The sequence below is a fragment of the Clostridium sp. AF23-6LB genome, from assembly GCF_003461085.1.
Lineage (GTDB): Bacteria > Bacillota > Clostridia > Lachnospirales > Lachnospiraceae > Coprococcus > Coprococcus ammoniilyticus.
In genome coordinates, this window is sequence record NZ_QTWK01000003.1 from 57,672 (window position 1) to 115,342 (window position 57,671).

Below are 57,671 nucleotides of genomic sequence, written 5' to 3' on the forward strand. Positions count from 1 at the left end.
AATTCATAGCTGTCTTCATTCAGATACAGGGTGATAACGGTACCTCTGGTTTCTTTGTCGCCTTTATCCATGGAGAAGTCCGTTCCGTTCTCACATTCCCAATATACAGGTTCTGCGTCCTGTTTGTAGGAAAGGGATTCGATTGTTACCTTATCGGCAACCATGAATGCGGAGTAGAAACCGAGTCCGAAATGACCGATGATCTGTTCCTCTGTTGCCTTGTCCTTGTACTGTTCAAGAAATGCAGCAGCACCGGAAAATGCGATCTGATTAATATACTTTTCGACTTCTTCAGCAGTCATACCGATACCATTATCAATAAACTGTAAGGTCTTGTTGTCCGGGCTTGCGATCACATCGATACGATAAGGTTCGTCCGGTTCGTCAAATTCGCCCATCAGAGATAATTTCTTTAACTTTGTTACAGCATCACAGCCGTTTGAGATTAATTCCCTGACAAAGATATCATGGTCGGAATACAGCCATTTCTTGATGACAGGGAAAATGTTTTCGCTGTTAATTGATAAACTTCCTTTTTTCATAAAAAATGCATCTCCTTATATAAATTCTATATTATTCCAGTTGTCAGAACAAATCGGAATACGCAAATATATATATGTGTAATGAGAGAAATATCTGCCCTATCTGTTCTGTGTTATCACTAACAGATATCATAAATCAGAAAAAAATAGAAGTCAAGACAAAATTAGCACTCAAATACGTTGAGTGCTAATAGTTCACAAATATTTTATGGTTTATTTAGAAATGAATGCTGTAACAGGTGGTTAAAAGATCTGATTCTGTTTAAAAAAAGCAGATACATTTGCATCCCAGATGGTTGCAAGAGTCTTATCCATGGAAAAGATATTCATGGATGCCATCGTGGTAAGTGTGATCTTTTCTCCGTCAAAGTAGACATTTAAGGATAGGTTTGCGATATCGGATAGAGAGAGATCCAGATGATTCTGTTCAATAATCCGGTTGATATTTGCATCCGATAAGATCAGTACGATCTTGAAATTCAACGGAAGCTTATTTCCCTTGATAACATTGAAGATGTGCTGCCTGACATTTCCCCATGTCGTGTAAGTCTTTGAGGTCATTTCTTCCAGTTCTTCCGTATCAAAAAAAGATGGATTCAGTCTGCCGTCGATCGTATAAGAAACGTCGGAACGGACATAGGCTTCCACCAGCAAAAATGTGTCAAAGACCGGTTCCATCAGAAGCTTTTTAACGAAGTTTTTTGTTTCAGTAATTTCTATATTAAGCATATAAAGCTTTTACCTCCCTGCAATAAACAACGGATTGCGATAAAATTCTTGCCTCTAGTTTACAGGAAAAGAGGAAAGGTTGCAATCGGAAATCTGAAAACAGCCGGATGAGAAAATCCATTTGTTGAACTTTAGCGGGAGGTGTGTTAGTATTTTTACAGATTTATAAAAATATGGGAGGTTTTGAAATGGCAGAGATTATATGGAAGGATCGCAAACGTATATTTTTCGGATTACCATGGACATTTACAAAGTACAGCTTATCAGAGGATCGGTTATTTATCAGTACGGGGTTCTTCAGTGTGAAAGAAGATGAAGTACGACTTTATCGCATCATGGATGTTTCATTGGAACGTAAATTATGGCAGAGAATGTGCGGACTTGGAACGATCAAATGCTGTTCCGCAGATAAGACAATGGGAGATTTCGAGATCAAGAACATCAAGAAGTCCAGAGAGGTCAAGGAAATGTTATCAAATATGGTAGAAGATGAACGTACCAAAAAGAAGGTTTCCAGCCGTGAGTTCATGGATCATGAACGCGATGAATTCGACGATTACGACGACCACGATACATATTAACGAGGACGATCAAAAGTACGTTGCTGCTTTATACGATAGTAGTTTGCTTTGATCGGTAATGTAAGATCGTATTTGGTTGTTCAGCAAGAGGTATGCTTTGACGATTAAATGAGAGCTGATATTACATATTATTCCGCAAGACGCTTTCGCTCTACCTTCGACGTAGTGGTACATAAGGCTGCAAAAGACGCAGCCTAAGTACCAACGCTCAGGCAGGCTTGCTTCATAATAGTAATATCAGTTCTCATTTTAAATTATAAGGTAAAGTGATTGCTGAACAACCAGATACGATCTTTTACGATATGAAAGCAAGATACCATGATATAAAAGCAACAACGCATTTTTGATCTGTCTGTGGAATCAAGTATCGAAGAAGAATATATCTTATTATAGACAGACAGAGTCCACTGCATACCTTTATGGAGCAGACCTTTTTTCACGTCGGTCCTTAACGAGTCACCGAAGGTGAGGAGGTTAGTACCGTTACGTGAAAAATAGAACGCAAGTGTTCTGCGTAATAAAGGGTATGGCAGGGGTCTCTGTCGTCAGGAAATCAGATATTCTCGGCTATCTTGGTGACGCCAACATAGATTTGGGAGACTTTGTACCAGGTGGAGTAGTCGGTGATGCCGGTAACGGGCAGGTCGAAGATCTGCTGAAAGCGTCTGACGGCATCGGCAGTGGCAGGTCCATAGATGCCATCGGCGGCAACAGTTGGTATGGATGGATAATTCTGTGCGATACGATTTAACTGCTCCTGAAGCTGACGAACCTTGTCACCGGTTGCGCCAATTGACAGATCATATCCCGGATAAGAGGATGGAATACCGGCAATGGTTTCGGCAGAGTTGATATAAATGGAATCGCCATAGTAGTAGCGTAAGATCTCTATCGCAGACAGTCCCTGATCGGCAAGATACTTGGAACCCCATTGGGTCATCCAGTTTGGACAGGTGACCCGTTTCCCGTCACAGTATTGTGTAAAGATCGGTTGGGTGACACCCGGCCTTGATAGATAATTGGCAAATTGTTCATCAACGATACGGGAGATATTTTTATATATTGTCTTGTTATAGATCCATTTCTGATCGTAAGCGGTTGAAGATGTGATCGTAAAATCGTATCCCTTTCCACGATACCATTCTGTATAGACACGGTTTAAGGTGAAGGACATAATTGCAAGGATGTTGGCTCGAAGGGAAGCATCCGGCCATGTGGAGTAGATTTCATTTGATGCAACATTCTTTATGTAGTCTTTGTAAGGTACATAGTAGTCGATTGCAGTTGGGTCGGAAGGAGCTCCATCATGTACCACGATGGTTTCCGGAATCACGACACGGCTTAAGACGATCTCGCCTGTCTCTGCAACTGTTTTAATCTCATCCTCAGCAATCTTTGGCGGATATTCTTCCCAGAGGGTATGAGCACCGATCACCGTTGGGTTATAGCTCGATTGGTCAGTATCAGAAACACGCAGCTTAACTGACTGAATGCCCTTTTCGTCGGTAAACATCTGTACACCGGAGATGATACGTGGTTCAAATCCGGGTGCATTGATTTTCAGATTGTATTCGGAATATGGCTGGTTGTCAGATGGTTCCATGCTGTATTCCAGTGGAGGAGTTTCAAGGGTGATTCCATCGATGATACCGTCGCTGTCTGTTTGCCGTTCCTCTATAACTTCATCCGGAGTTCCGGTAGATGCGACAGAAACGACCGCACCGGTTACCGGATATGCAGTCTGTTCCGAGATGATCCTGATTTTTAATGTTCCGTTATTGTTTCCATTTGCCATTTTAGTAATCCTGAATTATAATCTGTTTATTATATGAGACAAAATCATATTTCATGCCAATAATACTTTATCAATGCAGAAGCAGGAAAGAATGTATGTTATTGCGTGGTGTAATGATCGTTTAGAAGATTTAAACGACAGAAACAAGTGTTATGCATGGTATAGAATGATGAAGTATATGAAAAGAGATTTCTTAAAAAGTAATATAAAAGGAAAGAAGCGACAGGAGGTTTCACTATGGCATATTTTCCAATGTTTATCAATCTGGAAAACAAAAAAGTAATTGTACTTGGCGGAGGAAAGACCGCACTTCGAAAGATTAACTCTCTGATAAAGTTTGACTGTAAGATCGCAGTTATCGCACCGAGGATCTGCGATGAGATCAAGGCAGTACCGGGAATCAGCGTACATGAGTCGAATATGACATTAGATGCGCTTGATACGGCAGATATGGTAATTGCAGCGACTAAGAGGGATGATGTAAATGCTAAGATCGGAAAGTATTGTAACGAACATAATATTCCGGTCAATGTAGCAGATAACAAGGATGTCAGCAGCTTCCTGTTCCCCGGAATTGTTATGCGTGAAGACCTGGTGATAGGGGTCACAACAGGAGGCTACAGTTCAAATGTAGCAAAGGAGATCCGTAATATGATCGAGAAGCTGATTCCTTATGAGTATGGAACCTTGACCAGAAAGATGGGAGCATACCGAGAGATTGCGTCCATTAATATCAAGGATGCTTATTTAAGGGAACTGGCACTGGATGAGATCATCAAACAGGCAATCAGCAATAAGTATATGATCGATGACCGAAAGGCAAATAAGATCCTGGATCGTTATGCGAAGGAAGATGAGCTGAGAGCGAAGGGCATGCGATAAAAAATACTTGCATTTTCCTTATAACGTGTTATAATTTTGTTTTAGTAAGATTATGGTAACTATTAAGAGTGGGTTTTGACCCACTCTTAGTTTTTGTAGAAAGGTGGTATTGCTACGAAGAAAACAGATATTGAAGCAAAAGCAACAGAGATGGTTCTGCCGATCATTGAAGCAAATAACCTTGAATTGGTTGATGTGGAATATGTAAAAGAAGGCAGTGATTATTATCTGCGGATCTATGCAGATAAAGAAGGTGGAATAACGATCGGAGATTGTGAGATCGTGAACAGAGCCATGAGTGATCTGCTGGATGCAGATGACTTCATTAAGGATGCCTATATTCTTGAGGTCAGCTCTCCGGGGCTTACAAGACCATTAAAGAAGGAAAATGACTTTAAACGGAGTATTGGCAAGATCGTAGAGATCAAGACATATACCAAGATCGATAACTGTAAAGATTTTGAAGGTGAACTTACAGCATACGATGAAGAAACAGTTACCATTTTGACAGAAGATGAGAAAGAACTGAAGATTGCAAGAAAAGATATATCGATGATAAGACTTGCATTTGTATATTAATAAAAGAAGCGGGAGGATAAAAAAGTGTCAGAAATTATCGAAGCATTAAATCAATTAGAAAAGGAGAAAAACATCAGCAAGGATATTCTGCTGGATGCGATCGAAAGATCCTTAAAGGCGGCCTGCAAGAAGGACTTTGATACCGATGAGAATATCGATGTTGTTATGGATCGTGAGACCGGTGAGTTTCATGTATATGCGAAGAAAGAGGTTGTAGAAGAGGTTGAAAGACCTGCGACACAGATTTCTCTGGAAAAAGCTAAGATGATGAATTCCAAATATGATCTCGGAGATATCATCAACATCGAGATCACAACAAAGGATTTCGGAAGAATCGCAGCACAGAGAGCAAGAAATGTAATCGTTCAGGCAATTAATGAGAGCGAAAGAGATGCGATCTACGATCACTTCTATACAAAAGAGAAGGATATCATCACAGGTATCGTTCAGAGATATGTTGGAAACAACATCAATGTCAGTCTGGATGATAAGACAGAAGCAATATTAAAAGAGTCTGAGATGGTTCCCGGCGAAGTATATAACAGAGGTGACCGTATCAAATTATATGTAACAGAAGTAAAGAAAGGCTCCAGAGGACCTAAGATCACAGTATCCAGAACACATCCTGATCTGGTAAAGCGTTTATTTGAAAAGGAAGTAACCGAGATCGCAGACGGTACAGTAGAGATCAAGAGCTCCTGCCGTGAGGCCGGTTCCCGTTCCAAGATCGCTGTTTATTCTCATGATGAGAATGTAGATCCGGTAGGTGCATGTGTAGGTGTAAATGGAAGCCGTGTTAACAACGTAGTAGAAGATCTGAACGGTGAGAAGATCGATATTATTTGTTGGGATGAGAATCCGGCAATCTTCATCAAGAATGCATTAAGTCCATCAGAGGTTATTGCAGTTGATGTAGATCTGAATGAAAAGAGCGCATTTGTCGTTGTACCGGATTATCAGTTATCACTTGCAATCGGTAAGAAAGGTCAGAATGCAAGACTTGCTGCAAAGCTGACAGGATATAAGATCGACATTAAGAGTGAGTCACAGGCAGAAGAGATGGGATATTTCTCAGAAGAAAATGATGACTACGAAGAGCCGGAGCAGGAAGAAGCATTTGACAATATTGACGATATCGTTGATGGTTCTTATGAAGAATCTCTGGAGCAGCAGGATGCAGAAGAAGTAAAAGAAGACGAAGAATAAAATGAAGTTCTGACCGGGTACCATGCCGATTGGAACGGAGATAAATATATAAGCATAGGAAGTGATGTTATGGCAAAGAAGATACCGCTCAGACAGTGCCTTGGTTGTAATGAGATGATACCGAAAAAAGAACTCATCCGTATCGTGAAGGATAATGAGAATAATTTTGCGATCGACCTGACCGGCAAGATGAATGGACGGGGGGCATATATATGCCGTAAGGCAGAGTGCCTGAAAAAAGCTATGAAGAGTAAATCTCTGGAACGCTCATTCAAGATGCAGATTCCAAAAGAGGTTTATGAGAAACTGGATAAGGAGTTAGAGGCAATTGAACAGTAAGAAGATTTATTCCATGATTTCCTTATGTGCAAAGGCCGGAAGGCTGGTAAGCGGAAACTTTTCAGTAGAAAAGGCCGTAAAAAACGGAAGCGCATGTGCTGTGATCGTGGCATGTGATGCAGCCCATAATACAAAGAAACTATTTGATCAAAAATGTAATTTTTATGAGATTCCATATTTTGAATTTGGAGACAAAGACAGTCTGGGAAAATTCGTTGGAAAAGAATTCCGGACGTCGATCGCGATCTTAGATGAAGGATTTGCGAAACAGATCATAAAATACATGAGTTTGAGTGAAAATATGGAGGTGTAACTTTTGACGAAACTGAGAGTACACGAATTGGCAAAAGAGCTGAATATAAGCAACAATGAAATCAAAGCAATCCTTGGCAAAAATGGTATCGAGATCAAGAGCCATATGTCGGCTGTTGATGAGAATATGATCAATATCGTTAAGAAGGCATGCGGAACCGGTACAAAGAAAGCAGATGCGCCGGCAGCAAAGCCTGTACCGGAAAAGAAGTCGGAGGACGTAAAGGCGGCAAAGACAGCACCGGAAAAGGTTCAGAAAGAGATTTCTGTAAAAGAAGAGCCTAAGAAAACGGCTGTAAGAAATGATCGACCGGCTACAGGGGAAGCGAATAAGCCGAAACAGGGTAAAGATGAGGGACATACGAGATTTGTCAGAGATGACAGAAACAGAAATAATTCCGACAGACAAAATAATGAGAGAGTAAGATTTAACAATAGTGAGCGTATGAATTCTGATAAGACAAGATTTGGCGACAAGCAGGGAAATGACAGACCAAGATATAACAACGACAGAAATAACGGTGACCGTGTAAGATTTACAAATGGTGATAGAAATAATTCTGACAGACCGAGATATAATAATGACAGAAACGGTAATGACAGAAACAATTCCGACAGACCAAGATACAACACTGACAGAAATAACAATGACAGACCAAGATACAATAATTCCGGTGACAGAAATAATTCTGACAGACCGAGATTTAACAATGACAGAAATGGTCAGGACAGAGGAAGATTCTCAAACAATGGCCGTGGTGGTCAGGATCGTAGCAGATTTTCAGGCAATGGAGATCGTCAGGGTGGCTTTGACAAGCCGAAGTTCGGTGACAGACCGGATAACAGAAACAACCGGTTCAACAATAACAGAAACAATACTCCGATGGGATTTGGCAAGGATGACGAGGATGATAATAATAACAATCAGAGAAGAAGTCCAAAAGCAAATACCCGTAAGGATTTTGAAGCAAAAGAGATGCCGGGCAAAGATTTAAAGAGCCAGAACAGAGACAATTATAACAGAGATAAGAATAAGCCTCGTAAGGGCAACAGAAGATCTCCGGAAGAGGTTGAGGCAGATATCAGCAGACTGGCTAAAAATGTCAGAAACAAGCATCATCAGCCACAGCAGCCACAGCAGCAGGCAGAGGATAAGGAAACGATCCGTACGATCACACTTCCGGAGGTTGTAACGATCAAAGAACTTGCAGACATTATCAAAGAGCCTGTAAATGCGTTGATCAAGAAGCTCTTCCTTGCAGGTAAGATGTATAACGTGAACTCTGAGTTAGACTTTGAAGCAGCAGCAGAGATCGCGTTGGAATATAATTGTATTGCTGAAGAGGAAGAAAAAGTTGATGTGATCGAGGAGCTCTTAAAAGAGGATGAAGAAGACGAGAAGGATATGGTTTCCAGACCACCTGTTGTCTGCGTTATGGGTCACGTTGACCATGGTAAAACATCTCTTCTTGATGCGATCCGTAAGACAAATGTAACATCAGCCGAGGCCGGTGGTATCACACAGGCGATTGGTGCATCTGTAGTAGAGATCAACGGACAGACGATCACATTCTTAGATACACCTGGACATGAGGCGTTCACAGCTATGCGTATGCGTGGCGCACAGTCTACCGATATTGCTATCCTTGTTGTAGCAGCAGATGATGGTGTTATGCCACAGACGATAGAGGCTATTAACCATGCAAAGGCAGCCGGTATCGAGATCATCGTTGCGATCAATAAGATCGATAAACCAAGTGCAAATATCGAGCGTGTAAAGCAGGAGCTTACAGAATATGAACTGATCCCTGAGGACTGGGGCGGATCAACGATCTTCTGTCCGGTTTCCGCACATACAGGTGAAGGACTGGATAACCTGCTTGAGATGATCCTGTTAACTGCAGAGGTTCTTGAGTTAAAGGCAAATCCAAACAGAAATGCCCGTGGTATCGTAATCGAAGCAGAGCTTGATAAGGGACGTGGCCCTGTTGCAACTATGTTAGTGCAGAAGGGTACACTTCATGTAGGAGATTATCTTGCAGTTGGATCTTCCCATGGTAAGGTTCGTGCAATGCACAATTCAAAGGGTGTCCGTGTAACAGAAGCAACTCCATCCACTCCGGTGCAGATCCTTGGTCTGGATACAGTTCCATCAGCCGGTGAGATCTTTATGGCAGTTGATAATGAGAAAGAGGCAAGACAGATTTCCGAGACATACATTTCGCAGAGCAGAGTGAAGATGCTTGCTGAGACGAAATCCAGAATGTCACTGGATGATCTGTACAGCCAGATCCAGGCAGGTAATGTCAAGGAACTGAACATCATTATCAAAGCTGATGTACAGGGTTCTGTAGAGGCTGTTAAGCAGAGTCTGTTAAAGCTTTCAAATGATGAAGTTGCAGTAAAATGTATCCATTCCGGTGTTGGTGCGATCAACGAGTCAGATATCATTCTGGCATCCGCATCCAATGCGATCGTAATCGGTTTCAATATCCGGCCGGATGCAAGAGCAAAAGAGACAGCAGAGACAGAAGGTGTAGATGTTCGTTTATATAGAGTCATCTACAATGCAATTGAAGATATTGAGTCTGCAATGAAGGGTATGTTAGATCCTATCTTTGAAGAACAGGTAATTGGTCATGCAGAGATCAGACAGACCTACAAGGCTTCCGGTGTCGGTATGATCGCAGGTTCTTATGTATTAGATGGTATCATCAACCGGAATTGCAGCGTAAGAATAACCCGTGAAGGAAATCTGATCTACGAAGGCAAGATGGCTTCCTTAAAGAGATTCAAGGATGATGTGAAGGAAGTTAAGTCGGGATTTGAATGTGGTATTGTTCTTGAGAACTTTAATGACATTCAGGTAGAGGATCAGATTGAAGCATATCAGATGGTAGAGGTTCCAAGAAAATAATGAGAAAAAACAGTGTAAAAAATACAAGAATTAATGCAGAGGTTCAGAGAGAACTCTCACGGATCATCAGCAGAGAGATCAAGGATCCCCGTATTAATCCGATGACATCCGTAGTAGAGGCGGTTGTAACACCGGATCTGAAATATTGCAAGGCATACATCAGTGTCCTTGGAGATCAGGATTCCGTAAACTCCACACTGGAGGGACTGAACAGTGCAATGGGATTTATCAGAAGAGAACTTGCACATTCCATTAATCTCAGAAATACACCTGAGATCACATTTATCATGGATCAGTCGATCGAATACGGTGTAACAATGTCCAAAAAGATAGATGATGTTGTAAAAGACATCGAAGATGATGAGGATGATACAGAAAATGAAGAATGATTTTCTTACCATGATCGAGCAGGCAGACACGATCGCTATAACCGGACATGTACGTCCGGATGGCGACTGTGTAGGCTCAACGGTTGGATTATATAATTATATCATCAGCAATTATGATAAGCAGGTACAGATCTATCTGGAGGAATTCTCCAAGGATTTTCTGTTTTTACATGATGCAGATAAGATCAGTCATACATCGACAGATCAGGTCTATGATCTGTGTATTGCGGTGGATTGTGGTGATAAGGAAAGACAGGGAGATTTTCTTCCGATCTTTGAACATGCGAAGCATACAATGTGTGTGGATCATCATATCTCCAATCCGGGATTTGGTGAGGTATGCTATGTGGATGCAGAAGCGTGTTCCGCGGCAGAAGCACTTTATAAGCTGATGGAACAGGATAAGATTAATAAGAATGCTGCCGAAGCACTCTATATGGGAATTGTACATGATACAGGCGTATTCAAACACAGCAATACAACAAAGAGTGCGATGAGTATAGCGGGTGATCTGATCGAAAAGGGTGCAAATCCGTCATTTATTATAGATGAAACCTTCTATAAGAAGACATTTGTCGCAAATAAGCTGCTTGGAATCGCTCTGACAAAAGCAGAGCAGCATGCAGATGGCAGGATCATCAGCACAGTGCTTGAGACAGAGGATTTCCGAAAAAGTGGTGCAGGCAAGATCGATACGGATGGTATTGTCGATCAGCTTCGGATCACAGAGGGAACGGAAACGGCGGTATTTATCTATCAGACGGGAGAAGATGAATACAAGATTTCACTTCGGTCGAATAATATCGTTGATGTAAGCAGGATATCCTGCAATCATGGCGGCGGTGGTCATGTTCGTGCTGCAGGTTTCAGCATGAAGGGAGATATCAAAGAGATCCTTGCCGGTGTGATAGAGGAGATTAAGGAACAGTTATGCTAGACGGCTTTTTAAATGTATACAAGGAGCAGGGCTATACATCATTTGATGTAGTAGCCAAGCTTCGTGGTATTTTAAAACAGAAGAAGATCGGTCACACAGGCACACTTGATCCGATGGCGGAAGGTGTGCTTTTGGTGTGTCTTGGACAGGCAACAAAATTAAGCGAAATGCTGATCGATAAGGATAAGACATACCGTTGTGTCATGCTGCTCGGAAAGACAACAGATACAGAGGATGTAACAGGAAAAGTCCTTACAGAGACAGCAGATATCCCGGACGAAGCATCGGTAATAGAAACGGTAAACAGCTTTATTGGTACTTATGACCAGATACCGCCGATGTATTCGGCTATCAAGGTAAACGGCAAAAAGCTCTATGAATATGCCAGACAGGGAATTGAGATCGAACGGAGTCCGAGAGAGGTAAGAATCTTTGAGGTAAAGATAGAGGATGTGTCGCTTCCAAGGGTTACATTTACCATACATTGTTCCAAGGGAACGTATATCAGAAGCTTATGCCGGGATATCGGAGAAAAGCTTGGCTGCGGAGCAGTCATGGAGAAGTTGGTCCGTACTGAAGTGAAAAACTTCAGGGTTGAAGACAGCCTGACACTTGCGGAGATCGAGCAGGCGAGAGATCAGGGAACGATCGCTTCATATGTAATGAAGAAAGAACTATTGCTGCCGGAGTATCCGGAGCTTCATATCGGTACAGATGAATATGCAAGAAAGCTGTTAAGAAATGGAAATAAACTTCAGCTTTCCCAGTTTGCGGAAGCTGTGAGTCCTGAAACGGTTACAGATGTTCCGGGCATCCGTGTCTATGATGAAACGGACAGCTTTGCAGCGATATACCGATATGAAAAGGGAAAGAGCATCTGCCGGCCGGTAAAGATGTTCCCGAAGAATGCAGAGACAGATAGATGATAGGATAGAAGACAATGCAGCATTATTTTAATCAGAAAGATATACAGATCAATACAGAAAAAGGTTCCGTCGTTGCACTTGGCAAGTTTGACGGTTTTCATCAGGGCCACAAGCTGCTGCTTGACGAGGTGCTTCGTTTACAGAAGGATGGATATACCGGAGTCGTATTTACCTTTGATATTCGTAAAAATTCGATCTTTGATGTAGATAAGCTTCAAAGCATCATAACCTCGGAAGAAAAATGTATGCTTGCAGAACAGATGGGAATCGATGTACTGGTGGAGTATCCGTTTGATGATGCATTTGCATCGATGGAACCGGAAGCTTTCGTAACGGATATCCTTGTAAAAAGGTTACATGCCGGATATGTAGTCGTAGGAACCGATTACGGATTCGGAAAAAAGAAACGCGGGAATGTAGAGCTTCTGCGGAAGATGGCCGGCGAATACGGCTATCAGGTGATCGTGATAGAAAAGAAAAAGATCCATGATGTCATTGTAAGTTCCACTTATATCAGAATGTTGATCAGTGAGGGAAAAATGGAAGAAGCAGAAACCTTCCTTGGCAGACCTTATTTTCTGTCCGGTCATGTAGTGCATGGCAGAGAGCTTGGCAGGACGATCCAGGTTCCAACGGCAAATCTGCTTCCAAAGCATGGGAAAATCTATCCGGTGACGGGTGTTTATGCATCAAGGATACATCTGGAGGACGGCAGGGTCTGTTATGGGATCACGAATATCGGAGACAATCCGACGGTGAATACAGATCGCAGGGTAACGATCGAGACGCATATCTTTGATTTTGATGAGGATATCTATGAACAGAAGCTGGTCATGGAATTGTTATCCTTTATTCGCGGAGAACAGAAATTTTCAGGTGTTTCAGAATTAAAAGCACAGATGCTTGCAGACATGGAAGTGGCAAAACAGAGGATATTCGGATAAAAATTAATTTGTCAAGATATTTTACTTGACAACGATGCAGGCATGGTATAGAATAACCCATGGTAAAGGGAAAATACTTTACAGGCGGTGATCGTATGGAGAAAATAGTCAGACAGTCTTTATTATATGATTTTTATGGAGAGCTTTTGACGGAGCATCAGAAAGCAATTTATGAAGATGTGGTCAATAATGATATGTCCTATTCCGAGATTGCCAGAATGAATCAGATCAGCAGACAGGGTGTCTATGACATGATCAAGCGCTGCGATAAGATTTTGGAAGAATATGAAGATAAGTTACAGCTTGTTGATAAATTCATGAAAGCGAGAAAACAGGTCGAGAAGATGAAAGACTGCATTTCGGAGCTGATGGAAGAGAATCAGGATGACAGGCTGAATTTGAAGATAGAAGCAATCGACCGGTTATCGGATCGGATACTGGACGAGTTTTAGTAGATGAGTGTTAGGAACGAAGGGAGATATTCATGGCTTTTGACAGTTTATCTGACAAGCTTCAAAATGTTTTCAAGAAACTGAGAAGCAAGGGTGTTCTTACAGAAGATGATGTAAAAGAGGCAATGAAAGAAGTAAAGCGTGCTTTACTGGAAGCCGATGTAAACTTCAAGGTTGTTAAATCATTTATCAAAGCTGTAAGTGACAGAGCTGTTGGTGAAGAAGTCCTTAAGGGTTTGAATCCCGGACACATGGTCATTAAGATTGTAAAAGAAGAGATGGATAAGCTGATGGGTTCTGATGTAACAGAACTGAAATTACTTCCGTCAAATGAGATTACAGTCATTATGATGTGCGGTCTTCAGGGTGCCGGTAAGACAACAACGGCTGCAAAGCTTGCATATCAGTTTAAGAATAAAGGCAAGAAACCATTGTTAGTTGCCTGTGATGTATACAGACCGGCTGCGATCAAGCAGCTGCAGATCAATGGTGAAAAGGTTGGCGTGCCTGTCTTTACGATGGGAGAGAATCATAAGCCGCTTGATATTGCCAAGGCTGCGATCCTGCATGCAGAAAAGAATCATATGAATCTGGTATTTATCGATACGGCCGGACGACTTCATGTAGATGAAGATATGATGGATGAGCTTGCGGAGATCAAGGAAAATATCAATGTTACATATACAGTTCTTACCGTTGATGCGATGACAGGACAGGATGCTGTCAATGTTGCAACGACATTTAACGATAAGATTGGTATAGATGGTGTGATCCTAACGAAGTTAGATGGTGACACCAGAGGCGGTGCGGCACTTTCCATTAAGGCTGTTACCGGAAAGCCGATCCTGTATGCAGGAATGGGTGAGAAGCTGACAGATCTGGAACCATTTTATCCGAGCCGTATGGCGAGTCGGATCCTGGGAATGGGTGATGTGGAATCGCTGATCGAGAAAGCACAGAATGCGATCGATGATGAGAAAGCGAAAGAGATGGAACAGAAGTTCCGGAAAGCATCCTTTGATTTCAATGATTTTATGGAACAGATGGATCAGCTTGAGAAGATGGGTGGAATCGGAGATCTGCTCTCCATGATGCCCGGAATGTCCAGTCAGATGAAGAATGTACAGATCGATGAAGATGCAGGCAAGAAGCCGAAGGCGATCATTCAGTCCATGACACCGAATGAGAGATGTCTGAAGGATCCGATCTCACCATCCAGAAAGAAACGTATTGCAGACGGCGCGGGCGTTCAGATCGCGGAAGTTAATCGTTTCTTAAAGCAGTTTGAACAATCCAAGAAAATGATGAAGCAGATGTCCGGTATGATGGGTGGCAAGAAACGCCACGGTGGATTCAAGCTTCCGTTTGGATTTAAATAAATTTTTATATTTTATATTTTATTTCAGGAGGAACAAACAAAATGGCAGTAAAAATCAGATTAAGAAGAATGGGTTATAAGAAGCATCCTTTTTACAGAGTAATCGTTGCAGATTCAAGATCCCCAAGAGATGGTAGATTCATCGAGGAGATTGGAACATATGATCCTAACCAGGAGCCAAGCGTAGTAAAGATCGATGAAGAAGCAGCTAAGAAGTGGCTTCAGACAGGTGCTCAGCCAACTGAGACTGTTGCTAAGTTATTCAAGCAGGCAGGTATTGAAAAATAATATCACCAGGGAGGTGTTTAAATGAAAGATTTAGTTGAAATCATTGCAAAATCCCTAGTAGATCATCCAGAGCAAATATCTGTTACTGAGACAGAGAAAGACGATATAATTAAAGTTGAACTGACTGTTGCACCAGAGGATATGGGCAAGGTTATCGGAAAACAAGGCAGAATTGCCAAATCCATCCGTACAGTTGTAAAAGCAGCTGCTTCAAAGGGTGACAAAAAGGTAATTGTAGATATTAAGTAGTACAAAGATCTTTTTGGGGGAGTTATCATAACTCCCCCATTTTTAGTTATAGTGGAGGAAAGATATAATTTTGGAAGACAGACTGAGAGTGGGTGTGATCACAGCACCGCATGGTATCAAGGGAGAGGTAAAAGTATATCCGACAACGGATGACCTGAATCGATTTAAAAGCCTGAAAAAATGTTTTCTGGTATCAGGCAGCAAAGAGATTGAAACTGAATGTACATCCTGTAAATTTTTAAAAAACATGGTAGTTTTGAAGTTTGCAGGGTATGATAGTATAAATGATGTAGAAGCTTTAAGACAGTATGATATTCTTGTAAACAGAGAGGATGCCGTAGCCTTAGAGGATGGTGAGTTCTTTATCTGTGATGTGATCGGATCAAAGGTATACGATCAGAATGACACAGAGATCGGTGTGATCGATGATGTACTGGAGACGCCGGCGAATCATATCTTTGTTATAAAGAAAAAAGGACAGGACGATATCTACGTTCCGGTTGTAAAGGAATGGGTAACAGATATTGATACGGTAAATAAAACGGTAAAGGTACATCTTCTGAAAATCGCAGAAGATGAGAACGAATGGAGAGAATGATGAATTTTTATGTTCTTACATTATTCCCCGATATGATCATGGACGGGCTTAGAACCAGTATTACCGGCCGGGCGATGGAAGCAGGGCTGATCCATATTGAAGCAGTGAATATCAGGGATTTTACAAAGGATAAGCATAAGCATGTAGACGATTATCCGTATGGCGGCGGAGCCGGAATGGTGATGCAGGCAGAGCCGGTTTATAATGCCTATCAGTATTTGTGTGAAAAGACAGGAAAGAAATTAAAGGTTGTATATATGACACCGCAGGGACGGACATTTACACAGAAGGTGGCAGAAGAATTTGCCGCTGAAGATGATCTGGTGCTTTTATGCGGACATTATGAGGGTATCGATGAACGTGCGCTGGAGCTGATCGTAACGGATTATGTATCGATCGGTGATTTTGTCTTAACCGGCGGTGAGCTTCCGGCAATGGCGATCATTGATACTGTATCAAGACTGGTTCCTGGGGTATTGAACAATGATGACAGTGCGGAGATCGAATCCTTTCATGACGATCTGTTAGAATATCCACAATATACTAGACCGGTAGAATTCATGGGGAAGAAGGTCCCGGATGTGCTGCTTTCCGGTCATCATAAGAATATAGAGGCATGGAGACTGGAACAGTCGATCAGCCGGACAAAAGAACGGCGGCCGGATCTGTATGCGAAATATGAAGCAAATCACCCGGTTGTGGAGAAGAAAAAGAGAAAAAGGTAAATTCCCATTTAAAATTCACATTTATGACATAGATGTTTGTTAGAATACAGCAAGAAATGGAAATAACAGGAGGTCGCATATGGATAGTATAAAGGTATTGGTAGTTGACGATGAGAGCAGAATGCGTAAGCTGGTCAAGGATTTCCTGAGTAAGAAAGGATATATCGTTCTGGAAGCAGGAGACGGTGAAGAAGCGGTTGATATCTTTATGAATAATAAAGACATCGGACTGATCATTTTAGATGTTATGATGCCGAAGATGGATGGCTGGGAGACCTGTAAGGAGATACGGAAGTTCTCACAGGTTCCGATCATCATGCTGACTGCAAAGTCAGATGAAAGAGATGAGCTTCTGGGATTTGAACTTGGTATTGATGAATATATCACGAAGCCGTTCAGTCCGAAGATCCTGGTTGCCAGAGTAGAAGCAATCTTAAGAAGAACCAGTGATGTACCGGCTGACAGTGTGATCTCGGCAGGCGGTATCACGATGGATCTTGCAGCCCATATCGTAACGATCGATGGAGAACCGATCGAACTCAGTTATAAAGAATTTGAGCTGTTGAATTATTTTATGGTGAATAAAGGAGTTGCATTATCCAGAGAGAAGATACTGAATAATGTATGGAATTATGATTATTTTGGAGATGCCAGAACGATCGATACCCATGTAAAGAAGCTCAGAAGCAAGCTGCAGGATAAAGGTGACTATATCAAGACGATCTGGGGCATGGGATATAAGTTCGAGGTGGATGATGAGAAAAAGGTCGATAAGGAGTAAGATAACACTTTGTCTGATGGCGATCATTACTGTAATGATCCTGCTGTCAGGCATTTTGTCCGTTATCTTCATAAAAAAATATTATTACAATGAACTGAAAAATAATCTGATCCAGACCTATCAGGAATGCGATGCTTTTTTCAAAGATTCATCAAATAAGAACAGAGATGGCAGCTATGACCTTGACAGCATGGAGAGCCTGCTCGAGAATAAATCCGATGCGATGATCTATATTGTGGATGATGTTCATATGAAGATCTATACAACGGTAAATGAGGACACGGCTGTATTTAACAATCTGAAAAGTATCGGTGAGTTCCTGATGTTCTCAGACAGTATAGATGCGAATAATTCCCAGATCGAACGGGAAGAGGTCGAGAAGCATAAGGATTATAAGATACAGATCACAAAGGATAAGGATACAGCTCAGAGTTATTTTGATCTGCTCGGATTTCTGGATAATGGATTTGTTATTATCGTGCGTACCACAATTGCCAGAGTGGATTCCACGATCCAGACAACGATCAAATATTTTATGGCTGTACTAATTACAACAGCAATCATCAGTTGTATTCTTATGTATTTTGTCAGTGAGATATTTGCCGGACCGATCAAACGGCTTACCAGGGTTGCAAAACGAATGGCAACTCTTGATTTTGATGCAAGGATCGAGCATCCGTCCAATGATGAGATCGGTGAGCTGTCCTGTTATATGAATGATCTGTCGTATAAGCTGAATGAGACGCTGACGGAGCTTAAGGAGACAAACCAGAAGCTTCAGGTGGAGATTGATGAGAAGATCAAGATTGACGAGATGCGTAAGGAATTCCTGTCACATGTATCACATGAATTAAAGACACCGATCGCACTGGTACAGGGTTATGCAGAAGGCTTGCGGGATAATATCAATGATGATGAAGAAAGCAAGAATTTTTACTGTGATGTCATTGTTGATGAAGCAAACAAGATGAATAAGCTGGTAAAGCAGTTACTTGATCTGAATGAGATAGAATTCGGGCAGAACCGAGTGAATAAGGAAATGTTCAATATCGTTGATCTGATCCATAATTCCATCGATTCGTCTGCAATCCTTGCAGAGCAGAGTCAGGTTACGATCGTTTATGATGATATAGATCCGATCAATGTCTATGCGGACGAATTCATGATCGAAGAAGTCTTCCGTAATTATCTGACAAATGCGATCCATTATTGCTATAAAGAGAAAGAAGTCCGTGTCTGGACAGAAAAATATATGTATGAAAAAACGGGAGCCACATATGAAGAAGGATCGATCCTTGGAAATCTCCGTGTCTATGTATATGATCAGGGACCAAATGTACCGGAGGGCGAACTGGAGAAGCTGTTCATCAAGTTCTACAAGGTAGATAAGGCAAGAACCAGAGAATATGGCGGAAGCGGCATCGGTCTGTCCATTGTCGCGGCTACCATGCAGGCACATAAGAAGTGTTATGGTGTGTATAATGTAAAAGATGGAGTTGTATTCTATTTTGATCTGGATATTATCGGGGAGACAGACGATATCGAAGAAAAAATCGGTATTGAAAAGAAAGAAACAGAATAATTTCTTTGCAAAAAAATGGAATACAGAATATACTAATCAATGATTATGTGGATAGAGAGGAAATGTTATGTCGTATAGTGCAAAAAATATAGAGGTGCTGAAGGGACTAGAGCCTGTAAGACTCAGACCGGGTATGTATATCGGTAACACCGGAAGAAGCGGTCTGAACCATCTGATTCAGGAGCTGATCGATAACTCCGTGGACGAGCACCTTGCAGGTTATTGTAAAAATATATATGTCAGTATCAATGAAGACGGTTCAGCGACCGTGTCAGATGATGGACGGGGTGTTCCTGTTGATATACATGAGACAGAGGGAATACCTGCGGAACGTGTCGTATATACCGTACTGCATGCCGGTGGTAAGTTCAACAGCTCCACATATAAGATCAGTGGTGGTCTTCATGGTGTAGGTTCTGCTGTTGTAAATGCATTATCAAAGAAGCTGCTGGTTGAGGTCGCAAGAGACGGATATCTCTACACGGACAGCTATGAGTATGGCGTTCCGGTAACGGAGCTGACTCCGGAAGGGAATCTGCCGCGTACCCGGTTAAAAGAGAAACGAACCGGAACAAAGGTAACCCTATATCCGGATGATACGATCTTTGAAACAGTAAAATTTAAAGCCGATGCGATCATGCAGAGAATCAAGGAAACGGCATATCTGAATCCGGAGCTTACGATCACATTTCATAATAAGAGAGACGGCAAGGAACCGGTCGTATTCCATCAGCCGGGCGGTCTGTCTGCATTTGTAGAGGATATATCGGAAGGACTTACACATACTTCACCGATCATTGCGATCAGTGGAGAGAAAGAGAATATAACTGCTGATATCGTATTTGTCATGACAGAGGACGGGGAAGAAAACATCATCGGTTTTACAAATAATATCACGAATCCGGAAGGCGGAACGCATGTAACAGGCTTTAAGTCAGGATTTGCAAAGCTGATTAACTCATATGCAAGAAATGAGCTTGGATTATTGAAGGAAAAGGATGCGAACTTAAGTGGCGCAGACATCCGTTCCGGTATGCAGGCGATCATCTCTGTAAAGCATCCAGATCCACAGTTTGAGGGCCAGACGAAGACAAAGTTGTCAAATACCGATGTAACAAAGGCTGTCGATGATATCGTAAAAGAACAGCTGACCGTATATTTTGATCGTAATTATGATGTGCTTAAGGATATCTGTGATCGGGCAGTCAGCCTGTCGAAGAAAAAAGCACTGGAAAAATCCAAGATCAATCTGAATAAATTCTCCTTTGAAGGAAATGGAAAGCTTGCCAAGCAGGAATCTAATGATTCGTCCAAATGCGAGATTTTCATAGTCGAGGGTGATTCTGCCGGCGGCTCTGCTAAAACAGCCAGAAACCGTAAATATCAGGCGATCCTGCCACTTCGTGGTAAGATCTTAAACGTAGAGAAGAAAACAGTAGCCAAGGTTCTTGAGAATGCTGAGATCAAAGCACTTATTAATGCATTTGGATGCGGTTTTATGCAGGGCTATGGCAACGATTTTGATATTAATAAATTAAACTATGACAAGATCATCATTATGACTGATGCCGATGTCGATGGCGCGCATATCGCTACATTGCTTCTGACATTTTTCTATCGGTTTTATCCGGATCTGATCAATGAGGGTCACATCTATATCGCGATCCCGCCGCTTTACAGAGTGGGCGAGGGCAAGCATATGCAGTATCTGTATTCAGATGAAGAACTGAACCGTTATCGAAAGAAGCATACCGGTAAATTCACGATCCAGCGTTACAAAGGTCTTGGAGAAATGGATGCAGACCAGCTCTATGAGACAACGATGAACCCGGAGAGCCGTGTGTTAAAGCAGGTATCGATCAACAGTATCGTGGAAGCAAATAAGCTGACACAGACGTTGATGGGAACAGAAGTGGCACCGAGACGAGAATATATTGAGACACACAGTACAGATGCAGTGCTTGATATCTAAGGAAAGAGGAAATCTATGTCTGAAAAAATCTTAAATGTTGATTATGAAAGTGAAATGGGACAATCCTATGTAGATTATTCCATGAGCGTTATAACAGAACGTGCGCTCCCTGATGTCAGGGACGGTTTAAAGCCGGTACAGCGTCGTATCCTGTATTCATTAAACGGTCTGGCAGGTTCAGATAAGCCACATCGTAAATGTGCGAGAATCGTCGGTGATACGATGGGTAAATATCACCCACATGGAGACAGTTCAATCTATGAAGGTCTTGTAAATATGGCGCAGAACTGGAAGCTTCCGATCCCGCTTGTAGATCCGCATGGTAACTTTGGTTCGGTAGATGGCTCCGGTGCAGCGGCAATGCGATATACCGAGGCAAGAATATCCAAATATACCGAGGATGTCTGCATGAAGGATCTGTCTTTCTTTAAGGATCAGTTTATTCCAAACTTCGATGGAACAGAGACAGAGCCTACATTTCTTCCGTTTCAGGTTCCGAATATCTTAGTCAGTGGTTCGACCGGAATTGCAGTTGGTATGGCAACCAATATTCCGACACACAATCTTGGAGAAGTGATCGATGCAACCGTGATGTATCTGAATGATCCGGAAGTACCGCTTGAGGATCTGTTGGAGGTCATGAAAGGACCGGATTTCGCAACCGGCGGTATCATCAATGCATCCAATGAAGATCTGATGCAGGTCTATGAAACAGGACTTGGCAGGATCAAGGTCAGAGGTAAGGTGGAGATCCGTGATATCGGTCATGGAAGAAAAAGTATCTGTGTAACTGAGATCCCGTTTACGATGATCGGTGGAACAGCGAAGTTCTTGGATACGGTTGCAGAGCTTACCAGAAACCGTGAATTACCGGCCGTTGTAGATATCGCTGACCGTGGAGATAAGAACGGAGAATGTTTGTGTATCGATGTAAAGAAGGGTACAACAGATGAAGAAATCCGGAATATCATTAATATTTTATATAAAAAGGCAGGACTAGAGGATACCTTTGGTGTAAATATCAACTGTATTTATGACGGTAAGCCGGAGGTCATGGGACTGAAGCGGATCCTGTCGATCTATACGGATTTCAAATACGGACTATACAATACCAAATACACGAAGTTGTTAGAAAATCAGATGGAAGTACGGGAAATCAAGACCGGTCTTCTTACAGCGGTTGACTGTATCGACCTGATCATAGAGATCCTGCGTGGAAGTAAGAAGGTAGCGGACGCAAAGGCATGTCTGATGCATGGAGATACCTCCAATATTACATTCCGATTCAAAGGTTCAGAGGCAGATGCAAAGTTCTTATGCTTTACCGAGAAGCAGGCAGATGCGATCCTTGCCATGCGTTTACAGAAGCTCATCGGCCTGGAAGTAAATGCCCTTAAGAAAGAACTGGAAGATGCAGAGACGCTGATCAAGAAGTATTCAAAGCTGCTTGAAAGCAAGAGCAATATGAAGAAGCAGATGATCGCTGATATGTTAGAGATCAAGGAGAAATATGCACTTCCAAGAAAGACTGTGATCGCAGACTGTGGCGAAGTTGTCGTTAAGAAAGCACAGGCAGTCGAGACAGAGGTTGCTGTACTTCTCGATCGTTTCTATTATATCAAGGTCGTTGATGCCAATCTTTATGATAAAAACAAAGCGCAGATCGACAAAGACTACCGTTTCTCATTCAAATGTAAGAACACAGAACGTGTCGGTGTATTTGCAGATAATAACCAGATGTATATGATCAAGGTTGCTGATATCATCAAGCTTCAGGCAAAGAAGAATACCGGTAAAAAGGGAAATGGTTCCGGTCTGATCGGCAGATTGTCGGATAAGGGTATTCAGATCTTTGAATTCTGCAATATGAATGGAAATGAAAACATATTATATATGTGCTGCATCGAGCAGATCATAGATAAGAACCTGTTATTTGTGACCAAGCATGGTCAGGCAAAGCTGGTTCCGGGAAATAACTACGATGTACTTCGTAAGATGATCGCAGCATCCAAGCAGGAAGAAGATATCATCTTTATCCATGATGCCGAGATGGAAGATTTCATCGTTGTAAAGAGTATACTTGGCTACTATGCAAGAATCCAGATCAGCGAGATCCCGGTCAAAGGAAAAGGTGCAGGCTGCATCCGCTTGGTGAACATCACCGACGATGATGAGATCGAAAAAGTAGCAGTCGGCAGCACAAAGGACAGCTTCTTTGTAGACAATACAGAGATCCTGTTTACACGAATCAAAGCATGTAAACGTGGCAGTAAAGGAACAAAGCTGCGGTTGTAGGGAAGAAAGTAAAAGTAGCATATTACCATATTTGCGCTGAAATAGAATTAGGGCAAATTAAATATGAATGTACGGATAAGGCATATCAGATACGGAGGTATCTGGTGTGCCTTGTTGTGTCTGGTGAAATTTTGTTTGAAACAGAGATTGTTGTATTTTCATCAAGATGTGTAGCACAGAAATATAAGGGAAAAAGTGAAGTAGAATCAAGCTGTCTCAGTTTATTATTAAGCAATGATGAAAAAAAGTACTTGGTATTTTCTTAGATGAAATATACAATAGCTTAAAAGAAGCAGAATAAAAATATAAGTTTGTACTGTACCTAATAATTAAAAAAGGTTATAATTTAAATAAAACTTGTTTATTACTTGAGTCAGCAATAAAACAAACGGTAATACCAAAGTGCTAAAAAGGAGTCGAAAATAAGAAAAAGTTTTAAAACTAATTGAAATAGATTCAAATACTACACGTTGTAAAATAAATAAGGAGAGATGAATGTGGCAAAAATAGATTTAGCATATAGCTTAGAAATAGATGAAGTAATTGATGCAATGGAAGCAAATGAGATGTGGATTGAAGGTAGATTATTTGATAAAAAAGCGTTTGTATGTCCTGATCCTGCATGTGATGCAAAGATAACATGTAAAAATATGGATACTTATGCAGATAAAAGAAAAATGAATCCACATTTTATAATGGCTAGTAGGACAAATATGCATAGTCCTAAATGTCAAATAAATAAAGAAAATAAATTGAATGTTTATACAAAAGAAAATCATACAGTTAATGGACAGAATCCGGTTATAGGGAAGAAAGTCTGTTTTCATTTAGTGCGTCCAAAGAATCATGGAATAGTAAATAAAGTAAATGTAAATAACCATGATAAAAAAGAAAATGAATATGATAAAAAAAGAAGCAATTATAATAATAGTAATAAAGAACGAAAATCTAATTATTATTGGTTGAATTCTTTGGTTTGGTTTTTTGTAGAGTCTAACAAAAGTGATAAAACAAAGATAGATTCTGTTGAAATAGATTTTGGAAAAGGCAGAAAATATACTTACTCATTAGACAATTTATTTAAAAAAATAAGTACAGAAAAAGAAATTACTGAAAAAGACAGAAATCACTACATATATTATGCAAAAGCTAAGATTTATAAGAGACAGGATAGTAGTTACAGTATCATATTTTTAGATAAATTTTTAGACTCACAAAAACAAGTAAAATGTATTATTCACAAGGATTTAATTTCTAATTGCAGGTATGGAAAAAATAATAAACTTAGTTTACTAGATTCGGCAATCGGAAAAGAATGTTATGTATATGTACTAAGTACTAAAAACGTTAGTGAAAAATATAAAACAGTTTTTCTTAATATAGAAAACTTAGATAGTGTAGCAATTTCTGAAATGGAAGTTGGATACAATGATAATATGGATGAAGATATAGACTGATAAAAATATTTATGTAGAAGGCATAAGTTAAAGACTTTCTGAAAAAATCTGACTTTAAATGATAAGGTGGTTGAATAGACGATTTAACTGATTATTTGGAAGAAAAATCAATGTAAAAAGGTTGTACTAAATGGGAAAAAGTAGAGATTGTAAAAGAGTTACGGGATGATGAAAAAAGGGCACTTGAAAAAACAAATGCCCTAGTATATAATCTACTTAGAAAGGTAATCGGATGTAATATCCGATTTGCCCTCAGTAATATGATATTTATTAAGAAATAGCATTCACTTTGGTCGGAGGATGCTATTTCTTTTTATTATTATTATGATTGTCTATGTAAGACAGAGCCGCAAAAATTACTAGCACTAAAGTTAAAACTTCAAGCGTGTTCATAGGGCATCACCCTCCTTTGTAAACTAGAGGGCATCTAATAATCGGAACATCACATCCTGCTTTCTTTTCAATTATACAACAATAGCATAACATAAACAGAACAAATGTTCAATTAAAAAGAAAAAGTTACTATATAGAGTAATTAGACACTGTACCCTTGGTGTGATATAATGATGAAGGTCATTGCTGATAAAGGATGATTTATACCTGATTTGAAAGGAAATAAACAAATGATAGCGATTATTGATTACGATGCAGGTAACATCAAAAGCGTCGAAAAAGCCGTACAATTTCTTGGCGAAGAAGCCATAATTACAAGAGACAGGGATGTCATTATGGACAGCTCTGGAGTTATTCTTCCGGGTGTTGGAAGTTTTGGCGATGCAATGGGAAAAATCAATGAATATGGATTGAAAAATGTTATTTATGATGTCGTTGATTCGGGAAAACCATTTCTGGGTATCTGTCTTGGACTTCAGTTATTATTTAAGACAAGCGAGGAGACACCGGGAGTAACAGGATTGGGAATCGTAGATGGACAGATCCTCCGGATTCCGGATGCGCCGGGACTTAAGATTCCACAGATCGGATGGAACTCACTTGATATCAATCCGAAAGCAAGGTTATTTAAAGGACTTCCGGAACATCCATATGTATATTTCGTTCATTCGTATTATCTGAAGGCAGATCATGAGGAATATGTAGCTGCATCCACATTTTACTCAACGAATATCCATGCTTCGATCGAACATGGCAATGTATTTGCCTGCCAGTTCCATCCGGAGAAAAGTTCAACCGTTGGACTTCAGATCCTGAAGAATTTCATAGAATTGGAGGCGTAATCATGCATACAAAGAGAATTATTCCATGTCTGGATGTGAAAAACGGACGAGTTGTAAAGGGTATTAATTTTGTAAATCTGGTAGATGCCGGAGATCCGGTTCAGGTAGCTTCTGCTTACGATAAAGCAGGCGCTGATGAGCTGGTATTCTTAGATATCACAGCATCCTCCGATCAGAGAAATATCGTAGTAGATATGGTCAGACGTGTGGCAGAGACGATCTTTATTCCGTTTACTGTAGGTGGAGGAATCCGAACAGTAGATGATTTTAAGGCAATTCTTCGTGAAGGTGCAGATAAGGTATCTGTAAATTCAGCCGCAATCGATAATCCGAATCTGATCGCAGAAGCAGCCGACAAATTCGGCAGCCAGTGCGTTGTACTTGCCATTGATGCCAAGAGACGTCCGGATGGTGGGTGGAATATCTTCAAGCATGGTGGAAGAATTGACTGTGGTATCGACGCAGTCGAATGGGCCATGAAGGCAGTTGAACTTGGTGCAGGAGAAATCCTTCTTACCAGTATGGATTGTGATGGTACGAAAGCCGGATACGATATCGACCTTACCAGAACGATTGCAGAGAATGTAAATGTACCGGTTATTGCTTCCGGTGGAGCAGGAACCAAAGAACACTTCTACGATGCTCTGACAGAAGGAAAAGCAGAAGCTGCACTCGCAGCATCATTATTCCATTACAAAGAGCTTGAGATCTCAGATCTGAAGAAGTATTTAAGTGAACGTGGCATCCCTATGCGGATGATGTAGAATATCCATTGTGTGTATGCGTGTTTTGGAAGCATTTCTTGTAGATAATCTGAGAAATAGATTGTATATGTGGTTTTTATTATGAAATATTTGCCTTGTGTAGAGAATGATAATGCTTCGATAAATATAAAAACTGCATATAGGCATTCGTAAATAAAAGAAAAAACAGGCACATATATTTCTATGAAGCAGACCTTTTTTCACGTCGGTCCTTAATGAACCGCGATAAGCGGTGAATTTAGTACCGCTACGTGAAAAATAGAACGAAAGTGATCTGCGGAATAGAAGTTATATGTGTCTGTTTTTATAATTGTAAAGTAAATTTGCCTATATGCAGTTTGCCGCAATGTCCAAACAGGCGGGTTATTTCAGCTTCTTGTTGGCCGCTGCCAGCATCAGCTTAATACGGTTGATCTGGTTAACCTCGGATGCCCCAGGATCGTAGTCGACTGCCACAATGTTAGCATCCGGATAAGCCTCACGAAGATGCTTGATAACACCCTTGCCGACAATGTGGTTTGGCAGACAGGCAAATGGCTGTGCACAGACAATATTTGCGGCACCGCTGTTGATCAGCTCGATCATTTCACCTGTTAAGAACCAGCCTTCACCGGTTTGGTTACCGATGGATACAAAAGGTCTGGCATATTCTGCAAGATGCGTGATCGGTGTAGGTGGATCAAAACGTTTGCTTGCCTTTAAAGCATCAGTTGCAGGCTTTCTCATATGCTCAAGGAGCGAGATAGCTGCATTTCCGATGATTGCGCCTTTGTGTGTCTTGCCCAGATATTCATATTTATAATTACTGTTGTAGAAGCAGTACATGAAGAAATCAAGCAGATCCGGCATAACAGCTTCAGCACCTTCCGATTCCAGCAGATCAACCAGATGGTTGTTTGCAGATGGAAGGAACTTTACAAGGATCTCTCCAACGATACCAACTCTTGGCTTTTTGATGTCAAGAAGTGGGAGAGTATCGAAGTCATGTACGATTCCACTGATATTCTTTTTAAATCTTGCTGTGCTTCCTGTTTCTTCCAGTGTCTTCTTACAGATCTTTTCCCATTTCTCATGGATCGCATTTGCAGATCCCGGTTCTTTCTCGTATGGTCTTGTATGGTAAAGACAACGCATGAAGACATCACCATAGACAAGTGCCTGAATTGCCCGCTTTGCAAGCTTTAAGGTGATAGGGAAACCGGAGTTCTTCTCAAATCCCTGAGCCGATAATGCAATTACAGGGATCTGGCCGTAACCTGCTTTTGCAAGCGCACGTCTGATAAATCCGACATAGTTGGTTGCACGGCAGCCACCACCGGTCTGGCTCATGATAACTGCAAGTTTATTTACATCATATTTACCGGATGTGATGGCACTCATCAACTGACCAACGACGATCAGAGAAGGATAACAGGCATCGTTATTTACATATTTTAATCCGACATCGATCGTTTCCTTGGTTGCATCCGGCAGGATCTCGATATTGAGGCCCATAACCTTGAATGCAGATTCCAGCAGATTGAAATGGATCGGTGACATCTGTGGAGCAAGAACGGTGTAGTCCTTCATCATATCCTTGGTAAATTCGATTCGGTTGATCGCACTGCTTGATGGGCAGGTCTTGTAGTTCTGTTCCTTTCTGGAATTAACTGCACTGATCAGTGAACGGATACGGATTCTGGCAGCACCAAGGTTACTTACTTCATCAATCTTCAAAACGGTATAGATCTTTCCTGATTTTGTCAGGATATCATTTACACAGTCGGTTGTTACGGCATCCAGACCACAGCCGAAGGAGTTCAACTGAATCAGTTCCAGATTGTCACAGGTCTTAACATAGTTTGCTGCCTTATATAATCTGGAGTGGTACATCCACTGGTCAGATACGATAAGCGGACGATCTACCTGTCCCAGATGAGCAACGGAATCCTCTGTCAGAACAGCGATCTTATATGAGTTGATCAGTTCCGGAAGACCGTGGTTGATCTCAGGGTCGATATGGTATGGACGACCGGCAAGGACGATTCCAAGGATGTCGTGTTCATCGATATATCGAAGAGTTTCTTCGCCTTTTTCACGGATATCGGTCTTTACTTTTTCTGCTTCTTCATATGCAGCACGGACAGCAGATGCGATCTCATCGGTTGTAACATCGTAGTATTTTTTCATTTCACGATGCAGACGCTCGACAAGTGCCTGTTCATTATCCAGTGCGACGAACGGACGGATAAAGGTGATCTTGTCATCCTTTAATTCTTCCATGTTGTTTTTGATATTTTCGGCATAGGATGTAACGATCGGGCAGTTGTAGTGGTTATTTGCTTCCGGTGTTTCGTTCATTTCATATGGAACACAAGGATAGAAAATGGATGTGATACCATTCTTTAACAGCCACATAACATGTCCGTGTGAGATCTTAGCCGGATAACATTCGGATTCACTTGGAATCGATTCAATACCAAGACTGTAGATATCTCTGGATGACTTTGGAGAAAGTACTACCGAGAATCCGAGCTTTGTCAGGAAAGTGAACCAGAATGGATAATTTTCATACATATTCAGGACACGAGGAATGCCGATCACACCACGTTTTGCCATATCAGGTGTAAGCGGGGTATAGTCGAAGATCCTGTTTAATTTATATTCGAACAGATTTGGAATGTTATCTGCATTCTTCTTAAGACCGACACCCTTTTCACAACGATTTCCAGTAATGAAATTCTTACCGTTTGAGAAACGGTTGATCGTCAGCAGACAGTTGTTGGTACAGCCCTTACATCTGGTCATATTTGTGGTATAAGTCAGCTTGCTGATCTCATCAATCGACAGCATAGAAGTCTTAAAGCCTTCTTTATATTTATTCATGGCAATAAGGGCAGCACCGAAAGCACCCATGATACCGGAGATATCCGGTCGGATAGCGGTTCTGCCGGAGATCACCTCGAAGCTCTTTAAGACAGCATCGTTGTAGAAGGTACCACCCTGTACGACGATGTTCTTACCGAGATCCTTTGGATCCGTCAGCTTGATAACCTTTAAAAGTGCATTCTTAATAACGGAATATGCCAGACCGGCTGAGATATCAGCTACGGATGCACCTTCCTTCTGTGCCTGTTTTACTTTTGAATTCATGAATACCGTACATCTGGAACCTAAGTCGATAGGAGTCTTGGCAGTTGTAGCGATCTTTGCGAAATCAGCAATATCATAATTTAAGGATTTGGCAAATGTTTCAATGAAAGAACCACAGCCGGAGGAACATGCTTCATTTAACATGACATTATCTACGACTTTGTTCTTGATCTTGATACATTTCATATCCTGGCCACCGATATCGAGGATACAGTCAACCTCAGGATCAAAGAATGCTGCTGCTGTATAGTGGGCAATCGTTTCTACTTCGCCAAAATCAAGAGAAAGTGCCTGCTTGATCAGGGCTTCGCCGTAACCGGTAGAGCATGAACCGGCGATGACAGCACCCTCCGGCAACTTGGAATAGATATCTTTGATCGCTTTGATCGTTGTATTTAACGGACTTCCGTTGTTGCTGCTATAGAAGTCGTATAATAATTCACCATTTGAACCGACAAGAGCTACCTTGGTGGTTGTAGAACCGGCATCAACACCGATGAAGCAGTTTCCTTTATATGTAGCAAGGTCACCGCGTTTTACTTTATATTTATTGTGCTCCTCCTTGAATGTTTCATAGGCTGCTTCGTCTTCAAATAATGGAGGAAGACGGAGTACATTTTCAGCCATATGTAACTCACCGTCTAAGGAATGACTGAGTTCGCCGAGTGTTCTGGATACCTCCGGCTTGGAATTCAGGGCAGCACCTGTTGCAGCAAAAAGATGAGAATGACCCGGATCGATGATCGCATCCCCGGTCAGATTCAGAGTACGGATAAATGCATTTTTCAGTTCAGGGAGGAAATGAAGCGGGCCGCCTAAGAACGCAACATTTCCTTTGATCGGCTTACCACATGCAAGACCGGAAATTGTCTGGTTGACAACAGCCTGGAAGATAGACGCAGCCAGATTCGGCTTGGTTGCACCTTCATTGATCAGAGGCTGGATATCTGTCTTGGCAAATACACCACAGCGGGCAGCAATCGGATAGATCGTATCATAGTCCTTTGCATATTCGTTCAGACCACTGGCATCTGTCTGAAGAAGAGTAGCCATCTGGTCGATGAAGGAACCTGTACCACCGGCACAGACACCATTCATACGCTGTTCGATTCCATTTGTAAAATATATGATCTTGGCATCTTCGCCACCAAGCTCGATCGCAACATCCGTCTGTGGAGCATAGTCTTGTAATGCTTCTGAAACACAGACTACCTCCTGGGTAAAAGGTACACCGATAACCTCTGCCAGCGCAAGACCGCCGGAGCCGGTGATTGCCGGAGTAACTTCTACATCACCAAGCCTGGCTTTTGCATCATTTATAAGAGCCTGTAATGTCTCCTTTATGTTTGCGTAGTGTCTTCTGTAATCAGAAAATAAAATCTTGTGTGAATCATCAAGAACAACAACTTTTACGGTTGTTGAGCCGATGTCAATTCCTAATTTGTACATAAAAACCATCCTAATCTTTTTGCAAAATTTTCTCTTTATTGAACCGAATCTATTATAGTGGAACGTTTTACAAAAAACAATGATTTTTTCCCTTTTCTGACGAACTTAATATTTATTTTAGGATTGATTTTCCTTGATTTTTTATTATTTAATTTTTATTTTAGAAAAAGGTAGAGAAAGATTTATATTTTAATAAGAAGAAAAGGGAACATTTTTCAGATTCCGAATATAATAATAAAAAAAGCCGGATGGTATGAAATGGAAAATTATGATCATTGCAATGGAGTGATCCATGTAGTAGAAAAAGGGGATACATTATATAAGCTTTCAAAACACTACAAATGTAATCTCTGTGACATCATAACTGCAAATCCGTATGTAAATGTCTATAATATGCAGGAAGGGGAAGAAATCTGTATTCCGATAGAACAGGAAGGCTCCGGAGATGGAAAGATGCATTATACAGTGAAAAAAGGAGATACCTTTGAATCTGTATTCATGTATTTTGGTGTCGGTCCACAGGAATTATTTGAGAACAATAAGAACTTGTATCAGGTCGTTTTGCCGGAAGGATTGGAGCTGGTTGTGGATTAAGATATATAAAAGTTAGAAATTCTTCATGATTGTGCTGTTGTAAAGTTTTTCGTTCTATTATATAATTTGATAATGTCGGGATACTATCAGCCATATTCTCATTGGATGGGAATATGGCAGTTCCCTGATTTGTGGATATAACAGATGTTGGCAAATCTGTTTATATACCGAAAACAAATAGTATGAATGAAATTAAAAGGAGATCCATTCATGAAGATGATAAACAAGCTTGAAAGGAAGTTTGGTCGGTATGCGATCAAGAATCTGTCCTTGTATCTGATCCTTGGATATGTCATTGGCTATCTGCTTCTGATGTTTGCACCACAGGTTTTATCAAAACTGATTCTTGTTCCTGCATTTGTTATGCAGGGAGAAGTTTGGAGATTACTTACATGGGTAATCACTCCTCCGGAATTAAGTGTCAGTATCTTTACTATCATTATGTTGTTCTTTTATTACAGTATCGGTAATCTGTTAGAACGTTCAATCGGTACGTTTTTGTACAACCTGTATATATTTGGTGGCATGTTTCTAACAATGGCAGGAACAATGATCGCATATATACTTTGTCAGTATGTATTTCATATTCCGATGTCATGGGATTCTCATATCTATATCGTATCCAGTTATTATATCTGTCTGTCCTTATTTTTGGCAGTCGCAGCTTGTTATCCGGATATGCAGGTACTGTATGCAATGATCATTCCGGTTAAGATGAAGTGGTTATCTGTTTTGTATCTGGTGTTTATAGGATATTATTTTATGAACGCAAACCTGATGGGACGTGTAAATATCGTAATGTCACTTTTAAACTTTGTAATTTTCTATTTCAGCACAAAGGATTTCAGACGGCTTTCTCCAAAGCAGATCAAGCGAAGGAGGAATTATGCGAAGCAGGTGCGTGTCAACAATTCAGAGAATGTGACACATAAATGTTATGTATGCGGCATCACAGATAAGGAAGCACCTGACATGCAGTTTCGTTATTGCTCCAGATGTACAGGCAACAAGGAATATTGCCAGGATCATTTGTTCACGCACGAGCATAAATAAGAGATGGATTTAATTAATGATGAGAGGATAATAGATAGTTATGTATAATGAAGATAAAAAACTGATCACAGAGATAACCCGTAAGAACAATATGGATGAGAATCTTGCAAAATTTGCAGATGCAGTCATGACAGCAGATTTCGAATATGCCTGTCAGAAATTTGCATTAAACTATGTCGTGATCCGTGAACTGATGGCAGACAAAGATTTTGCAGAGGATCCATATATTTATGAATGTGTTATGGGAATCAATAAGCTGGTCGGAACTTATCTGGCAGGAGATGCGGATCAATTGGATGACAAGGATCTGGCGCTTATCTCCGAAATGAGAAATAAGATCACGGAGAAGATGAAGGTACTTACTGCATATACTGATGCGTTTGAGTTGTACGAATATATCTTGAACCGAAAAGAATATGGATTCGAGGAAAATGTGGACGAAGAACTTGAGAAGATGTTTGAGGAATTTGATGCAGAGCAGTTCAGTGCGGAGGTCTTTAACTTCATCTTTGCAGATAAGGATAAGGTAGCGGTAAATGCGAAGATCCAGCAGATCGTAGGCCAGCTTCCGCTTCGTATGACAAAGGCAAGATTTTACGATATTATCGGACAGACTTTATCAATTTATAATGGTTGTGAGATCAGTTCATTGGATGATTTTATAGAGACAGTAGAAGAAACTGCCTTATTACAGCTTCCGGAGAAATTCGAGACAGAATATTCTTCTCTGCATGAAGCATATGAGATTATTAAAGAGGGAGATTATGCACATCTTGATTTTGACGGATACAGGAATCTGTCAACGGTTCTGGATAAAAGTGCAGGCTTTATCAATGATGTCGTATCCGATTATATGATGCTGATCGAGCTGGTAAATGATCTGTACAGCATGATGCTTGCGGCTGAATGCAAGTCAGGAGTATCGGAATCCTGTATGCGTGCATTATCTATTATCAGACGCATCTATGAATCCATGGAGAACGAAGATGAATTTCCGACGGATGCATATGATATGCTGGTTGCAAATGAAGGCGCGCAGGAGGAAGCGGGAGAACACCGGATGGTGCTTGAAGCTCCGATCTATGATATCGTATCTTCCAATCAGCCGGATATTATCCGCCTTGGTCTGGAGGATGCTTATCATCGTATTGATACACTGGAAAAACTGTTATCCGGCAGTATGTTTGTAGATATCGATCATGTGAAGATTGAGACAGGCGCACTTGCGGATTCTGAATATATTATTTCGAAAAAGGATAAACTCATAGAAGAATTCGGAGAGGTATTTACCGGAAACTCACAGGTAGTTAATCGTGCGGTCATGGCGAAGATACTTTCTACAATTCCTGTGTTCTTTAATACACAGCAGGAGATCAAAGATTATATTGATAATGCACTGGTGCGCTGTTCAAATCGCAGCGAGGTTCTTGCATGTTATGTGATCATTCAGGGAATTATGGAAGATTAGAGAGAGGTCGGACAGAGCAGGGGAGTGAAAAAATGACAATAGTAAAGCGGCTTTATACCGGAGTTATGCCGGATAAGACGGCATCCCGACTGATAAAAAGAATAAAAAAGCGGAAGCCCTGTGCGGATGTTTATGTCATAACACTTCCATTGTTTGAGGACGGGCTGTTAGAGGTTTATGAGGCAAATGAATTCCTGCAGCCGTACTATAAGAAACGAACGGATGATATCGTTATCGTTGGAATGTCGATGACAAAGGCCGGAGCGTTTTTTCTTATACGGGATATTATCCGGGATGTATACGGTACGACCGGAAAGTTTGATTGTAAGGACTATTTTCTATATGACATGACAGTGTGCTGATATAAGGGGAGCATATGTTACATATTTTCTTATTGATATTAAAGATTCTGTTGATTACAGTATTGATCCTGGTAGGGCTTGTACTTGTACTGTTGCTTTTATTATTATTCGTTCCTGTCCGGTATCGGTTTTATGCAGAAAAACATGACAATTTTATATGCAAATTAAAAGCTTCGTGGTTGGGTTTCGTATTCTGCTTCAAAGCAAATTATGATGAAAACGGCTTTGTATATTGGCTGCGGTCATTCGGCGGAACGCTGGTATCCAATGAAGATGGATTTTCGGAAGAAAGTCAGGAAGAAACAGATACGGAGACAGAAGCCGCAGAAAGTGAAAAAGAAACTCGTATGCGGGAAAAAGCAGAAGCCAGAGAAGCAAAAAAACTGAAAAAGCAGGAAAAGGCAGAGGCTCGAAAAGTAAAGAAACAGGAAAAACGTGAACAGGCGGAATCCGGAAAAGCGAAAAAAACTGAAAAACAGGAAGCAGAAGATGCTGAATCCGATCAGCAGGATGGTTTGTCAGATCAGATGATACAGGATGCAGATCCCGACAGAGAAGATAGAGATGCTAACCGGGAATTTGCAGAAGATCATTCGGAATTTCAAAAAAGTCCGGAGACGATATTTACCCATATCGGTAAGAAGTTCGACCGATTTGTTATTGCGGTAAAGGATAAGATCGAAGCAGTTGTAAGAAAACTGCGTCATATGAAAGATAAGGCGGAGCAGTATAAGAAATTCGTCCGGGCGGGTACAACGAAGCAGGCATTTCAGGTGTTAAAGCGAAACGTGATCCTGTTATTAAAGCATCTGAATCCGACAAAGATCAAAGGGCAGGTAACATATGGTTCAGGAGATCCGGCATCTACCGGAAAACAGCTTGGATATCTGAGTTTGATTTTACCGTTATATTATAATAAAATAGATATAACTCCGGATTTTTCCAAGAAGATATTGGAAGGGGATATTTTCATAAAAGGAAGAATCAGGGTTTATAATATATTATATTATTGCTGCAAGGTATACTTTAATAAATACGTGAAAAGATCTATGGCATATTTAAAAAAGATTTCGGGAGGAAATAAGTAATGGCAAATACAAATATTGACGGAACGATCAGCACTTTGTTTCATGGAATGGATGGATTTGTTTCATCCAAATCTGTAGTGGGAGATCCTATCAAGGTAGGAGATACGATCATTATTCCACTTCTTGATGTGAATTTCGGTATGGCGGCCGGTGCGTTCAATAAACAGACCGGCAATAATGCGGCCGGTGGTATCGGAGCAAAGCTCAGTCCGGCTGCGGTTCTGGTTATCTCAAATGGTAAGACAAGACTTGTTAATATTAAGAATCAGGATGCCATCAGCAAGATCATTGATATGGCACCTGAGATCGTTGACCGGATCACCAGCTTCTTTAAGAAGGAAAAGACAGAGGAAGAAGAGCAGATCGAACAGGCGGTAGAAGAAGCATCGAAACCGGCAGAGGAATAAAACAGACATAAAAGAAAAAGGCTTTGCATATCTTATAGTGGTATGTGAAGTCTTTTTTTGGCGGTGATGTTGTTTGAAGCGTGTAGTTGGATTTGCTCTCTTTTTCGTTGCGATCGGAATGATATTCAGCTATCTGGTAGAAGGGTTTCTGGAATTTTTGATTATTGTAATCTTTTTTTTAATGGCATATATATTATTTTGCAGATGCTAAAAGCCAATGACCTGATCGGGTTACGGCAGGAGAGATTTTGAGAATTTATGATAGAAGTTTGGCCGGCAGTCTGAAAAAAGAAAACAAAAAAGACTGCCATTGTTTTATGGCAGTCTTTTTTAGAAAGAATACGAGGTGAACTATGCACGCTCAACCTTTCCAGATTTTAAACATGAAGTACAAACATAAATCTTCTTTGGAGAACCATCTACGATAGCCTTAACAGACTTAACATTTGATTTCCACATCTTATTTGCTCTTCTATGTGAATGGCTCACTTTGATACCGAAATGAGCACCTTTATTACAAACTGAACATTTTGCCATGATAGCACCTCCTTATTTTTATTAAACTTATCCTCTCATAAGTTCACAACAAATGTTACTATATCAGATAATTTTGTTATATGCAAGCATATTTTTAATTTTTTTAAAAAGAATAGACAATAAACGGTTGTCTTGAAATTTGCATATTCTCTGTTATAATAGAACTATATGTTTATAATTATGGTGAGACAGGTTTGCCTATTTTTAAATTTACTTTTCAGAATGACAAGGAGATGGGATCCCTGCACATCATATAACAGGACAAAAGCATGGGAGGTTTTCTATGAACGAATATATAAATAATGATAATGGAACCGTCAGTCTGGATGAGAATGTGGTTGCACAGGTAGCAGGTATGACAGCACTCGATTGCTTTGGCATTGTTGGTATGGGTATTGTCAGTGTAAAAGACGGAATCGTAAAACAGTTAAAAGGAAACAATATCACGCAGGGAATTCATGTTACGTTTGATGAGAATGGAGATATTGTGGTAGAGCTTCATATCGTTGTGGCATATGGTGTCAGCATCAAGGCTGTAACAGATAATCTGATGCAGTCTGTAAAATATAAAGTAGAAGATTTTACATCTCTTAAAGTCAGTCAGGTAAATGTATTTGTTGAAGATGTAAAGATTCTGGATTAGACGGAGGAACTGTAGAAGTGAAAAATACGATTGATGCACTTGCACTGAAGAAAGCATTTATAGCCGGTGCGAATAACCTTGATAATAAAAAAGATTATATTAATGAGCTGAATGTGTTCCCTGTACCGGATGGAGATACCGGTACAAATATGACAATGACGATCATGTCAGCAAAAAGGGAAGTTGAATCCTGTAAGGAGACAATGAGTGATATCGCAAAGGCAATGTCAACCGGTTCCCTTCGTGGAGCCAGAGGTAATTCAGGTGTAATCCTTTCTCAGCTTCTTCGTGGTTTCAGCAAGAAGATCGGGGATAAAACAGAGATCGGAGTAATCGAGATTGCTGATGCATTCCAGAAGGCGGTTGAGACAGCTTATAAGGCTGTTATGAAGCCAAAGGAAGGAACGATCCTTACAGTTGCCAGAGGTATTGCTACTAAGGCCAGAGAATGTGCAGGTACAGATATTACATTGGAGGAATTCTGCGAAACCATCATTAAGCATGGAGATGAAGTGCTTGCTTCCACACCGGAGTTGCTTCCGGTATTAAAAGAAGCCGGTGTTGTGGATTCCGGCGGACAGGGCCTGATGGAAGTATTAAAAGGTGCAGTTGACTGTATTCTCGGACGTGTCGTAATTGCAGATACAAAGCCTTCCGGAGCAGGAGTATCAGGTGTTGACAATCCAAAGTATTCTGAAGATCTGTCAGCCGATATCAAGTTCGGATATTGTACAGAATTTATTATTAATCTGGAAAAACCATACGGCATAAAAGAAGAAGACGATCTGAAACAGTTCTTAGAGTCGATCGGTGATTCCATTGTCTGCGTATCAGATGATGAGATCGTTAAGATCCATGTTCACACAAACCATCCGGGTCAGGCATTTGAAAAAGGTCTTACCCTTGGTTATCTGTCAAATATGAAGGTCGATAATATGAGACTGGAGCATCATGAGAAGGTCATTAAGCAGGCAGAACGGGAAGAAGCAGCCAGACAGGAAGCAGCCAGACAGGCAGAGAAAGAAAAACAGCAGCCAAAGAAACAATATGGTTTCATCGCAGTATCCATGGGTGATGGATTAAAGGAGTTCTTTACGGAGCTTGGAGTTGATTATGTGATCGAAGGTGGTCAGACGATGAATCCAAGCACTGAGGATATGCTGAATGCGATCGAGAAGGTTCATGCCGAGAATATATTTATATTCCCAAATAATAAAAATGTTGTTCTTGCAGCCAATCAGGCAGCCGGCTTATGTGAAGATAAGAATATCATCGTCCTTGCAACGGCAAATGCGCCACAGGGTATCAGTGCAATGATAGCGTTTGACAGTACGATGACATTAGAGGATAACAAAAACAATATGTTAGAAGCTGTATCAAATGTAAAGAGCGGACAGGTAACATATGCAGTCAGAGATACCTCCATCGATGGAAAGGCCATCCATGAGGGTGATATCATGGGTATCGGTGATAAGGGACTGGTATCCGTTGGTAATGACATTTCGGATGTTACATTTGATCTGATCAAAGATGCAGTAGATGAAGACAGCGAACTGATCAGTATTTATTACGGAGCAGATGTAAAGAAGGAGGATGCAGAGGCATTTGCGGCAAGAGTGGAAGAAAGCTTCCCGGACTGCGATGTACAGAACTACTATGGTGGTCAGCCAATCTATTATTACATTGTTTCTGTAGAATAAAGGGAGAAAAACTACATGGAATTAAAGGATAAGGTAACTTGCATTAAAGGGATAGGAGAAAAAACAGCCGGTAATCTGGCAAAGCTTGGTATCTCTACAGTGAGTGACCTTATCCATTATTATCCAAGAACTTATATTACATATATGGATCCTGTTGACATTCAGGATATACAGGCAGATGAGCGTCAGGCAGTAAGTGTGATGCTCAACAGTCGGGTGGAAGTGAAGAAGCTTCGCGGATTCTCGATTGCGACTGCCTATGCCAAAGATTATACCGGGACAATTAAACTGACATGGTTTAATTGTCCTTTTCTGCGTAATTATTTTCATATTGGAGATCGTTATATCTTTGTCGGAGAAGTGAAATATAAGAATGGCATGTATACGATGAGCCAGCCGGAGTACTATACAGTGCCCAAATATCAGGAAATTTTAAAAGAATGGCAGCCGGTATATGGTTGTACGGCGGGTATTACAAGCAAGACGATCCAGAAAGCGGTAAAGGGAACGCTTCCTCTGATTCAGACGCTTTCAGATTATATACCAGAGGACATTCGGGATGAATATGATCTGATGCGGGCAAATGAAGCTGTAACCCATATCCATTTCCCGGATACGGAGGATCACTTAAGAGCTGCGATCAAGCGGGTTGCTTTTGATGAATTTTATGAATTTATAGAGAATATGCATAGTCTGAAAGAACATGATACGGTGAAATACAATCAGGCGAAGATACCATTTACGGAGCAGGTGACAGGGTTTATCGAGAGTCTTCCGTATCGTCTGACAGGGGCACAGATGGATGCGGTTCGGGATATCATGGCAGATATGGATTCAGAGCATGTGATGAACCGTCTTGTGCAGGGGGATGTTGGTTCCGGTAAAACGATCGTTGCCGCGATCGCATTATTTGCCTGTGCGACGCAGGGCTATCAAGGTGTGATCATGGCACCGACCGAGGTACTTGCAAATCAGCACTTTAAAGAACTGACCGGCTTATTTGAGCCATATGGAATCCATGTTGCGCTGTTGACCGGTTCGATGACGGCAAAGGAGAAACGGGAAGCGTATCAGGAGATTGCAGAGCATCGTGCGGATGTGATCGTCGGAACGCATGCGTTGATACAGGACAAGGTGGAATATGATAATCTGGCGCTTGTTGTAACGGATGAGCAGCATCGGTTTGGCGTAAGACAGAGAGAGAAATTATCGTTAAAAGGGGGAACGCCACATGTTCTTGTTATGAGTGCGACACCGATTCCGAGAACCCTTGCGATCATTATGTACGGAGATCTTGATATTTCGGTAATTAATGAACTGCCAGCAGGACGGATTCCGATCAAAAACTGTGTAGTGGATGAGAGCTACCGCCCGAAAGCACAGGCGTTTATCCGGGCAGAGGTTAAGAAAGGACATCAGGTCTATGTGGTATGCCCGATGGTGGAGGAAAGCGAAGCCTTAGATGATGTGGCAAATGTAGTTGAGTATTCGGAAGAACTGTCACAGAAGCTTGACAGCAGCATACATGTGGCCTATCTGCATGGCAAGATGACAGGGGATGAGAAGAACCGGATCCTGACGGATTTTTATGAAAAAAAGGTTGATGTACTGGTATCTACAACGGTTATCGAGGTAGGGATCAATAATCCGAATGCCACGGTTATGATGGTAGAAAATGCAGAACGGTTTGGACTGGCAGCCCTGCATCAGCTCCGTGGGCGTGTGGGACGTGGAAATCTGCAGTCTTATTGTATCTTTATCAGCGGAAAGAAAAATAAAGAAGTGATGGAACGGTTAAATGTTCTTGCAGATTCAAACGATGGCTTTTATATTGCGGGAGAAGATCTGAAACGAAGAGGACCGGGAGATTTCTTTGGCATCAGACAGAGCGGAGATGTGCTGTTTAAGATGGGAGATATCTATAAACATGCCGACATGTTAAAGGCAGCATCGGATGTCTATGAGAAATATGGTAGTCGTATACGGACGGAATTTGACCGAAGTGTCGCAGCAAGAAATGAGATGTATGGAAAACCGATATTATAAGGAGATTAGAACGATGGAGATAACAGAGGTAAAAGAACAGGCAGATAAGATCTGTGAGAATATATCAAAGGTTTTGATCGGCAGAGAGAAAGAGATACGGGTGATACTGGCGGCACTTTATGCAGGAGGACATGTGCTGGTGGAGGACAGACCGGGAACCGGCAAGACACTTTTAGCAAAGACATTTGCCAAAAGCATCGGAGGGCAGTTTAAGAGAGTTCAGTTCACACCTGATCTTATGCCATCCGACATTACAGGCTTAAGTATTTATAATCGTAAATCAGAAGATTTTGTATTGGTGAAGGGACCGGTATTTACAAATATCCTGCTTGCAGATGAGATCAACCGTGCAACACCGAGAACACAATCCAGTTTGCTTGAGGCAATGGAAGAGCAGCAGGTGACGATCGATGGAGAAAGTCATAGGCTTGAAGCACCGTTTTTTGTTATTGCAACAGAGAATCCGATCGAGACTACCGGTACATACCCGCTTCCGGAAGCCCAACTTGACCGTTTTCTTATAAAGATCTCCATGGGAGATAATTCAAAGGCTACAGAGGTTTCGATCATGGATCGTTTTATGTCTGAGAATCCGTTTGATACACTTCAGACGGTCTGTGATACAGATCATATAAAGACGATGCAGGAAGCGGTCAGAGAAGTTTTTGTTCATTCTTGCGTAAAGGAATATATTGCAGACATAATCCTTGCAACCAGGAATAACAGCCGGATACAGGTTGGTGCAAGCTCCAGAGGCACGATAGGACTTCTTCGTCTGTCGCAGGCATATGCTGCTATGGAGGGCAGAACCTTTGTCCGTCCGGATGATGTCCGTTATATGGCACCATATGTCCTTGCACATCGTGTGATCATGGCAGGACACATGGATGAGAAAAAGGAAAAGACAGTGATCAGGGAACTGGTCGATCAGATCGCTGTTCCGGTTGAAGATTGGGAGAATTAATATGGAGATACTGATAGCAGTATTGTGCTTTTTGGTGATCTATCTCGGACAGACTGTTGTTTACCGCAAATACTGGGATCAGGGGCTTTCTCTTGATCTGGATTTTAATGACAGGTATCTGGAGATTGGCGACAAATCAGGGATAACAGAGACAATTACAAATCGAAAGATGCTGCCTCTTACAACTTTACATGTGAAGTTTTCCACAGCGAGATCCTTGCAGTTTCAGGAAAATGAGAATGCGGTTGTTACGGATTTTTATCATAGAAATGATCCGTTTTCGATTATGGGAAACCGGAAGGTAGTCAGAAAGCTTTCATTTACGGCGAAAGAACGAGGATTGTTTTTTATCAGTGCTGTAAAGCTGATGGCAAAGGATTTTCTGATGTCGAAGACATTTGCGTTGTCTGTAGAAAATCAGGCATTTCTGTATGTTTTCCCTGAAAAACTTTCTAATATACAGCTTGATACGGTCTTGGATGGTATGTTGGGTGATCTGACATCAAGGAGAAGTCTTTTTCCGGATCCGTTTGCTTTTTCCGGCCTGCGGACTTACAGCGTGGGAGACCCGAGAAAGAGCATTAACTGGAAAGCAACAGCCAGATGCGACGACCTGATGGTAAATGTATATGAGCACACGGCAGAACAGAGGGTGAAGATACTTGTCTGTCTGGAGCCGAACACCATGATAAGAGTTCATTATATACAGGAAATGTGTATCAGTATAGCATCCACGGCAGCATCTTACTTTCTGGATAACCGGATTCCTGTCATGATACGGGCAAATGGATATGATCTGTTATCCGGTGAGATGGAATGGGTGGATTTTGGTTCTTCCGGAGAACATCGATTTACGGTTGATAAATATCTGGCACGAATAACGGAAAATGCCGGGATCGATAGATTTGTTGAAGTCTTGAAGCAGGAAGTGACAGATGTAGACAGCAATACAACATATCTCATCGTATCTGCATACCATAAAAAGGATTTGCTGGATGAGCTTGATCATATGGCTGAAAAAGCAAAAAACATTTATATGATAGTTCCATATCTGGATATACAGGGGTGCGATGATATCAGACCTTATCTTCATGGAATGGAGGTAGAGTTAAATGACACATAAGATATATTGGGCAGAGCGAGGATTGCGTTATCTTTATGAGGTGGTAACGGCGGAATTGTTCATGTATACATTCTGCATGATATTTATGAGACAAGATCCGCGGTTTGTGGATGCCATTTGGATCGCAGGAATATTTCTGTTGTCCTATCTGATCAGAGATTTTGCACCGAATCATATATTACTTACCGTTGGACATCTGGTGCTTGCGGGACTTTTAGTTATCTTGCCGGGCACAGTATGGATCCGAACGGTTACAGGAATTTATGATATCGGGTATCTGCTGCCATGTGCGGTAGCTTATGCAAAGAGAGGTTCCGGACTTACAGATATGAGCGAACCATGGCCATCGATCTTAGCAGGGATTTTTGTTTATTTTGCAAGTATCGGCATGGAACTTCCTGTTTTGTCGAACCTGTCTTATATTGCAGTTGCATTACTTATGGCTATATATATGATGATCCGGTATATACAGGGGCTGAAACGCTATATCTCACAGACAACAGAAGTATCGGAGCAATCCATCCGGGATATCGCATTTATAAATGGCAGGGTTGTATTATTCCTTGCAGTGCTTGTGTTGTTATTAATGGGAGCCTGTCGTTTCCTTGATCTGTCCGGGTTTGTAAATGTGCTTGCTCGTGCATTTGCAAAGGTAGTTCAGACAGTATTTGGCGCGATCATGGTCATATGGGTATTTGTGCTGACGCTGCTTACGAAGGGAGGACCGGCAGCAACCAGTCTCGATTATCAGGATACCTTAAATGAGTATTATCAGAACAGTGTAAAGGGATATGATGTATTTACCTTGATATTAAAGGTATTTGTAGTTCTTCTTCTGATATTCTTTCTGGTACGGATATTGTTGCAGGTGATCCGTTTCCTTTTGAAACCGAGAAGTTATGCAGATGATGTGATCGAGCTTATCGCCGAAGAACCGAATCAATATAAAGAACGTATAACAAACAGACGCATAATGCACAGGTTGACAGCTGAAGAACAGGCAAGAAAAATTTATAAGAAGTCGATCCTGCGATATAAGGATGTGATCACACTTAACAAACGGATGACCTGTGAAGATATCAGGCAGGAGATAACAGAGACGGAGGTTGGAAATGTAGAGGGTATTTCTGCCATATATGAACAGATCCGATATGGAGCAGGAGAAGTGGACAACTATGTTATACGAGAAATGAAAGCAGCATCAGTCCAGAATAAAAGGGTGAATAAAAAAGAAAATAAAAAGGGAGTAGTGCAAAAATGAACCAGAAGAAAAAGACGATCGTATTATGGGGAGTCATCATAGTACTTGCAGCGGCTGTTGTGGCACTGTCAGTTATACTGGTGACAAAAAGTCGGAAAAATAATGATCCGGACAGACAGAAGAATGCCGGAACAGAAGCTGTGATAGAGGGATCCGGGCAGGATGCGGAGCAAAAGGCTGAGGATGGCGCTGATCAAAAGAAGGAAAAGGGTGCATCCGATACTCAGAAGTCGACAGATGACAAGAAGACCTTATATGCAGAAGTAACGGTTGGAAGTACATGGGAAAATAACGGAATGACAGCCGCTACAGAGACGGTCACGATCTATAATAAGACCGATAAAGCTGCAACGGATTGGAGCGTTGATCTGGAATTTTCCGGGAAAGTAACGATCGACCAGCTCTGGAATGGAAAGTATACGGCAGATGGATCGGTGGTTCATGTAACCGCAGAAAGTTATAATGAGGAGATACCGGCTGGTGGTAGCATTGATTTTGGATATAATTTATCAGCATCGGACGTGAAGCCTGTTCGTTGTACATTGATGATCGCAGGAAAAGAAGTAACAACTGTCACTGGTGATGATCAGCAGAAAAGTGATGAGAACGCAGAAGTGAAAACAAATACTGGTGAGAAGGCAGCTCAGACAGATGGGCAGTCTGTTGACAGTGATAAAAAAGATCAGTCCGGAAGTAATAAGGTCACAGATACTAAAAACGGTAAAAAAGAAGATAATCCGTATAAGGCACATGGAAAGCTTGCGGTATCAGGAACGGACCTGGTGGATGCATCAGGCAGTAAATTCCAGTTAAAAGGTGTCAGTACACACGGACTTACCTGGTTTGCTGATTTTGTAAGTAAGGACACTTATCAGTATTTCAAAGATTCCTTTGGTATCAATCTGGTACGTTTTGCTATGTATACAGATACAGGAGATTCCTATGGATATTGTTCAGGCGGAAATAAATCAGAGATCGAGGAGCTTCTGGGAAAAGGTGTTGATGCAGCAACGGATCTTGGATTGTATGCGATAATTGACTGGCATATTTTAAATGACAATGATCCAAATATGCATATAGATGATGCAAAGGATTTCTTTGACCGAATATCAAAGGAATATGCTTCTTACGGAAATGTGATCTATGAGATCGCAAATGAACCAAATGGTGGTACAACCTGGGATTCTGTAAAGAGCTATGCGGAAACGATCATCCCGATCATACGAAAAAATGCACCGGATGCCATTATCATTGTCGGAACACCAACCTGGAGTCAGGATGTGGATGTGGCAGCCGCAGATCCGATCACAGATCAAACCAATCTGATGTATGCGGTTCATTTCTATGCCGCAACCCATAAGGATGATCTGAGAAATAAGGTTCAGTCGGCACTTGATTCCGGACTCCCGGTTTTTGTATCAGAGTTTGGCTTGTGTGATGCATCAGGAAACGGTTCGATTGATTATGATCAGTCTGATGCATGGTTTGATCTGATCAATGATAAGAACTTAAGCTATGCGGCATGGAATATCTCAAACAAAGCTGAAACGTCATCATTATTTGATTCCTCCTGTACAAAGACAAGCGGTTTTACAGATGATGATCTGTCAGACAGCGGAAGGTATATTAAGGAAAAAATTGAGAGTTTCTATTGACAAAAGGGATGAAATATATACAATAAAAAAAGATTTTAACAACCTATGGGAGATCATGATTTATGAGAGTAATAGCGGGAACTGCCAGAAGTCTTCGGCTGGAAACGATCGACACGATGGATACCAGACCGACAACCGATCGGATCAAAGAGACCTTATTTAATATCATATCGAGAGAATTGCCGGATTGTACATTCCTGGATCTGTTCAGCGGAAGCGGTGCGATTGCGATCGAAGCATTGAGTCGTGGAGCAAAACAGGCAGTCCTTGTAGAACAGAACCGGAAAGCGGTTGACTGCATTAACCGGAATCTGGAATTTACGAAATTGAAAGATAAGGCAAGAGTCATCACAGGAGACTGTGTTGCAGCGATCGACAGTCTGGAACGGTCAGGACTTGTGTTTGATATTATATTTATGGATCCGCCATATGGAAAATTATTGGAAAAACAGGTGCTGAACCGTCTTGCATCATCCGGCATTGTTGATAAGAATACCTGGATCATTGTAGAATCAGATCTGGATACGGAATACGATTATCTGACCGATATAGGATATGAGATCGATCGTGTGAAGAAATACAAGACAAATAAGCATACATTTATACAGGAGATTCTATAAAAATGAGCAGTGCAATATATCCGGGAAGCTTTGATCCCGTAACATTAGGACATCTTGATATTATCAGACGCTCTGCGGAGATGTTTGACGAAGTTATAATCGGTGTTTTGAATAATACTTCAAAAACTCCATTGTTTTCTGTAGAAGAACGTGTTAATATGTTGTCTGAAGTGGTGTCAGACATACCGAATGTTCGTGTTGAGAGTTTTGGAGGTCTGCTGATTGATTTTGCCAGACAGAATGGGGTGAAGACGATCATCAGAGGCTTAAGGGCTGTAACCGATTTTGAATATGAATTACAGATCGCGCAGAGTAATCGCAAGGTTGCTCCTGAGATAGACACCGTATTTTTGACAACCAGTATTGATTATGCATATCTGAGTTCCAGTATCGTAAAAGAGTATGCCAGCTTTGGTGTAGATGTGGAACAGTTTGTACCAGCAGGAGTTGTCGATCGGATAAAAGAAAAATATAGCAGATAGTATTAGGAGGAAATAAGTCATGGCAAAAAAAGGCATTGAGGAAATGATTTCCGAGATTGAGATTTTTATAGATAATTGTAAGTATAAACCATTGTCATCCAGTATGATTATTGTTCCAAAGGATGATCTGGAACAGATGCTGAATGAATTAAAATTAAAGCTTCCAAATGAAATTGAGCGTTGCAAGAAGATCATGCGTAACAAGGAAGCCATACTTGCAGATGCCAGAACAAGGGCAGATTCCATTATTACAGAATCTGTTGCAGAGGCAAATAAGCTGGTTGATCAGAGTCAGATCGTAGAACTTGCAAATATCCGTGCGAATGAGATTTTGGATATGGCAAGAAGTCAGGCAGACCAGATTGTAAATGAGGCAAATGCAGATGCAAACGAGATCCGTCTGGGTTCTATGTATTACACGAAGGATAAGCTTACAGAGGTCAGCAATTATATTAATGCAACATTAGAGGCTGAAAAGGCAAATTACGATAATCTGATTCAGTCCTTACAGTCAAATCTGGATATTGTATTGAATAATACAAATGAGATTAATGGAGATATTGCAAATATGACCGGAGCAGCGCAGCAGGCTGCGGCTCCTGAAGAAGCTGCACAGACAGCATCAGAGGAGGATAATACAACTGTAGAAAATGAGCAGGATTATAACGTATATGGTAAGACAGAATACTCCAATGATGACGAAGATGACGAGGATGATGATTTTGACGATGATTTTTTAGATGATTAGGAATTTATATCCTGTAATTTAAGAATAAAAGCGTCATTAGATAACTGAATACAGCGCAGATACATTTACCGAATGTATAGCGTACAAAAGACAGCTTTGTATCTTTTAAAATGTGCATGGACTGGAAGAGGGATGAGACTCCTCCGAATGATGTAACAGAAAGGATCAGAGCTGTTTTTTGTATGGAAGAAAGTGGAAAAAGGGATAATTCGGACAGACCTTTTGTTATCTCCAGGTAGCATGCCAGAATATGGAAAGTTGGTATATTTCCTCCACATGCAATCGCAAGGTTATACAAAACGGAGAAAACAGCGACATAGATACCTATAACGGTGATGGTTGTTATACTGTTTTCGATAACAGATGGTGAATTGCCGATATCCTGTGCTGCAGCATATTCGGACATAGTGCCCGTAGTTTCAGAGAGAGGTATTTGGAGATCTTTCGCATCATTAGGAGATCTGTGAACTGTTTTTTTATTTTGTTTAAAAAGCGAAATATGTAAAGAATTTTTTGATAGCAGATAGTACAGGATAGCATAGCAGATCTGTGGCAGGTAGATGATTGCCAGTACGGTGATAGTATTTATCTGTCCGTTCAGATATTGGTTACAGACATATCCCATCAGAAACATAGGACTGATGTTGTTGCAGAGGGGCATAATGGCATGGGCGAAATTTTTTGATATGACTTGATTTTTGTAGAGCCTGCCTATAGCAATCGCGCCGACCGGGTAGCCGCAGAACAGACCGCATAAGAATAACAGAATCAGACAGCCTGCCCGGTTTGGATGGTTCCAGTCGATCATCGAGAGAAAGAAGCCGGAGATTAGAAGAAATGGGAGCAGAAGGGGCACCAGATTGTTATACCACAACACAAGACCCTCTGCGAAACTTTTGGAAACTAAGGAAGAATTCAGGCAAAGGACGATAATAAGCAGGATGAAAGCCGGATATAAGAAGAATGAGCGGACCGATAAGACAGAAGGATGCTTCATAAGGAAAACTCCAGTTCATGTATTCATCAGTATTTTATGAAAAAAGCGTGATTACTATGAATTATAAATTGAAAGAAGTAGACATTAATTAATATAAATCAGCCGGGCAGGCTGGTGGCAGGAATTTTAAATAAGAGAATATCTTTTCAAATAAAAATAGTTGAAAAAGAGAAGAAAACTGAGTATAGTTAAGCTGCTATTACAGGAGGTAGATAAAATGATAAAAACATGTTTTGAAAATGTAAAGATGAAAACTCCACTGGTGCATAATATCACGAATTATGTAACAGTAAACGATGTTGCAAATGTGCTTCTGGCATGTGGAGGAAGTCCGATCATGGCAGATGATATTGACGATGTAGAGGATATCACCAGTATCTGTGGTGGCTTAAATATTAATATTGGAACCTTAAATAAGAATACGATCCCATCTATGCTTGCCGCCGGCAAAAAGGCAAATGAGCTGGGACATGCCGTGCTGCTTGATCCGGTGGGCGCAGGTGCCAGCAGACTTCGTACGGAGACAGCGATAAAGCTTTTAAATGAAATAAAATTTGATGTGATTCGTGGAAATATATCCGAGATCAAGACACTTGCATTTGGTTCCGGCAGTACAAAAGGCGTAGATGCAGATGTGGCAGATGCAGTCACAGAAGATACTCTCGATCCGGCAGTTACTTTTGTGAAGAAACTTGCGGGAAAACTTGGCTGTATCATCGCTGTTACAGGTGCAATCGATCTGGTAGCAGATGCAGATACCTGTTATGTGATCCGGAACGGAAGACCGGAGATGGGTAAGATCACAGGAACCGGATGCCAGTTGTCCGGTCTTATGACAGCTTATCTGACAGCAAATCCGGATAACAAACTGGAAGCTGCTGCAACTGCCGTTATACTGATGGGAGTTGCCGGAGAAGTCGGATTTGCGAATATGGAGTCTACAGATGGCAATTCAACTTATAGAAACCGCATTATTGACGCAATCTATAATATGGATGCAGATAAGCTTTGCAGTATGGCAAAGTGTGAGATCAGATAAGGAGTGAATGAGGCTATGAGTAAGCAGACAAATACAAAACCGGAGGAGCTTCTGCTATATGCAGTAACAGACAGACACTGGTTGAACGGTGCAACTCTGATCAGTCAGGTAGAGGCAGCATTAAAAGGCGGAGCGACCTTTATCCAGCTTCGTGAGAAAAATCTGGATGATGAAGCATTTTATAAAGAAGCGCTTGAGATCCAGAAATTATGTAGAAACTATAAGGTTCCTTTTGTGATCAATGACAATGTAGAGCTTGCAAAGAAGATCGGAGCGGATGGTGTTCATGTCGGACAGTCTGATATGGAGGCCTTAGATGTCAGAAAGGTGCTGGGAGACGATAAGATCATCGGTGTATCTGCACAGACAGTGGAACAGGCAGAACTGGCTGAAGAGCATGGAGCGGATTATCTGGGCGTTGGTGCGGTATTTCCAACCGGATCCAAGGATGATGCAACAGAAGTCAGTTTTGAGACGTTAAAGGAAATCTGTGAGCATGTGCATATCCCGGTTATTGCAATCGGCGGCATAACCAGAGATAATGTTGTGAAATTAAATCAAAGTGGAATTTGTGGTATCGCAGTTATCAGCGCGATCTTTGGTCAGACAGATATTGAGGCTGCCACGGCAGATCTAAAAAAACAGACAAAGAAGATGTTAGGAGAATAAGGATGATAAAAGGTGCGATCTTTGATATAGACGGAACACTGATCGATTCTATGGAAATGTGGGAACATGCGGCAGAACGATATCTGGCAGGAATGGGTATCGAAGCAGAACCCCATCTCCAGAAAAAACTGTATACCTTTACGATTACAGAATCGGCAGAATACCTTAAGAAGAATTACAGTTTATCAAAAACGATTCTTGAGATCATAGATGGGATCAATGAAACGATTGGTGCATTTTACAGAAATGAAGCAGAACCAAAGCCGGGGATCATAGAGTTCTTATCTGCCTTACAGGAGCGGAAGATCCCAATGACAGTAGCGACTGCGACAGACAGGGTTCATATCGAAGCCGTACTGAAGCATAATCATATGGATCAGTTTTTCAAAAAGATCCTTACCTGCTCGGAGGTAGGAATTGGGAAAGAACATCCGGATATTTATATTCAGGCAGCAAAGTGTATGCAGACGAACATTGCTGAGACATGGGTGTTTGAAGATGCTTATCATGGCGCAAGAACAGCATTTGATGCAGGTTTCAAAGTATGTGGCATCTATGATGCTGCAAGTGCGGAGCATATAAATGAGTTGAAAAAATATAGTACGCTGTATGTTGACAATACAAAGGAATTATATAATATTTTCTTCCTTTAAAGAAACCGGTATGATACAGAATTGATAAAAATGTACAGCAGACAGGAACAGACCGGTAACGAAAGTATTTGTAAAAGTAAAGGAGACAAAAGGGTTGAAGACAGTTCTTACAATAGCCGGAAGTGATTCCAGCGGCGGTGCGGGAATCCAGGCAGATATAAAGACCATTATGGCAAATGGTTGTTATGCCATGAGTGCGATCACTGCATTAACCGCCCAGAATACGCTGGGGGTAACAGGAATCCAGGAAACGACACCGGAGATGCTCGCCTTACAGCTTGATGCCGTATTTACGGATATTCGGCCGGATGCGATTAAGATCGGTATGGTCGCTTCCGAGAAGTTGATCCGTGTGATCGCAGATAAAATAAAGGAATATCAGGCAGAACATGTGGTAGTGGATACTGTTATGATATCAACCAGTGGACACCGGCTGATCGACGAAGATGCGATCGGTGCTTTAAAAGAATGTCTGCTTCCAATCGCAGAGGTCATTACTCCGAATATTCCAGAAGCAGAGGTATTGGCCGAAATGACGATCCGTGATGAACAGGATATGGTTCGTGCAGCTGAAAAAATATCAAAAGTCTATGGCTGTGCGGTTCTCTGCAAGGGAGGACACAGTATCAACGATGCAAATGATGTCTTATATTCGGACGGAAAAGTCAACTGGTATTATGGAAAACGGATCGATAATCCGAATACTCATGGAACCGGATGCACACTATCAAGTGCAATCGCATCAAATCTTGCAAAAGGGTATAAGATCGATGAGGCGATAAGAAACGCAAAAGATTATATATCCGGTGCGCTTGCGGATGGCATGGATCTGGGACATGGAAGCGGACCTATGAATCATGGCTTTGATCTGAAAAGCAGATTTGCAGAATCATGAAAAAAGTGGTTGCGAATCTCAAATGACTATGTTATTATGGACAAAGTTGGTGTAAAAGCGCATTTGACACCAGAACACTTGGAATGGAGGTGGCAATATGGTAAAGACAATTATCATGGTCGTATATGTAATTATATGTATAGCATTAACAATTATTGTCCTGTCACAGGAAGGTAAATCAGCCAGTCTGACAAGTTCAATTACCGGCGGTAATTATGATAATTCATACTGGGGCAAGAATAAAGGAAGTTCAAAAGATGCGGTTCTCAGAAAGATTACAACAGTGCTTGGTATTCTTTTTATAGTAATTGCATTGCTTCTTGATTCTAAGCTGTTCTAGTTCATATACAGAATTTATCAGTGCTTACATATATCCTATATGTAAGCACTTTTTAGATATACGGAGAGGTATTTATGACAGAAGAATTAAAGAATGAAAGAAAAGAGAATATATATACCCTGATCAATGACGATGATTACAGACCGTTGAAATTTAAAGAGCTTTGTTATCTGCTTCAGATCGGAGGACGCGATAAGGATGATCTGTTAGAAATCTTAAATGAGCTTGTCGATGAGGGCAGGATTGAGAAAACCTCCAAAGGTAAGTATCAGAAGCTTGGAAAGGGTGTCCTTGTCGGTACATTCATCAGCAATCAGAGAGGATTTGGATTTGTCCGTGTGGAAGGATATAAGGAAGATTTCTTTGTGCCACAGAAGTATACGATGGGAGCATTCCATAATGATAAAGTGCTGATCCGTGTTGCATCCGGCAACCGGGGCAGATCAACAGAAGCGCATGTAGAACGGATTCTGGAACGAGGTTTAAAACAGTTGGTCGGAACCTATCAGAAGAACCGGAACTTTGGTTTTGTGATTCCGGATAACGGTAAATTAGACAGTGACATCTTTATACCGGAGAAGAAATCCATGGGAGCAGTAACCGGACATAAGGTTGTTGTGGAGATCACAAATTATGGAGAAAAGTCTAAATCTGCAGAGGGACGTGTCGTTGAGATACTTGGACATATTAATGATCCGGAGACGGATGTATTATCGGTTGTAAGAGATCTTGATATTCCGGTTGATTTTCCGGATGTTGTTATGGCAGAGGTGAAGAATATACCGGATGAGGTAACAACGAAAGAGATGGCAGGAAGAACCGATCTCAGACAGTTGCAGACCGTTACAATCGATGGAGAGGATGCAAAGGATCTGGATGATGCGATCACACTCTATGAGGAAAACGGGTTATATAAGCTTGGCGTTCATATTGCAGATGTTACACATTATGTAAGGGAGAATTCTCCACTTGATAAAGAAGCGTTGAAGCGTGGAACAAGCTGTTATCTGATCGATAAGGTCATACCGATGCTGCCGCATAAGCTGTCAAACGGTATCTGTTCACTGAATGAGGGAAAAGACCGTCTGACGCTTAGCTGCCTGATGGATATAGATGCAAACGGCAAGATCATCAATCATAAGATCTGTGAATCGGTGATCAATGTTGACCGCAGAATGTCATATACAAGTGTATCTGCGATCGTAGAGGATCATGATCCGACAGAAACAGAAAAATATAAAGAACTGGTTCCGATGTTTGAATTAATGCTTCATGTGTCAGAGTTGTTAAGAACGATCCGACATGAGCGAGGTTCGATTGATTTTGATTTTGATGAGTCTAAGATCACAGTTGATGAAGACGGTCAGGTATCTTATATCGGAGTGTATGAGAGAAGACGTTCGAATCAGATCATTGAAGACTTTATGCTGGCTGCAAATGAGACAATCGCTGAGGACTATTTCTGGCAACAGATTCCATTTGAATATCGTATCCATGAAGCACCGGATACGGAGCGTGTAAAGCAGTTATCCATTCTGATCAGCAAGTTTGGATATTACTTTAAGGCATCCAAAGAGAATATTCATCCGAAGGAGTTCCAGAAGCTGTTATCAAAGATCGAGGGTGAGCCATGTGAGAATCTGATCAGCCGTATGACACTTCGTACGATGAGGCAGGCGAGATATTCGACGGAATGTGAAGGACATTTTGGATTGTCTTGTAAATATTACTGCCATTTTACATCGCCGATCCGAAGATATCCGGATCTTCAGATCCACAGGATCATCAAGGATAATATTCATGGAAGATTGGATGACAGGAGACTTTCGCATTATGATGCGATCCTTCCAAAGGTTAGCGATGATAATTCCAGAAAAGAACGCCGCGCAGAAGAAGCAGAACGTCAGGTCGAGCGTTTAAAGAAAGTGGAATACATGGAGCATCATATCGGAGAAGAATTTGAAGGTATCATATCAGGAGTCATCAACCGTGGTATCTTTGTAGAGCTTCCAAATACTATTGAGGGATTTGTAGATGTGTCGACACTTTATGACGATTTTTATGTGTATTCGCAGGATGAATATGCTATGATCGGAGAATCAACCGGAAAGAAATATTCGATCGGTGATACCGTTAAGGTAAAAGTAAAGCTGGCAGACAAACAGAGCAGACGGATCGAATTCGTGATCCGGTCAGATGCCAAAGAAGGAGATGAAACAGGACATGGCAAAGGAAAGAGGAAACAAACTCATCGCAAATAACAAAAAGGCATATTTTGATTATTTCATAGAAGAAAAGTACGAGGCAGGGATCGCACTGGCCGGAACAGAAGTAAAATCAGTCAGACAGGGACATTGTAGTATCAAAGAATCCTTTATCAGTATCGATAAGGGAGAAATCTACATTTACCGTATGAATATCAGCCCATATGAAAAGGGTAATATATTTAATAAAGACCCGCTTCGTACCAGAAAGCTGCTACTTCACAAATACGAGATCAATAAGCTGATGGGAGCCCAGCAGGTGAAGGGATACACAATCGTTCCTTTAAAGGTTTATATCCGTGACGGTCTGGTTAAGATGGAGATCGGACTGGCAAAAGGTAAGAAATTATACGACAAACGTCAGGACATTGCGAAGAAGGATGTCAAGCGTGAGAATGAGCGTGAGTTCAAGATCCGTAATTTGTAAGATTTGATACAGGATTTCCAGAATATCCGAGGCTGATGGACTGGATAATTCCCGATATTTCATATGAAGTTTTAAAGATTTTGTGAAATACTGGAATATTTCATACAGATGTGATATACTCCAATAAGATTTTTACCGGGAGGTCAGGTAAGTGAGCCAGAGTAAAGTAGATAAAAGAAAATATGAGAAGAAGAACCGCGCAGCGATCATGAAGCGTGAAAAGAGAAAGAAAATCCTTGGATGGTGCATATTTGGCGTGTTAGTTGGATGTATTCTTGCAGCTACACTGGGTGTAAAGATATACAAAGCGATTCCAAAGTATGTAGAAGCTGAGAAGCTTGGCGCATATGTCAGCCAGACATGGGCAGAACAGGGATATGGAAGCTATTTTGAGAACAGCAGTACAGCTACAGCATCCGATGCAGAGGATACTGACAGTGATACTTCTGAAGATACAGCTTCTGAAGCAGATGCTTCATCTGAAACGACAACTACAGCAGAGACTGACACAACAGAAGCTGCTGAGTAATATATAAGAAAGCACCTGACAACAGAGCTTTCCTTTATAAACCAGGGGTTGACTGGTTTCGACAGGGGTTTTGCAGTCATGGAAGCCATCCGTGGACTAGGACCACGTTAAAACTTAGATTAAATATAAACGCTAACGATAATTTAGCTTACGCTGCCTAATTAAAGGCAACTGCCAGCTTTAAGGTCCCCCGTACCTTTCAGATCTGGTATCATCCAACGGGAAACTCCGGTGCTTAAGCTTTGCGGTATCGGAAAATTCATGAAGCTACTGATGTATCCAGCCTGTCCGTAGGCGTGGTACTGAGGAAATGTTAAAATACGGAATGTGATGGGAGATGCCGTGATGAATGAGCTTTTGGACGTGGGTTCGAATCCCACCAGCTCCATAGCATGAACTATGGCAAAAAGGATGCAAGGTCGTACACCCAAAAAAGGTGTAGATTTTTCTTGCATTCTTTTTATTTGTATGGTAAACTGAACGAGTTGTGAAAAAAATCGATGGTCCTCTGTACCGGTGTGGTAGTAAGAACATCTAAATATCAAGGAGGTCACACAAATGAATAGCGATTACATTAAGAATCTTGAAGCTTCTCAGATGAAGACAGAAGTTGCTGACTTTGCAGTAGGTGATACTGTTAAAGTACACAACAAGATCAAAGAAGGTAACAGAGAGAGAATCCAGATTTTCGAAGGAACTGTTATTAAGAGACAGGGTGGAAGCAACAGAGAGACTTTCACAGTTAGAAAGTTCTCAAACGGTGTTGGCGTAGAAAAGACATGGCCAGTACATTCACCATTTGTTGAGAAGATTGAAGTAGTTAGACATGGTAAAGTAAGACGAGCTAAGATTTACTACTTACGTTCAAGAGTTGGTAAAGCTGCAAAGGTTAAAGAGCTTGTTAAATAATTTTTACAGGTTACATGAAAAAGTGGCTGGGGTTGATAGCTCCAGCCATTTTTGTAATATGAATCTATCGGAGTAGAGATATGAGCGATAAAAGTGAACGCAGAAAAAGAATACGGCGGGAGAAACGTCGGCAGAGAAGAAAAGAAAGAAGCTTTAGGCGTACGGTCAGAACGATATTTGGCTGGCTGTTGTCCGTTCTGATCGCAGTTGTGCTGGGATATGGAATGGTTTCTTATTGTTTTCAGTCTGTGTATGTCGTTGGTGATTCCATGAATCCTGTGTGTACTAATCAGGAGAAGGTTACAGTAAATAAGTTATGTTACCTTCTTAGCTCTCCGGATCGATATGACATTGTTGCATACCGAAGTGTTGATACGCCGGATGCTTATTATGATATTAAACGTGTGATCGGATTGCCGGGAGAGACCGTTCAGATCAGAGATGGAAAATTATATATTGATGGCAGTGAACGGACGGATCTGCCATTTGATGATTATATATTTACAGCAGGACTGGCAGAGAGTGAAGTAAAGCTGGGGGATGATGAGTATTTCCTGCTTGGTGATAATGTCAATAACAGTGAAGATTCCAGATTCCTGAAAGTGGGAAATGTGAAAAAAGCAGAGATATTAGGAAGGATAAAGACACGATGAATATACAATGGTATCCCGGACATATGACAAAAGCAAAACGTATGATGCAGGAAGACATCAAGCTGATCGATGTTGTGATCGAGCTGATCGATGCCAGAGTGCCATATAGC

General features: G+C 41.2%; 56 protein-coding genes and 1 other RNA gene (2 of these 57 cut by a window edge). 52 read left to right on the plus strand and 5 right to left on the minus strand.

Annotation, left to right across the window (positions count from 1 at the left end):
• On the minus strand, positions 1-542 hold the 5' end (the start) of the coding sequence (gene htpG, locus DWY07_RS07255) for a molecular chaperone HtpG (RefSeq protein WP_117822586.1). Its footprint begins 1,396 nt before the window's first position; 542 of the gene's 1,938 nt are visible here — the first part of the coding sequence; it begins with the start codon at positions 540-542; its stop codon lies beyond the left edge, outside the window.
• 243 nt (positions 543-785) lie between these two features.
• Complete coding sequence (locus DWY07_RS07260) at positions 786-1,271, minus strand: DUF5721 family protein (RefSeq protein WP_117822587.1); 486 nt, start codon at positions 1,269-1,271, stop codon at positions 786-788.
• A 188-nt stretch (positions 1,272-1,459) separates the two neighbouring features.
• Between DWY07_RS07260 and DWY07_RS07265 the strand changes: the two genes are divergently transcribed.
• Positions 1,460-1,852: a PH domain-containing protein gene (locus DWY07_RS07265; RefSeq protein WP_226801015.1), complete on the plus strand. Its 393-nt coding sequence runs from the start codon at positions 1,460-1,462 to the stop codon at positions 1,850-1,852.
• Between the two features lie 553 nt (positions 1,853-2,405).
• Here DWY07_RS07265 and DWY07_RS07270 read toward each other — a convergent pair.
• Positions 2,406-3,647 (minus strand): peptidoglycan-binding domain-containing protein, encoded by a 1,242-nt coding sequence (locus DWY07_RS07270; RefSeq protein WP_117807492.1) that lies wholly within the window; start codon positions 3,645-3,647, stop codon positions 2,406-2,408.
• Positions 3,648-3,884: 237 nt separating this feature from the next.
• Here DWY07_RS07270 and DWY07_RS07275 point away from each other — a divergent pair, with 237 nt between their 5' ends.
• The 23 genes from DWY07_RS07275 to hisF all read left to right on the plus strand — a co-directional run bounded on the left by DWY07_RS07275 (position 3,885) and on the right by hisF (position 26,854).
• Positions 3,885-4,529 carry a bifunctional precorrin-2 dehydrogenase/sirohydrochlorin ferrochelatase gene (locus tag DWY07_RS07275; protein ID WP_021943981.1) on the plus strand — a complete coding sequence of 215 codons (645 nt, stop codon included), beginning with the start codon at positions 3,885-3,887 and terminating at the stop codon, positions 4,527-4,529.
• A gap of 108 nt (positions 4,530-4,637) precedes the next feature.
• The gene (rimP, locus tag DWY07_RS07280; protein WP_226801019.1) at positions 4,638-5,108 is read left to right on the plus strand and encodes a ribosome maturation factor RimP; all 471 of its coding nucleotides are present in this window, start codon (positions 4,638-4,640) and stop codon (positions 5,106-5,108) included.
• Positions 5,109-5,132: 24 nt separating this feature from the next.
• Positions 5,133-6,314, plus strand: a complete 1,182-nt coding sequence (nusA, locus tag DWY07_RS07285; RefSeq protein ID WP_021943980.1) for a transcription termination factor NusA — start codon at positions 5,133-5,135, stop codon at positions 6,312-6,314.
• Positions 6,315-6,383: 69 nt separating this feature from the next.
• Positions 6,384-6,653, plus strand: coding sequence for a YlxR family protein (locus DWY07_RS07290; RefSeq protein WP_008401017.1), 270 nt, complete (start codon positions 6,384-6,386; stop codon positions 6,651-6,653).
• Complete coding sequence (locus tag DWY07_RS07295; protein ID WP_021943979.1) at positions 6,643-6,966, plus strand: ribosomal L7Ae/L30e/S12e/Gadd45 family protein; 324 nt, start codon at positions 6,643-6,645, stop codon at positions 6,964-6,966. The genes DWY07_RS07290 and DWY07_RS07295 overlap by 11 nt, the downstream gene beginning before the upstream one ends.
• A 3-nt stretch (positions 6,967-6,969) precedes the next feature.
• Positions 6,970-9,882: a translation initiation factor IF-2 gene (gene infB / locus DWY07_RS07300; protein WP_117822588.1), complete on the plus strand. Its 2,913-nt coding sequence runs from the start codon at positions 6,970-6,972 to the stop codon at positions 9,880-9,882.
• Positions 9,882-10,271, plus strand: coding sequence for a 30S ribosome-binding factor RbfA (rbfA, locus tag DWY07_RS07305; protein ID WP_008401014.1), 390 nt, complete (start codon positions 9,882-9,884; stop codon positions 10,269-10,271). The genes infB and rbfA overlap by 1 nt, the downstream gene beginning before the upstream one ends.
• On the plus strand, positions 10,261-11,208 hold the full coding sequence (locus tag DWY07_RS07310; protein WP_242997323.1) for a bifunctional oligoribonuclease/PAP phosphatase NrnA: 948 nt from the start codon (positions 10,261-10,263) through the stop codon (positions 11,206-11,208). Before rbfA ends, DWY07_RS07310 begins: the two co-directional genes overlap by 11 nt.
• Positions 11,202-12,134 (plus strand): tRNA pseudouridine(55) synthase TruB, encoded by a 933-nt coding sequence (gene truB / locus DWY07_RS07315; protein ID WP_117822590.1) that lies wholly within the window; start codon positions 11,202-11,204, stop codon positions 12,132-12,134. Before DWY07_RS07310 ends, truB begins: the two co-directional genes overlap by 7 nt.
• 14 nt (positions 12,135-12,148) lie before the next feature.
• Positions 12,149-13,078 (plus strand): bifunctional riboflavin kinase/FAD synthetase, encoded by a 930-nt coding sequence (locus tag DWY07_RS07320; RefSeq protein ID WP_117822591.1) that lies wholly within the window; start codon positions 12,149-12,151, stop codon positions 13,076-13,078.
• 95 nt (positions 13,079-13,173) lie between these two features.
• Complete coding sequence (gene ylxM, locus DWY07_RS07325; protein ID WP_165853025.1) at positions 13,174-13,530, plus strand: YlxM family DNA-binding protein; 357 nt, start codon at positions 13,174-13,176, stop codon at positions 13,528-13,530.
• A gap of 32 nt (positions 13,531-13,562) precedes the next feature.
• Complete coding sequence (gene ffh, locus DWY07_RS07330) at positions 13,563-14,909, plus strand: signal recognition particle protein (protein WP_117822592.1); 1,347 nt, start codon at positions 13,563-13,565, stop codon at positions 14,907-14,909.
• Positions 14,910-14,950: 41 nt separating this feature from the next.
• Positions 14,951-15,196, plus strand: a complete 246-nt coding sequence (gene rpsP / locus DWY07_RS07335) for a 30S ribosomal protein S16 (RefSeq protein ID WP_021943973.1) — start codon at positions 14,951-14,953, stop codon at positions 15,194-15,196.
• 21 nt (positions 15,197-15,217) lie between these two features.
• Entirely contained in the window at positions 15,218-15,445 is a 228-nt protein-coding gene (locus DWY07_RS07340) for a KH domain-containing protein (protein WP_008401006.1), read from the plus strand.
• A gap of 70 nt (positions 15,446-15,515) precedes the next feature.
• Complete coding sequence (gene rimM / locus DWY07_RS07345; protein ID WP_242997324.1) at positions 15,516-16,043, plus strand: ribosome maturation factor RimM; 528 nt, start codon at positions 15,516-15,518, stop codon at positions 16,041-16,043.
• Complete coding sequence (gene trmD / locus DWY07_RS07350; protein ID WP_117822593.1) at positions 16,043-16,768, plus strand: tRNA (guanosine(37)-N1)-methyltransferase TrmD; 726 nt, start codon at positions 16,043-16,045, stop codon at positions 16,766-16,768. Before rimM ends, trmD begins: the two co-directional genes overlap by 1 nt.
• Before the next feature lie 79 nt (positions 16,769-16,847).
• On the plus strand, positions 16,848-17,549 hold the full coding sequence (locus DWY07_RS07355; RefSeq protein ID WP_117822594.1) for a response regulator transcription factor: 702 nt from the start codon (positions 16,848-16,850) through the stop codon (positions 17,547-17,549).
• Positions 17,521-19,131 (plus strand): HAMP domain-containing sensor histidine kinase, encoded by a 1,611-nt coding sequence (locus DWY07_RS07360; protein ID WP_242997325.1) that lies wholly within the window; start codon positions 17,521-17,523, stop codon positions 19,129-19,131. Before DWY07_RS07355 ends, DWY07_RS07360 begins: the two co-directional genes overlap by 29 nt.
• 67 nt (positions 19,132-19,198) lie before the next feature.
• The gene (locus DWY07_RS07365) at positions 19,199-21,103 is read left to right on the plus strand and encodes a DNA gyrase subunit B (protein WP_008401000.1); all 1,905 of its coding nucleotides are present in this window, start codon (positions 19,199-19,201) and stop codon (positions 21,101-21,103) included.
• A 15-nt stretch (positions 21,104-21,118) separates the two neighbouring features.
• A complete protein-coding gene (locus DWY07_RS07370; protein ID WP_117822596.1) occupies positions 21,119-23,398 on the plus strand; it encodes a DNA topoisomerase (ATP-hydrolyzing) subunit A in 2,280 nt (759 codons plus the stop codon).
• Positions 23,399-23,895: 497 nt separating this feature from the next.
• Positions 23,896-24,855 (plus strand): hypothetical protein, encoded by a 960-nt coding sequence (locus DWY07_RS07375; protein WP_117822597.1) that lies wholly within the window; start codon positions 23,896-23,898, stop codon positions 24,853-24,855.
• A gap of 623 nt (positions 24,856-25,478) precedes the next feature.
• A complete protein-coding gene (gene hisH, locus DWY07_RS07380) occupies positions 25,479-26,090 on the plus strand; it encodes an imidazole glycerol phosphate synthase subunit HisH (protein WP_117822598.1) in 612 nt (203 codons plus the stop codon).
• A gap of 2 nt (positions 26,091-26,092) precedes the next feature.
• The gene (gene hisF / locus DWY07_RS07385) at positions 26,093-26,854 is read left to right on the plus strand and encodes an imidazole glycerol phosphate synthase subunit HisF (protein ID WP_117822599.1); all 762 of its coding nucleotides are present in this window, start codon (positions 26,093-26,095) and stop codon (positions 26,852-26,854) included.
• Between the two features lie 363 nt (positions 26,855-27,217).
• On the opposite strand, the gene DWY07_RS07390 is transcribed toward hisF, so the two are convergent.
• Entirely contained in the window at positions 27,218-31,444 is a 4,227-nt protein-coding gene (locus DWY07_RS07390; protein ID WP_347465325.1) for an acyl-CoA dehydratase activase-related protein, read from the minus strand.
• A 249-nt stretch (positions 31,445-31,693) separates the two neighbouring features.
• Here DWY07_RS07390 and DWY07_RS07395 point away from each other — a divergent pair, with 249 nt between their 5' ends.
• The 6 genes from DWY07_RS07395 to DWY07_RS07420 all read left to right on the plus strand — a co-directional run bounded on the left by DWY07_RS07395 (position 31,694) and on the right by DWY07_RS07420 (position 36,407).
• Positions 31,694-32,029 (plus strand): LysM domain-containing protein, encoded by a 336-nt coding sequence (locus tag DWY07_RS07395; RefSeq protein ID WP_008400969.1) that lies wholly within the window; start codon positions 31,694-31,696, stop codon positions 32,027-32,029.
• Between the two features lie 210 nt (positions 32,030-32,239).
• On the plus strand, positions 32,240-33,082 hold the full coding sequence (locus DWY07_RS07400) for a hypothetical protein (RefSeq protein ID WP_226801013.1): 843 nt from the start codon (positions 32,240-32,242) through the stop codon (positions 33,080-33,082).
• Positions 33,083-33,122: 40 nt separating this feature from the next.
• Complete coding sequence (locus DWY07_RS07405) at positions 33,123-34,550, plus strand: hypothetical protein (RefSeq protein ID WP_117784792.1); 1,428 nt, start codon at positions 33,123-33,125, stop codon at positions 34,548-34,550.
• Between the two features lie 32 nt (positions 34,551-34,582).
• Positions 34,583-34,912: a hypothetical protein gene (locus DWY07_RS07410; RefSeq protein ID WP_117807505.1), complete on the plus strand. Its 330-nt coding sequence runs from the start codon at positions 34,583-34,585 to the stop codon at positions 34,910-34,912.
• Between the two features lie 14 nt (positions 34,913-34,926).
• Positions 34,927-36,000, plus strand: coding sequence for a DUF2953 domain-containing protein (locus DWY07_RS07415; RefSeq protein WP_242997326.1), 1,074 nt, complete (start codon positions 34,927-34,929; stop codon positions 35,998-36,000).
• Positions 36,000-36,407 (plus strand): spore germination protein GerW family protein, encoded by a 408-nt coding sequence (locus DWY07_RS07420; RefSeq protein ID WP_021943960.1) that lies wholly within the window; start codon positions 36,000-36,002, stop codon positions 36,405-36,407. Before DWY07_RS07415 ends, DWY07_RS07420 begins: the two co-directional genes overlap by 1 nt.
• A gap of 351 nt (positions 36,408-36,758) precedes the next feature.
• Here DWY07_RS07420 and rpmB read toward each other — a convergent pair whose 3' ends face one another.
• Complete coding sequence (rpmB, locus tag DWY07_RS07425) at positions 36,759-36,944, minus strand: 50S ribosomal protein L28 (RefSeq protein ID WP_008400961.1); 186 nt, start codon at positions 36,942-36,944, stop codon at positions 36,759-36,761.
• Between the two features lie 283 nt (positions 36,945-37,227).
• Between rpmB and DWY07_RS07430 the strand changes: the two genes are divergently transcribed.
• The 22 genes from DWY07_RS07430 to ylqF all read left to right on the plus strand — a co-directional run.
• Positions 37,228-37,587, plus strand: coding sequence for an Asp23/Gls24 family envelope stress response protein (locus tag DWY07_RS07430; RefSeq protein WP_008400960.1), 360 nt, complete (start codon positions 37,228-37,230; stop codon positions 37,585-37,587).
• 17 nt (positions 37,588-37,604) lie between these two features.
• Positions 37,605-39,287 (plus strand): DAK2 domain-containing protein, encoded by a 1,683-nt coding sequence (locus tag DWY07_RS07435; RefSeq protein WP_117822601.1) that lies wholly within the window; start codon positions 37,605-37,607, stop codon positions 39,285-39,287.
• 15 nt (positions 39,288-39,302) lie between these two features.
• Entirely contained in the window at positions 39,303-41,333 is a 2,031-nt protein-coding gene (gene recG / locus DWY07_RS07440; RefSeq protein ID WP_117807507.1) for an ATP-dependent DNA helicase RecG, read from the plus strand.
• A 13-nt stretch (positions 41,334-41,346) separates the two neighbouring features.
• Positions 41,347-42,297, plus strand: coding sequence for a MoxR family ATPase (locus DWY07_RS07445; RefSeq protein ID WP_242997327.1), 951 nt, complete (start codon positions 41,347-41,349; stop codon positions 42,295-42,297).
• 1 nt (position 42,298) lies between these two features.
• Complete coding sequence (locus DWY07_RS07450) at positions 42,299-43,420, plus strand: DUF58 domain-containing protein (RefSeq protein ID WP_117822603.1); 1,122 nt, start codon at positions 42,299-42,301, stop codon at positions 43,418-43,420.
• Complete coding sequence (locus tag DWY07_RS07455; protein WP_117807510.1) at positions 43,410-44,681, plus strand: hypothetical protein; 1,272 nt, start codon at positions 43,410-43,412, stop codon at positions 44,679-44,681. The genes DWY07_RS07450 and DWY07_RS07455 overlap by 11 nt, the downstream gene beginning before the upstream one ends.
• Positions 44,678-46,336: a cellulase family glycosylhydrolase gene (locus DWY07_RS07460; protein WP_117822604.1), complete on the plus strand. Its 1,659-nt coding sequence runs from the start codon at positions 44,678-44,680 to the stop codon at positions 46,334-46,336. The genes DWY07_RS07455 and DWY07_RS07460 overlap by 4 nt, the downstream gene beginning before the upstream one ends.
• Positions 46,337-46,398: 62 nt before the next feature.
• The gene (gene rsmD / locus DWY07_RS07465) at positions 46,399-46,956 is read left to right on the plus strand and encodes a 16S rRNA (guanine(966)-N(2))-methyltransferase RsmD (protein ID WP_021943953.1); all 558 of its coding nucleotides are present in this window, start codon (positions 46,399-46,401) and stop codon (positions 46,954-46,956) included.
• A gap of 2 nt (positions 46,957-46,958) precedes the next feature.
• Entirely contained in the window at positions 46,959-47,438 is a 480-nt protein-coding gene (coaD, locus tag DWY07_RS07470; protein WP_117807512.1) for a pantetheine-phosphate adenylyltransferase, read from the plus strand.
• Positions 47,439-47,457: 19 nt separating this feature from the next.
• Positions 47,458-48,186 (plus strand): hypothetical protein, encoded by a 729-nt coding sequence (locus DWY07_RS07475; RefSeq protein WP_117822605.1) that lies wholly within the window; start codon positions 47,458-47,460, stop codon positions 48,184-48,186.
• A gap of 1,214 nt (positions 48,187-49,400) precedes the next feature.
• A complete protein-coding gene (thiM, locus tag DWY07_RS07485) occupies positions 49,401-50,222 on the plus strand; it encodes a hydroxyethylthiazole kinase (RefSeq protein WP_117807515.1) in 822 nt (273 codons plus the stop codon).
• A 15-nt stretch (positions 50,223-50,237) separates the two neighbouring features.
• Complete coding sequence (gene thiE, locus DWY07_RS07490) at positions 50,238-50,891, plus strand: thiamine phosphate synthase (RefSeq protein ID WP_117807516.1); 654 nt, start codon at positions 50,238-50,240, stop codon at positions 50,889-50,891.
• A 2-nt stretch (positions 50,892-50,893) separates the two neighbouring features.
• On the plus strand, positions 50,894-51,544 hold the full coding sequence (locus tag DWY07_RS07495) for an HAD family phosphatase (protein ID WP_117822607.1): 651 nt from the start codon (positions 50,894-50,896) through the stop codon (positions 51,542-51,544).
• A gap of 94 nt (positions 51,545-51,638) precedes the next feature.
• Complete coding sequence (thiD, locus tag DWY07_RS07500; protein WP_117822608.1) at positions 51,639-52,439, plus strand: bifunctional hydroxymethylpyrimidine kinase/phosphomethylpyrimidine kinase; 801 nt, start codon at positions 51,639-51,641, stop codon at positions 52,437-52,439.
• A 97-nt stretch (positions 52,440-52,536) separates the two neighbouring features.
• Complete coding sequence (gene secG, locus DWY07_RS07505) at positions 52,537-52,779, plus strand: preprotein translocase subunit SecG (RefSeq protein WP_117807518.1); 243 nt, start codon at positions 52,537-52,539, stop codon at positions 52,777-52,779.
• 74 nt (positions 52,780-52,853) lie between these two features.
• A complete protein-coding gene (gene rnr, locus DWY07_RS07510; RefSeq protein WP_117822609.1) occupies positions 52,854-55,040 on the plus strand; it encodes a ribonuclease R in 2,187 nt (728 codons plus the stop codon).
• Positions 55,003-55,470 (plus strand): SsrA-binding protein SmpB, encoded by a 468-nt coding sequence (gene smpB / locus DWY07_RS07515; RefSeq protein WP_117784805.1) that lies wholly within the window; start codon positions 55,003-55,005, stop codon positions 55,468-55,470. Before rnr ends, smpB begins: the two co-directional genes overlap by 38 nt.
• 151 nt (positions 55,471-55,621) lie before the next feature.
• Entirely contained in the window at positions 55,622-55,999 is a 378-nt protein-coding gene (locus DWY07_RS07520) for a hypothetical protein (RefSeq protein ID WP_117822610.1), read from the plus strand.
• Between the two features lie 44 nt (positions 56,000-56,043).
• Positions 56,044-56,390, plus strand: a transfer-messenger RNA (tmRNA) gene (ssrA, locus tag DWY07_RS07525).
• A gap of 167 nt (positions 56,391-56,557) precedes the next feature.
• Positions 56,558-56,908, plus strand: coding sequence for a 50S ribosomal protein L19 (gene rplS / locus DWY07_RS07530; protein WP_021943941.1), 351 nt, complete (start codon positions 56,558-56,560; stop codon positions 56,906-56,908).
• 80 nt (positions 56,909-56,988) lie between these two features.
• A complete protein-coding gene (gene lepB / locus DWY07_RS07535; RefSeq protein ID WP_117822611.1) occupies positions 56,989-57,561 on the plus strand; it encodes a signal peptidase I in 573 nt (190 codons plus the stop codon).
• Positions 57,558-57,671: the start of a ribosome biogenesis GTPase YlqF gene (gene ylqF / locus DWY07_RS07540; RefSeq protein WP_117822612.1), read on the plus strand. 744 nt of this gene lie beyond the right edge of the window; the window shows 114 of its 858 coding nt (coding positions 1-114); its start codon is at positions 57,558-57,560; the stop codon falls past the right edge of the window. Before lepB ends, ylqF begins: the two co-directional genes overlap by 4 nt.

Bases quoted from the DNA above. Each gene is read 5' to 3' on its own strand.
- DWY07_RS07260 (WP_117822587.1), bottom strand. From the start codon at position 1,271: ATGCTTAATATAGAAATTACTGAAACAAAAAACTTCGTTAAAAAGCTT.
- DWY07_RS07265 (WP_226801015.1), top strand. From the start codon at position 1,460: ATGGCAGAGATTATATGGAAGGATCGCAAACGTATATTTTTCGGATTA.
- DWY07_RS07270 (WP_117807492.1), bottom strand. From the start codon at position 3,647: ATGGCAAATGGAAACAATAACGGAACATTAAAAATCAGGATCATCTCG.
- DWY07_RS07275 (WP_021943981.1), top strand. From the start codon at position 3,885: ATGGCATATTTTCCAATGTTTATCAATCTGGAAAACAAAAAAGTAATT.
- DWY07_RS07290 (WP_008401017.1), top strand. From the start codon at position 6,384: ATGGCAAAGAAGATACCGCTCAGACAGTGCCTTGGTTGTAATGAGATG.
- rbfA (WP_008401014.1), top strand. From the start codon at position 9,882: ATGAGAAAAAACAGTGTAAAAAATACAAGAATTAATGCAGAGGTTCAG.
- DWY07_RS07310 (WP_242997323.1), top strand. From the start codon at position 10,261: ATGAAGAATGATTTTCTTACCATGATCGAGCAGGCAGACACGATCGCT.
- truB (WP_117822590.1), top strand. From the start codon at position 11,202: ATGCTAGACGGCTTTTTAAATGTATACAAGGAGCAGGGCTATACATCA.
- DWY07_RS07320 (WP_117822591.1), top strand. From the start codon at position 12,149: ATGCAGCATTATTTTAATCAGAAAGATATACAGATCAATACAGAAAAA.
- ylxM (WP_165853025.1), top strand. From the start codon at position 13,174: ATGGAGAAAATAGTCAGACAGTCTTTATTATATGATTTTTATGGAGAG.
- ffh (WP_117822592.1), top strand. From the start codon at position 13,563: ATGGCTTTTGACAGTTTATCTGACAAGCTTCAAAATGTTTTCAAGAAA.
- rpsP (WP_021943973.1), top strand. From the start codon at position 14,951: ATGGCAGTAAAAATCAGATTAAGAAGAATGGGTTATAAGAAGCATCCT.
- DWY07_RS07340 (WP_008401006.1), top strand. From the start codon at position 15,218: ATGAAAGATTTAGTTGAAATCATTGCAAAATCCCTAGTAGATCATCCA.
- trmD (WP_117822593.1), top strand. From the start codon at position 16,043: ATGAATTTTTATGTTCTTACATTATTCCCCGATATGATCATGGACGGG.
- DWY07_RS07355 (WP_117822594.1), top strand. From the start codon at position 16,848: ATGGATAGTATAAAGGTATTGGTAGTTGACGATGAGAGCAGAATGCGT.
- DWY07_RS07360 (WP_242997325.1), top strand. From the start codon at position 17,521: ATGATGAGAAAAAGGTCGATAAGGAGTAAGATAACACTTTGTCTGATG.
- DWY07_RS07365 (WP_008401000.1), top strand. From the start codon at position 19,199: ATGTCGTATAGTGCAAAAAATATAGAGGTGCTGAAGGGACTAGAGCCT.
- DWY07_RS07370 (WP_117822596.1), top strand. From the start codon at position 21,119: ATGTCTGAAAAAATCTTAAATGTTGATTATGAAAGTGAAATGGGACAA.
- hisH (WP_117822598.1), top strand. From the start codon at position 25,479: ATGATAGCGATTATTGATTACGATGCAGGTAACATCAAAAGCGTCGAA.
- hisF (WP_117822599.1), top strand. From the start codon at position 26,093: ATGCATACAAAGAGAATTATTCCATGTCTGGATGTGAAAAACGGACGA.
- DWY07_RS07390 (WP_347465325.1), bottom strand. From the start codon at position 31,444: ATGGTTTTTATGTACAAATTAGGAATTGACATCGGCTCAACAACCGTA.
- DWY07_RS07395 (WP_008400969.1), top strand. From the start codon at position 31,694: ATGGAAAATTATGATCATTGCAATGGAGTGATCCATGTAGTAGAAAAA.
- DWY07_RS07400 (WP_226801013.1), top strand. From the start codon at position 32,240: ATGAAGATGATAAACAAGCTTGAAAGGAAGTTTGGTCGGTATGCGATC.
- DWY07_RS07405 (WP_117784792.1), top strand. From the start codon at position 33,123: ATGTATAATGAAGATAAAAAACTGATCACAGAGATAACCCGTAAGAAC.
- DWY07_RS07410 (WP_117807505.1), top strand. From the start codon at position 34,583: ATGACAATAGTAAAGCGGCTTTATACCGGAGTTATGCCGGATAAGACG.
- DWY07_RS07415 (WP_242997326.1), top strand. From the start codon at position 34,927: ATGTTACATATTTTCTTATTGATATTAAAGATTCTGTTGATTACAGTA.
- DWY07_RS07420 (WP_021943960.1), top strand. From the start codon at position 36,000: ATGGCAAATACAAATATTGACGGAACGATCAGCACTTTGTTTCATGGA.
- rpmB (WP_008400961.1), bottom strand. From the start codon at position 36,944: ATGGCAAAATGTTCAGTTTGTAATAAAGGTGCTCATTTCGGTATCAAA.
- DWY07_RS07430 (WP_008400960.1), top strand. From the start codon at position 37,228: ATGAACGAATATATAAATAATGATAATGGAACCGTCAGTCTGGATGAG.
- recG (WP_117807507.1), top strand. From the start codon at position 39,303: ATGGAATTAAAGGATAAGGTAACTTGCATTAAAGGGATAGGAGAAAAA.
- DWY07_RS07445 (WP_242997327.1), top strand. From the start codon at position 41,347: ATGGAGATAACAGAGGTAAAAGAACAGGCAGATAAGATCTGTGAGAAT.
- DWY07_RS07450 (WP_117822603.1), top strand. From the start codon at position 42,299: ATGGAGATACTGATAGCAGTATTGTGCTTTTTGGTGATCTATCTCGGA.
- DWY07_RS07455 (WP_117807510.1), top strand. From the start codon at position 43,410: ATGACACATAAGATATATTGGGCAGAGCGAGGATTGCGTTATCTTTAT.
- DWY07_RS07460 (WP_117822604.1), top strand. From the start codon at position 44,678: ATGAACCAGAAGAAAAAGACGATCGTATTATGGGGAGTCATCATAGTA.
- rsmD (WP_021943953.1), top strand. From the start codon at position 46,399: ATGAGAGTAATAGCGGGAACTGCCAGAAGTCTTCGGCTGGAAACGATC.
- coaD (WP_117807512.1), top strand. From the start codon at position 46,959: ATGAGCAGTGCAATATATCCGGGAAGCTTTGATCCCGTAACATTAGGA.
- DWY07_RS07475 (WP_117822605.1), top strand. From the start codon at position 47,458: ATGGCAAAAAAAGGCATTGAGGAAATGATTTCCGAGATTGAGATTTTT.
- thiM (WP_117807515.1), top strand. From the start codon at position 49,401: ATGATAAAAACATGTTTTGAAAATGTAAAGATGAAAACTCCACTGGTG.
- thiE (WP_117807516.1), top strand. From the start codon at position 50,238: ATGAGTAAGCAGACAAATACAAAACCGGAGGAGCTTCTGCTATATGCA.
- DWY07_RS07495 (WP_117822607.1), top strand. From the start codon at position 50,894: ATGATAAAAGGTGCGATCTTTGATATAGACGGAACACTGATCGATTCT.
- secG (WP_117807518.1), top strand. From the start codon at position 52,537: ATGGTAAAGACAATTATCATGGTCGTATATGTAATTATATGTATAGCA.
- rnr (WP_117822609.1), top strand. From the start codon at position 52,854: ATGACAGAAGAATTAAAGAATGAAAGAAAAGAGAATATATATACCCTG.
- smpB (WP_117784805.1), top strand. From the start codon at position 55,003: ATGGCAAAGGAAAGAGGAAACAAACTCATCGCAAATAACAAAAAGGCA.
- rplS (WP_021943941.1), top strand. From the start codon at position 56,558: ATGAATAGCGATTACATTAAGAATCTTGAAGCTTCTCAGATGAAGACA.
- lepB (WP_117822611.1), top strand. From the start codon at position 56,989: ATGAGCGATAAAAGTGAACGCAGAAAAAGAATACGGCGGGAGAAACGT.